This window comes from Arthrobacter sp. 05T444, from assembly GCF_056395905.1.
Genome location: NZ_JBFTKK010000019.1, coordinates 1 through 56,336, shown reverse-complemented (window position 1 = coordinate 56,336; position 56,336 = coordinate 1). Strand labels below are relative to the sequence as shown.

The window sequence follows — 56,336 nt, the reverse complement described above, 5'->3', positions numbered from 1 at the left end:
CTCCATGGCGCTCGTGTTCGCGGCGACCATCGCCAACACATGGTTCGCCAGGAGCCGCGGGCTGGTGATCGGAATCCTGACCGCCGGCAGCGCCGCCGGCCAGCTGGTCTTCCTGCCGTTCATGGCCATGCTGGCGCAGGATCCCGGCTGGCGCCAGGCCTCCCTCCTGATCGCGGCCGGCGCCCTGGCGGTAGTCCCGCTGGTGCTGAAGTTCCTGAAGAACTCGCCGGCCGACGTCGGGGTGTTGCCTTACGGCGCGGAGGCGTCGGTCAGCGACTCGGAACCGGGGTCCGCCCCTCCGGCCGACGCCGACGCCGTCGCTGTCACTGCGGTCACCGGATCCGCCGCCCAGCCCAGCGGCAACGCGGCTGTCCGCGCGCTGCAGGTGCTCAAGCGTGCCAGCAAGGTGCGCACATTCTGGGCACTCGTGGCCGGATTCGCCATCTGCGGCGCCACCACCAACGGACTCATCGGGACCCACTTCATTCCCTCCGCCCACGACCACGGCATGCCGGAGACCACCGCGGCGGGCCTGCTGGCGGTCGTCGGGATTTTCGACATCCTGGGCACCATCGCTTCCGGGTGGCTGACCGACCGCTTCAACCCGAGGATCCTGCTGGCCGTGTACTACCAGTTCCGCGGGATCGGGCTGCTGGTGCTCCCGCTGCTCCTGAGCGCTTCGGTCCAGCCCAGCATGATCGTGTTCGTGGTGATCTACGGCCTCGACTGGGTGGCCACCGTGCCGCCCACGGCCGCCATCTGCCGCAAGGTGTTCGGCGCAGACGGCAGCGTGGTGTTCGGCTGGGTCTTCGCAGCCCACCAGCTCGGCGCCGCAGCGGCAGCCCTGGCCGCAGGGGCGATCCGCGACGCCACGGGCCAATACACCTACGCGTGGTTTGCCGCTGCCGCGATGTGCACCATTGCCGCGGTCATCAGCGCCACGATGCGCAAGGATGCCGGCAAGGCGCAGCCTGCACCGGTCGCCGCCGGCGCTGCCTGATACTTTGCGGTCCGCAGCGGCGAGGGCGCCGGAGCAAGCGGCCAGCGGTCAGTAGAATGAGCGGGTGGCGCCTGGTCGGGCGCGGGTCCTGCGGCACGGCGCAAAACGCGTGCAGCAGGCGCACATACAGGATCCACGCTTCGGCAGGATTGCACATCAGGGGGACACTGAATGGCACTGCTCGACGCCCAAGCACAAGGCAGTACGCCCGCTGACGCACAAGACGGAAGGGTCGCCGGCCCGGAGGGGCGCCTGCGCCGTCCTTTGGCCGCGGTGCTCTCCGCGGAGTTCCTGACGCTGCTCGCGGTGCTGGCCGCCGCCATCTTCATCTCATCGCGGCTCGACGCGTGGGGCGAGAAGGGCCTGGACTTCAGCGTCTACTGGCACGGCGGCAAGGTCCTGAACGAAGCCGGCCTCGCGCCGTCGGGCCTCTACCGTCTGACACTGGAATGGGCAGGTGGTCCGCAACTTCCGTTCACCTATCCGCCGTTCGCGGCGCTCCTCTTCAGCCTGCTGGCCAGGCTGCCGCAGGAAACGGCCCTCTTGCTCTTCAACGCCGCCGGGGTGGCCGTCGCCGCATGGGTGGCGGCGCGCGGAGTCCGCTACTGGAACGCCAAGTCCGACTGGCGCAGCACCTTTGCCTCCGCCACGCTGCCCTCGCTGCTCAACCGCCTGGGCGCGGTTGTGCTGCTCTTGGCTGTTCTCAACCTGGGCCCGTGGCGCGAGACCCTGGCCTTCGGCCAGATCAACATCCTCCTGATGGGGATGATGGCGGCAGACCTCCTGGCCCGCAACCCGCGCTGGAGCCGAGGCCTGCCCGGCAGCGGCTTCCTGGTGGGCGTGGCGGCCGGAATCAAGCTGACACCCCTGGTGTTCGGCCTGTACTTCCTGGTGCGCAGGGACTGGCGCGGGCTGCTGAACATGGGCGCCGGCTTCGCCTCCACCGTGCTGTTGGGCTGGCTCATCAGACCCGCAGAGTCCCTGCAATTCTGGCTTGACATCATTCCGGACACCTCCCGGATCGGCGGGGCAGGCTACGTGGACAACCTGTCTATTAAAGGGGCGCTGCTGCACTTCGGTGTTCCTGCTGCCGGAGTCACTCTCCCCTGGCTGGTCCTGAGTCTCCTGGTGGTGGCCCTCGGCGCGGCCGTCATCAAGTCCGCCAGCGACCAAGGCTCCAGGGTGGTGGCCATTTCCGCCACGGCCCTCACCATGCTGCTCGTCAGTCCCGTTTCGTGGTCCCACCACTGGGTCTGGATAGCGGCGGTGCTGCCTGCATTTGCCTGGACCCTGCGCGAGACTCCTCACCGTCATCGGCTGATGCGCTGGCTCATGGGAGTAGTCCTCGGGGTTTCAACCATTGTGTTCCTCTTCTCGCCCAAGACCATCGGCACCGCGTTCGGGGCAGGGAACCTCAACATCCAGACGCCCGGGCTGTGGATCATGGCCTCCAGCGCAGGCGTGTTCTGTGCCGTGGCCATCATGGCCTGCTGGCTCGTGGTGCTGCGGCGGGGCAAAGTGGCGGAGCTGCCGGCATGAGCCTTGAACCCGACCACGCGGAACTCCAGGCGGTTGAACCCCAGCGCAAAACGGCCCTCGTCACCGGCACCGGCCGGCTGGCCGGGATCGGCGCCGGGATCGCCCGGCAGTTGGCTGCCGACGGCTGGGACCTGGTCCTGACCTACTGGCAGGAGTACGACGCCCGCATGCCCTGGGGAATCCAGCCTGACGACGTCGAACAGCTCACCGCCGAGCTGGAAGCCATCGGTGCCCGGGTGCTGGCACTGCCCGCCGATTTCCAGGATCCGCAGGCCGTGGACAGGCTGATGGCCGGCATCGCGGAACAGACGGGCACGCTCCACGGATTGGTGCTGAGCCACGCGGAGTCCGTTGATTCGGGCGTCCTGGACACCACGCTGGAAAGCTTTGAGCGTCACTTCGCCGTGAACACGCGCGCCAGCTGGCAGCTGATCGCTGCATTCGCCCGGCAGGCAGCCGACGACGGCGGTGCGATCGTCGCGCTGACCAGCGACCACACAGCGTTCAACCTGCCGTACGGGGCGTCCAAGGGGGCGCTGGACCGGATCGTCATTGCCTCCGCCCGGGAACTGGGCCCGCTGGGCATCACGGCGAACGTGCTGAACCCGGGGCCGGTGGACACCGGCTGGATGGACGGGGAGCTTCGGGAGGAACTGTCCCGTCGCCAGCCCGGTGGCCGGCTTGGGACTCCGGCGGATGTAGCGGGCACCGTCGCCTTCCTGCTGTCCCCGGCGGGACGCTGGGTGTCGGGCCAGCTGATCAAAGCCGACGGCGGCTTCTCGGCCTGAGTGCTTTAGCGCGCGTCGGTGTTGAGCTTGTCGAAACCGGTTTCGACAAGCTCAACCAGCGGCTCCTGCCAACCTCGTCACCGGAAGGCGGACAGCCCGGTGATGTGCTGTCCGATGATCAGGGTATGGACCTCGTCCGTTCCCTCGTACGTGCGGACGGACTCCAGGTTCGCAGCGTGCCGCAGCGGCGAGTAGTCCAGGGTGATCCCGTTGCCGCCCAGAATGGTCCGTGCCTCGCGGGCGATCCTGATGGCCTCACGGACGTTGTTCAGCTTGGCCAGCGAAATCTGTTCGGGACGGAGCCTGCCGGAATCCTTGAGACGGCCCAGGTGCAGCGCAAGCATGGTGCCCTTCTGGATTTCCAGCAGCATGTTCACCAGCTTCTCCTGGGTGAGCTGGTAACCGGAGAGCGGCCGGCCGAACTGCATCCGTTCCATCGAGTAGTTCAGGGCCGCCTCGTAGGAGTCACGGGCGGCGCCCATCGCGCCCCAGGCTATGCCGTAGCGGGCCTCGTTGAGGCAGGAAAACGGCCCGCTGAGTCCGACCGCGCCCGGCAGCAGGGCCTCGGGTCCCAGCCGGACGCCGTCGAACACTACATCGCACTGGACGGAGGCGCGCATGGAAAGTTTCCTGCCGATCGGCGCGGCGGTGACTCCCGCAGTGCCGGCCGGCACGAGGAAGCCGCGGACGCCGTCGTCGGTCCTGGCCCACACCACCATGACGTCGGCGATGGAGGCGAGCCCGATCCAGCGCTTGGCGCCGTCCAGGATCCAGGCGGCGTCCTCCCCGGTGCCGTCCTGCCTGGCCGTGGTGGTCATGGACGACGGATCAGAACCCGCGGACGGCTCGGTCAGCGCGAAGCAGCCGATTACCTCGCCGGCGGCCATGCGGGGGAGCCACTCCTGTTTCTGGTCCTCGGAGCCCCATTTGTGGATGGCGGTCATGGCCAGCGAGCCCTGCACCGAGACGAAGGTGCGGATCCCGGAGTCGCCGGCCTCCAGTTCCATGGCGGCCAGGCCGTATTCCACCGCGGAGCGGCCAGGGCAGCCGTAGCCCTCCAGGTGCATGCCCAGCACACCCAGTTCGCCCAGTTGTGCGGGGAGGTGCTGGGGAAAGACGCCGCGGTCATACCAGTCGGCGATGTCCGGGCGGATCTGTTGGTCGGTGAAGTCGCGGATCCGCTGCCGGAGGGCGAGCTCGTCATGGCTCAGCAGCGAATCCAGCGCCAGTACATCAGAGGGATCGGGGAGACCGTACTCGGCCGTGGCTGCAGCGGGATCAAGGGCGTCGTTGCTCATGCCAGCATCCTACGGGCTGGCGCCACCCTGGCTGGGGCTATTGACTGGCAGAGACCTGCTGCCTGCCCAGGAAGTAGTTCCGCGTGGACGGCAGGAACCGGCACACCACGGCCAGCACCACTCCCAGGGCGAGCAGCACCACGCCGCTGACGAACGCCCCGCCGACGCCGAAGATCTGGCTGTCCCCGTAGGCCGGGTCCCACATTTGTGCCGCGGAGACGAAGAAGGCTGCCGTGAGCAGCACGGCGCCGATCAGCGGCAGGATCGCGCGAAACCACAGATTGCGGGCAGAATTGCGGAGGGTGCGCCGGAAGTACCAGACGCACGCGAAGCCGGTCAGGGCATAGTAGAACGCGATGAACAGGCTGATGGAGCTGATCGAATCGGAGAGCAGGTTCTCGCTGAGGAAGCTCATGGCAACGTAGTAGACAACCGCCGCTGCTCCCATCACCTGGGTGGAGAAACCGGGCGTCTGATTCCTGGCGTGGACCGCGCCGAATTTGGGCGGCAACGCGCCGTGGACACCCATGGAGAGGGTGCCGCGTGCTGTCGGGAGGATGGTGGTCTGCGTCGAGGAGAGCACGGAGGCCAGGACGGCGACGACGATCAGCCAGCCCCACGGGCCAAGGACCACGTCCTTCATGGCAAGGAAGACGTCGCTCTGGTTCTCACTGTTGCCGAGGCCGATCCCTTCGGACCCCACGGTGGCGTACATCATCACCAGGAGCGCCATGGACACGTAGATGGCCACCAGGACGAAGGCCGAGATGACGGCGCCGCGGCCCGGAGTGGTGGACGGGTTCTCCGTTTCCTCGTTCACCGCAAGGCAGGTGTCCCACCCCCAGTAGATGAACAGGGCCAGAAGGGAGCCGTGGACCACCGCGCCCGGATCAGCGAAGGCGCCCGCGGGATTGAACCACTCGATATCGAACGGCTGTATGGCTGTGGCGCTGGTGGATGCCCCGCCCGCGATCCTGAAAATGATGGCCACCGCAAAGATGCCCAGCGAGATGTACTGCACGTAGGTCAGGACGCGCTGCACATGCTCGCCCAGCCGGATCCCGCGGTAGTTCACCAGAGTCATGAAGGCGATGAACATAACTCCCGTAGCCGTGACCAGCAGGCTGTTCTCCGCAAGGGAACCGTCGCCCACCAGCAGCCACAGGTACTGCCCGGCCACCTGCGCCAGATTGGCCAGGACCACGATGCCGGCGAGCGCAACACCCCAGCCGCCCAGCCAGCCTGCCCACGGACCGAAGGCGTTGCGGGCCCAGATGAAGGTGGTGCCGCAGTCCGGCATGGCACTGTTGAGCTCGCGGAACGCGTACGCGATGAACAGCACGGGAATGAAGCCCAAGACCAGGACCAGTGCGGTGTAGTTCCCGTTCACAGCCGCAATCAGCCCCAAGGTGGCGGCGAGCGAATAGACCGGCGCGGTCGAGGCCAGGCCCAGCATGACGGAGTCGCCGAGGTCCAGGATCCCGGCGCGCAGCCCCTTGCCGGGAACCGCGCCAGGCGGCCGGTTTCCGGCGCCGCCGCCCGCCGTCGTGGTTCCGGTGCTCATAGTGCGATACCTGCCTTGCTGGAGTTGGCCGCGGAGTGGGCCTGGATGGAGAGGGGCGCCGGTGCGTCGATGGTGTTTGGCACGAAGCGGCAGAAGTAGTCGGTGATGGGGCCGTCCGATTCGCGGATGCCGCAGCCGACGGACTCGCCGTCCACCACCCACAGGCCAAGGACGGGGTGGTTGCCGTCAAAGTCGGGCAGCCGGTGGAACTGCTGGTAGCACCAGCCCTCGCGGCCATAGCCGCCGGGCTGCTCCAGGCTGATGCCCTCGGCGTGGATCCTGATGTTGTCGCCCTCCCGCCCGTGCAGCGGCTTGGCCACCCACTCCTTCAGGGGCCCGGGCCCGTCGAGGTAGGCCGGCAGCAGGTTCGGGTGTCCGGGGTAGAGGTGCCAAAGGGCAGCGAGCAGCGCCTTGTTCGAAAGAAGCATCTTCCAGGCCGGCTCCACCCAGCGCGGATTGTGGGCACGCTCGAGCAGGCGGTGGCCGAAGGGCTCCTTCATCATCAGCTCCCAGGGGTAGAGCTTGAAGATGGTGCTGATCATGAAGTTGTCCAGGTCCACAAAGCGTTTCAGGTTGGGGTCCCAGCCGATGTCTGACATGTTGATGCCGATGGTGGTCCAGCCCGCCTGGCTGGCGACGTCACGCATGTACGCGGCGGTCATCCAGTCCTCCCCGGATTCCTCCGCCTCCGAGTGGGCGATGTGCAGGGTGCTCATGCCGGTCCGGTACTGAAGCTTCTTCCACTGCCGGATGAGGGCCTCGTGGATGCCGTTCCACTGGTCCTTGTCCGGAAACACGTCCTGCAGCCAGAACCATTGGGCCACGGCAGCCTCGATCAGGCCCGTGGGCGTGTCGGCGTTGTACTCGAGCATCTTGGCGGCGCCGCCCTGGCCGTCGTAGATGAAATCGAAGCGGCCGTAGATGTCCATGTCCCCGGCCTGCAGCGATTCGGCCGCCAGTTCCAGCCCCTGCTGGCCGATGCCTATGGGTCCCATGGCTCCGGTGGCCAGGAACTTTGCGGCCTCAAGGCACATCCCGTGCATGTCCTCCGCGGTCTGCTCCAGGGCCTCCACCTCGTCCATGGTGAATTCGTAGTAGGCGGACTCGTTCCAATACTCGATTTTCTTGCCGTCCGGCATGGTGGTGGTCGAGAAAACCAGGCCCTGCTCTTCGATTTTCTGTTTCCAGTCCGGCCGGGGCGTTGCGAAAAGTCTCTTCACCCCTAGCCTCCCGTGCTTCCGCCCTTGGAGCTGCTGCCGAAGCCGCCCCTGCTGACGGTGCCGCCCTTGCTGCTGTATCCCGTGGACGTCTTGGCCCCCTGCGGAACCGTCCTGGTGAAGCTCGGGTAGGAAGACCGGTTCTGCCCCACGCCCGGAACACTTGCTCCCCGGGCGTAGAAGTACCAGGCGTAGAGGCCGCCGCCCCGGCCAGCTGTGCTGTTGCACTGGGTGTCCTCCACCCGTTCGCCGGTCTCGTCGTTGAAGCAGACCTGCGCGTAGTCCGCATCCTGCTCATTGCTGGCGACGATCGCCGTGATGGTGCCGGCCAGCAGCGCCGTCACGCCGAGGCCCACCACCACGGTGCGGCGCTGCGAGCGCTTTTTCCGGGCCGCTGCGGAGTTCAGTTCGCGCTCGCGCTCCCGGGCGAAGGGGTCGATGATGGGGCTCGGCGCGGGGAAGTCCGGCTGCCCCGGTTCGCCGGAGGGGCCAGCCTGGGACGTGGAGCCGGGCTTTCCGCGGCCCCGTTTGCCGGGCTTCCCCGGGCGCTGTCCGGAGGGCTTGAACAACTCGGGGTCCAGCAGCTCGGGCCGGAGCTCCGGCTTGGGCACCTGCCACGGCGGCGGCTTCGGCGCGCCGGCGGCGGACGCATCGTCGCGCGCATCGCCGTCGCGGTCTTTCGGCGGGTCTTTCTCCGGGTTCACGGGTCCCCCTGCTGGTCCATGCTGTCGGGTCACTCTGATTAAGTCATTGATTAAGTCACTGCATCGATTAGTCACGGCGGATCAGTTCACGCCGGTGGCGTGCCGTCTTGAGCGGGCGGCGCCCGCAACGGAATCCTGCAGTCAGCCTAGTAGTTGCACCGGCGTGCCGCTAACAAATATGTGGGACGGGCCACTATCGGCACACGGCATACGGCACAGTCCCGAGAACCTAGACTGTTGCCATGGACACCGCCACTCTGCTTGCCGTCTGCCGGGTACACCAGCTCCTGCCTGATGAGGGGAGCGTGGGTGTCACCGCGATCGACAAACGCCCTGTCGAAGGGCCCGTGAAGGTGCACAAACTTGGCCTGCACGGCGATATCCAGGCCAGCAGGATCCACCACGGCGGCGAGGACCAGGCGCTGTATGCCTACTCCCAGGCCGATGCGGACTACTGGGTCGGTGCACTGCAGCGCGACCTGCCGCCCGGCATATTCGGTGAGAACCTGCGCGTTGCCGGCATCGAGACCACCGGCGCCGTCATCGGCGAGCGTTGGAAGATCGGCCTGGACGTCGAAGTCGAGGTGACCTCGCCGCGCGTTCCGTGCGCTGCCTTCCAGCGGCGCATGGGGGAGAGCCAGTGGGTCAAGCGCTTCACCGAGGCCGGACGCGTGGGCACCTACCTTCGGGTGATCCGCACCGGCTCCATCCAGGCCGGGGACCACATCCATAAGCTTTTCGTTCCGAGCCACGGAGTGACCGTTGGCCGGTGGTTCAGCCACCCGGATGTTGAAGCCATGGAGGCACTCCGTGACGCCGATGCCGACGGAGAAATCCGTCTCCAGCCCGAGTACCACGACGAATTCGAGAAGCTTCTGCGCCGCGTCGGCAGCTAGCCGCGGCGGCTGCCGGCATCCAAAAAAGCGGGGAAGAACGACGGCGGAAGACCGTCGTGTGGGCAAGCTCACCGAAGCCTGCGGGACCCTCGGTTACCCATGGGCGGAAGTATGCCCTACACTTGAAATATCCCCCACTCCGGAAATCCCTTATTCCTGCCCAATTTTTGAGGCAGGACTGGCAAGTGTTGGAGTCCGCAAATGTGATGCGGGCATTTTCATAGGGAGAGCCGGCTAAAGAAAACGCTGTACAGACTGCTGGGATAGCAGCCAAGAGATGCAGCGGGAAGTCCTGCCACGGGATTGCGAAAGCGCCGGACTTCTACGTGACCGGCCGGTCAATGTATGCCCGGCACCCACGGCACATGTACTGCGGCTCCGCTCACCTCGGGTTGTGCCGCCTGGCCCCCTATGGATGAGGAAACTTCCCTATGCCCGAAAATCACAACGACAACATCGACGCCGAGAACACGGTCAACACCGAGAGCGCGACCGTCGAATTCACTGAGGCCGCTGCCCCCGCAGCAGAGCCCGCCGACGCTCCCACAGCAGAGGCCGTCGCTGCCGATGCTCCCGCAGCAGAGCCCGCCCCTGCCGATGCTCCCGCAGCCAAGGCCGAGGAAGACGAAGAAGAAGGCGTGAAGTTCGCCGATCTCGGCATCGACGGCCGCGTCCTGGCCGCCCTGCAGGACGTCGGCTACGAAAAGCCGTCCCCCATCCAGGCAGCAACCATCCCGCTGCTGCTTGAAGGCCGCGACGTCGTGGGCCTCGCCCAGACCGGCACCGGTAAGACTGCAGCATTCGCAGTACCGGCACTGTCCCGCCTGGCCGAGCTCCACGACCTTAACGGCCCGTCACGCAAGACGCAGGCCCTGGTTCTCGCCCCGACCCGCGAGCTCGCGCTCCAGGTTGCCGAGGCCTTCACCTCCTACGCCAAGCACATCGATGACTTCACCGTCCTCCCCGTCTACGGTGGCTCCGCCTACGGCCCCCAGCTCGCCGGCCTGCGCCGCGGTGCGCAGGTTGTCGTCGGTACCCCAGGCCGTGTGATCGACCACATTGCCAAGGGTTCCCTGGACCTGTCCGAGCTCCAGTACCTGGTGCTGGACGAGGCCGACGAAATGCTGCGCATGGGCTTCGCCGAAGACGTGGAGCAGATCTTCCAGCAGACCCCGTCAGACCGCCAGGTGGCACTGTTCTCCGCCACCATGCCGAGCCAGATCCGCCGCATGTCCAAGCAGTACCTGAACAACCCGGCCGAGATTTCGGTGAAGTCCAAGACCACCACCGGCGCCAACACCCGCCAGCGGTACCTGCAGGTCATGGGCCCGCACAAGCTCGACGCCCTGACCCGCATCCTCGAGGTCGAAGAGTTCGACGGCGTCATCGCCTTCGTCCGCACCAAGATGGCCACCGAGGACCTGGCTGACAAGCTGAAGGCCCGCGGCTTCCAGGCTGCCGCCATCAACGGCGACATCCCGCAGCAGCAGCGCGAACGCACTGTTGAAGCGCTGAAGGAAGGCCGCATCGACATCCTGGTGGCCACCGACGTCGCGGCCCGTGGCCTTGACGTTGAGCGCATCAGCCACGTGGTCAACTACGACATCCCCCACGACACGGAGTCCTACGTCCACCGCATCGGCCGCACCGGCCGTGCAGGCCGTTCGGGCGACGCGATCCTCTTCATGACGCCGCGGGAGAAGTACCTGCTGCGCTCCATCGAGAAGGCCACCCGCCAGCCGGTCGAGCAGATGCACCTGCCCACCGCCGAAACCGTGAACACGCTGCGCCTGGGCAAGTTCGCCGAGCGCATCACGGAGACTCTCGAGTCCGAGGATGTTGCGGCCTTCCGCGACCTCATCTCGTCCTACGAGGAAGAGCACAACGTTCCGGCGTCGGAGATCGCTGCAGCACTTGCCGTCATGGCGCAGGGCGGTCAGCCGCTCCTGGTCAAGGAACTGCCGGCGGCTCCCGAGTACCAGAAGCGCGAACGCGCCAAGGACGGCTTCGGCTCCCGTGGCCCGACCCGCACTCTGACCGAGGGCAACGCCACCTACAGGATCGCCGTCGGACGCCGCCAGCGCGTCATGCCGGGCTCCATCGTGGGTGCCATTGCCAACGAGGGTGGCATCTCCTCGGCCCAGATCGGTGGCATCGACATCCGTTCGGACCACTCCCTCGTGGAGCTGCCGGCGGACCTGAGCCCGGAGCAGCTGCGTGCCCTCTCCCGCACCCGGATCGGCGGCGAGCTGATCCACCTCGAGCTGGACAACGGACGCAAGCCTTCCGGTGGCGGCGGTGAGCGTGGCGGTTACCAGGGCAACCGTGGCGGCGACCGCGGCGGCAACTTCAAGGGCAACGGCGGCTTCAAGAAGGAATTCCGCAAGAACGACGGCGACCGCGGCGGTTACGCCGGCGGCGGCGAGCGTTCCTCGGCGGACCGCGGCGGACGCTCCTACAGCGACCGCGCGGAGCGCGGCGTCAGCGCCGACTCCGGTGCAAACCGCGGCCAGGCCAGTGATTCCCGCTTCGGCGGCCACGGCGACGGTGCACGCAAGCCCCGCCACGGCAACGAAGGCGGACACCGCGACTTCAACCGCAAGGGCAAGTGGTAACAGGTGTTTGGGGAGTAGTAGCTCCCCGGCAGTAGTTCCCGGCTAACACGCAGGGACCGGCTTTCGAGCCGGTCCCTGCGTGTTTAAGGAACGGCTGAGGGAGGTTTAGGCGTGGGGCCGGAACCGGCGGACGGTGGCAGCCGCGGGGCCTCCAGAGACGCTGTCAGGTGTCCGCAACGGCGCCGTCCGGACTGCAATCCAGGGGCGCCAGGCGGGCGTTTTGAAGGCCATAAAAATGGTTCCGACGCAACTGTTTCGTCGGCTCCGGAGGCGTTGTTCCGCCGATTTGTTGGGTGGGAAATCTTCCGGTAGAGTATTTACTCGTTGCCCCCCTAGCTCAGTGGTAGAGCGCGTTCTTGGTAAGAACGAGGTCACCGGATCGATTCCGGTGGGGGGCTCTGAATGAGGGCCTGTGTCAGGGCGGTCTTGACCGGCTTGACACAGGTTTTTCTCATTCGTGGCGGTGTAGCTCAGTTGGTTAGAGCGCACGACTCATAATCGTGAGGTCGGGAGATCGAGCCTCCCCACCGCTACAGGACAAGCCCCCGGAATCCGAGAGATTCCGGGGGCTTTTTGTGCCTTTCCCCAGGCAGAGACATCCGGGTACATCCTTGGAGCTGGATGACGCAAGCGGAGACGCCGGCCGCGATGAGCGTGCATCCCTGCTGACCACGGGCTGCTTTCGATCGCAGCTTCAGCCTGGAGGCGGGCGTATGCGGGCGTTATGGACCTTCGCGTGACGCGCGGGTTGTGGCGATGAGCAAGAGGATCGACTTCGTCGCGATCGAGACGACGAGGAGCGTAACGGCGGCGAGCACTCCAACTGTGATGGCCTGCCAGGCAAAGGGTTGGAGTAAGTGCAACCACGTGATTGCTAGCGCAGCTACGCTCGCCGCGGGGAAGGTGAATGACCAGAAGCCGATCGAGAACGGCAGTGCACGGTAGCGCGGCAACAGCATCACCTGGATCAACACCATCATCGCCGTCATCGCCGTCAACCCCTCAAAGACGTGATTGGGTCGGCCGCCGGAGATCGTAAGCCACGCTGCTGACGCGACGGCCGGGGGAGCCATCATGATCGCGAGTGTCGGGACGAGCGGTGCGGGCATGGTTGGACGGAGCGCGAGCCGGAGGAAGAAGAACACGGAGATCACCATCCAGAAGAAGATGCCGATTGCGAAGCTTCCCACGGCGAGCCAGTGAGGCCCCGTCTCTGCGGCAGCGAGTGCACCGACTAAACCGGCTGCACTGATGGGCAGGAAGTACCCGCCGTGAACGGATTCCAGTGGCAGCTCGCCGCGCATCCAGAAGTTCAGAATCCATGCGGCGAACGCGGCCGCGGCGGCGAGGGAGATCAACGTCAGCACGGTTCCGGCCATCGGAATCGTGCGGTGAAGGGCCGCTCCAAGCAGCATCGCGGCGATGGGAAGCAATGCCGCAAGCGGACCCTGAGCGAAGTGCGTGAGCTGATGAGAGAGCGGCTGATCGGTGCGCGCGCCGCGATACACGTGCACCGCGATGCTCCAGATCCAGGAGATCGCAGCGATCAGCCAAAACGCTTGCCCGAGCTCGAAGGGGAGGCCGAGCGCGGAGGTCGCCGCGGACCAAACTTGGGCGAGTCCCGCCAAGCCCAGGGGAATGGCGAGAGTGTTCAACGGGACGCGCGTGCGCACGCTTGTCGCAGAGGGGACGTGCGCCGAGAGCAGCTGAGCAGACAACGGAATGCCTTCCTGATAGGGCGTAAGAGGACCACTGGTCGGTCCCATCAGCAGTTTTTGACCTTGAAGTACAATAACATGCAAGTTACCCTGTTTCCATGGGTAGACCGATGCAGTTTGAGACGGACACGGCCGTCGACAAGGCGATGGAACTGTTTTGGCGTCAGGGGTACGCCGGGACCACACCGCAGGAGCTGGCCAGTGAGCTGGGGATCGGCAAAGGCAGTCTCTACAACACGTTTGAGAGCAAGCACGCCCTGTTTATGCGTGCTCTTCGGCGCTACAGCGAGAGGCGACTCGAGCACCTGACAGACCTATTCTTAGCGCCCGGGCCGATTGGGCCGCGTCTCAAAGAGGCGATGATTGTCCTTGCCGGCGTAGGCGAGCACCAGCGGGGGTGCGTCATGGTCAATGCTGCCGCGGAGCTCGGCCCTGCCGACGTCGACGTGAATCGCATCGCGGACGACCTCTTCACGCAAATCGAAGCGGTGTTTCGGCAAGCAATCGCGCAGGGGCAAAAGTCTGGAGAATTCGCTGTCGATCGGGTTGCCGACACTGCCGCTAGCCAACTACTTGCCTGCGTGATCGGGCTTAGCGTGCTCGTCAAGGCAGGTGGGCCGTCGGAGAGGTTCCGCGGCGTTATCGACGGCATCGTGGACGGATTGTGATGCCGAAGAGAATCCACGTTTAGACCTGGCCGCGAGCCGGTCAGTCTGATGCCGTGAAGACTTCATCTATCCGCCGATCGACGATTCCCGCCGCGCGCACCAAGCAGGGGCGGTGGCCCGCTCATTCCCCGTGAACCAGAGCGGGCCACCTACCGCGCCGTAGATGATCGAGACCCGTTACGGCCGCGGTAGACGGATGGTACGTCATCGACCTTGGGACCCGGGCGCACGGAACAAGAAAATGCCCCGCGCGGCCATGTAGGGCGGCGCGGGGCTTTCCCCGGCGCTTCAGTCTCTGTCCGGCTCGGCACGACGCCTTAGACCCTGGTGACGCCGATCCTTACGTTGGGGCAGGAGTCCGCATACCGGATCAGCGCCGCCTTCTCTGCGCTGTCCACCCGCAGGCCCCACCGGATCTTCACCGCGATCCACTGGCCGATGTAGGCGCATCTGTTCGCGGGAGGCATCCACGACTCCGGGCCCCTGGCCTGCTTGGCGGAGTTGAGCGCCGACGTCTGGGCACTGAGGGACCGGGCGTCGCCGAGATCGTTGTAGAACGCCACCCGGCGCGCCTGCGACCAGTAGCGCGCGCCCGAGCCCCACGCCTCGTGGACGGGGACGGTGTGGTCTATCTGAACCGTTGAGGCATATGTGTGAACACGGTTGTCCCAGGAGGTCACCCACCTTCCCCTGCTGGCGGTGCAGCCGCGGCTGGTGTAAGCGAGGGCGGCTTTGGACTCCTGGACCAGGACTTCCTGCCTGGTGTTTTGGCAGTCGCGGTTGGTGTCGTTCCAATCGCCAAAATACCGGGCCCTGTCGTAGCCGGCGTTGTTCTCGGCCGCCACCGCGAGCGACCGCGCCGCGGTGCGCAGCGGCGCTGAGTAGTTTGTGGCAGCCTCCGCCGGGACGGCCAGCCCGGCGAGCAGAAGTCCCGCGGCCACGGCGGACGCGGCGAGAGACCGGCCCAGCACCACGGGACTGGTGAATGTAGCGAGTGACGCCCGGATTCGGGCGTGCTTGAACCGGCCTGCCGGCATGGTTTCCCCCATTTGAGTTCATGAAAAGTGGCACCGATGGATGCGAAGACCAGCATGACAGTCCGGAATGCCCCGAAACCGATCCTTGATGGGGTCTTGATGCAATCCTGTGTGAATGCTGCGACTGGCCGCCGGCCGGGGCAGAGACGGAGGAATTGTGCCGGGCAGCGTTGGTTCCCGTTCGCTGTTATCCGCAGGCGTTGTAATCCGGACCAGCCGAATCTAACGTCGGACTGACTGCAGGCAAGCGGAAGCGGGAGGCGCGTCATGGCCAAACTGATCTACTCGGGAATCATGTCGCTCGACGGCTACACAGCGGACCGGGACGGGAACTTCGACTGGAGCGTCCCGGACGAGGAAGTGCACACCTTCGTCAACGAGCGCCAGCGGGATGTCGGCACCCATCTCTACGGCCGGCGGCTCTACGAAGTCATGCTCGCCTGGGAGGATCCCGGCGCCTTCACCGGCGAACCGCCCTATGTCCAGGAATTCGCGCAACTCTGGAAGGCAGCAGACAAGGTGGTGTACTCCCGAACGCTGCAGAATCCCGCCAGCGCGCGGACCCGGATCGAACGGGAGTTCAGTGCCGATGCGGTCAGCCGGCTCAAGACGGAAGCCGGCCAGGACCTGGCGGTGGGCGGCCCGGAGCTCGCAGCCTCTGCCATCAGGGCGGGGCTGGTGGACGAGTTCCAGATGTTCGTCTCGCCCGTGGCCGTTGGCGGCGGCAAGAGGTACCTCCCCGACGACGTCCGCCTGAACCTTGAGCTGCTCGAAGAACGGCGGTTCGGCAACGGCGTCGTGTTCCTCCGCTACGGCAACCGCACCTGACGCGTGCCGGCACGCAACCTCGCGCAGCCACAAAAGCGTGTGCTGGGACAAAACCCCGCGCTGGGACAGAATGGGAGGCATGACCCGAATCGCAATCATCGGCGGCCACGGCAAAGTGGCCCTCCAGCTGTCCGCCCTTCTCACCGGAGAGGGGCACAGCGTCACCTCCATCATCCGCAACCCCGATCACGCCGCGGACGTCGCAGCGACCGGCGCGTCGCCGTCGGTGCTTGACGTTGAAAATTCGACGACGGCGGAAATCGCCGCCGGGCTCCGGAACCACGACGCCGTGGTCTGGTCAGCCGGCGCCGGGGGAGGGAACCCGGAACGCACCTTGGCGGTGGACCGCGACGCCGCCATCCGCTCCATGGACGCCGCTACGGAGGCTGGTGTGCGCCGCTACGTCATGGTCTCCTACTTCGGTGCGGGCCCCAACCATGGCGTGCCGGCCGGCCACAGCTTCCATGCCTACGCCGAGGCCAAGGCGGCGGCAGATGAATACCTGCGCGGCAGCTCGCTGTCCTGGACCATCCTCGGCCCCGGTTCACTGACCGACGGCCCCGGGAACGGCCTGATCGACGTGGACCCCGCCGACGCCGCCTCCGGAACCAACACGTCCCGGGCCAACGTGGCCATCGTCGCCGCGGCCGTGCTGGACCTGCCGGGATGCGCAGGCCGGACCATCGAGTTCCGGGACGGCACCCTCCCGGTCTCGGCCGCACTGGAGCCGGTCAAGTAGCGCCGGCGGAGCGGCGGCAGGCCCCTCGGGGCGGCCGCCGTCGAAGAGTGCGGCCCGGCCCCCGGTAGGGTGGAATCGCACGGTTCGCCCTCCGGCTTCGGGGGCGCAGGGCCCAACACTCCGGGGAAAGTGAGCACATGGACCAGCTGGCACTCATTATCGGACTGCTGCTCGCCACGGTGGTGGCTGTAGGCCTGGGGGACCGGCTGCGGCTGCCTTACCCGGTCCTGATGCTCCTGCTGGCCGTGGCGCTGACTTTCATCCCCGGTTTCCCCGACCTGGAGATCTCGCCGGAGCTGATCCTGCCCATCTTCCTGCCGCCACTGCTGTTCGCCACCGCCCAACGCAGTTCCTGGGCGGTGTTCCGGGTCCGCTGGCGCACGCTCATCATGCTCGCGGTGGCCCTCGTGGTGATTTCCACCGCGGTGGTAGCCGGCGCCGCGTGGCTCATGATCCCGGGCATCGGCGTCCCCGCCGCCATCGCACTCGGCGCCATGGTGGCTCCGCCGGACCCGGTGGCGGTCGAGTCGGTTGCCGGCCGCGTCCGCATGCCCCGCCGCCTGATCACAGTGCTGCAGAGCGAAGGCCTCTTCAACGACGCCGCGGCCATCGTCATCTTCCAGGCCGCCGTCGCTGCAGCTGTTGGCGGCACCAGGATAGGACCCGACGTCGTCCTGCTGTTTGTGGTGGGCGCTGCCCTTGCGGTCGTGGTCGGGATCGCCATGGGCTGGCTGACGTCGCTGATCACCCGGCTCGTGCAATCGATGGTCGCCCGCAGCGCAGTCACCCTGGTGGTGCCGTTTGCCGCCTACATCCTGGCGGAAGAATTCCACGCGTCCGGTGTTATCGCCGTCGTGGTCACCGCCCTGGAGATGCAGCGGCACTCCCGCCCGCAGGACGCCGCCGAGCGGGTGACCCGGACGGCCTTCTGGGACGTGGTGGAGCTCCTCGTGACCGGACTGGCGTTCGGCCTCGTGGGCCTCGAAATCCAGGACGTCGTCCGCAAGGAAGGTGCCGGCATCCTCGGCATGGTGGGCACCGCCGTCGTGGTCTGCATCCTGGTGTTCGCCGTGCGGTTCGGCTGGCTCGGCCTGCTGGCCCTGTCGGCGCGCAAGCGCAAGAACCTGCTGCAGCCCACCTCCGCCAAAGAGGTGCTGATCCTGACCTGGTGCGGGATGCGCGGACTCGCTACCCTGGCCCTCGCGCTGGCTCTCCCGCTCACGCTTGCGGACGGCACGCCGTTCCCGGCGCGGGACGAGCTGCTGGTCATTGCCTGCGCGGTGCTGCTCGCCACGCTGGTCCTGCCGGGGCTCACGCTGCCCTGGCTGATGCGCGTCCTGAAGGCGTCCCAGGACGGAACCGAGGAGCGGGACGCGGCCCGGCTTCTGGCCAGGCGGGCCCAGGCGGCCGCCGTGGCGGCGCTCAAGGACACCGAGCTGATGAAGGAGCTGCCGCCGGAGAAGGTTGCGCTGGTGAAGGAAAAGATGACGCGGCTGCACGCCGAGCTGCTGGATGGCAGCCTCCGCAACGAGAGCCTGGCCGAGAAACGCGAGCGCGGCAGGGAGCTGGCCATCGCAGTCCAGACCATCGCCCTGGACGCCGCCCGGCAGGAAGTGGTGGCCGCGCGCAACGAGGCCGACATGGACCCGGAGGTCGCGGACAGGGTGCTCCGCCAGCTCGACCTGCGGACCATGATCATGCCGGAATAGGCTATTCAGGCAGGGGACTTAGGCCGGGACGGACAGCTCCAGGTCCAGGGTGTTTTTCTCCACGTAGTCCAGGGCGCACCTGACGGCACCCACCGTCACGATTGAGTCGCCCAGCGGGGAAACCGCCACCCGCGGCGGCGTCGCAGTGAACTCGGTCAGGCGTTCGGCGATCGGCCCAAGCAGCACACCCGCGGAATTTGCCACTGCGCCTCCGATGACCACCAGCTCCGGGTTGATGACCGTGGCCACGGCGCCAATCACCCGGGCCATCCTGTCGGCCAGCCTGTCGAGGATTTGCAAAGCCACTGCATCGCCCGCAGCGGCCGCGGCGAAAACATGTTCCGCTTCGGCGCCCTCCCGGGCATGCTCGCGGAGCGAGGTCTTGGCCCGCCCGGCAAGGGCCTCCCCTGCCCAGACACGCGCCAGGGTGGCAATCCCGAAGGTGTCGCCCACGCCCTCGACCATGTCGAGGAACGCCAGCTCGCCGGCGCCGCCGCCGCTGCCGTGCAGCAGCCGCCCGCCGTCGATCACTCCGGAACCGAAGCGTTCACTGGCCAGGATGACGACGACGTCGTCCACACCCGCCGCTGCGCCCCGCCAGCGGTCGCCGAGGGCCGCGAGGTTGGCGTCGTTTTCGAGCAGTACTGTCCACCCGCGGAGATCTTTCAGCGCGGCCTTGAGGCCGACGTCGAACAGACCCCAGAAGTGCTGGGCCGCCAGCACATTTCCGTGACGATCCACCGGCGCGGCGATGCCCGCGCAGACAGCGAGGACCGACTCGGGGGCAGCTCCCACACTGTGCAGCGCCGTCATGGCTGTCCGGTCAATGACGGCTATGCGTTCCTGAGCCGAGATTTCGGCGCCGGCGAACGGCTGGCTGGACCGCCCCAGCGTCATACCGCGGAGATCGGACACCACCACTGTGGCCTTGGAGACGCCCACGTCCATGCCAAGGACGTAGCCGGCGCGCTCGTTGAGCTCGAACCGGCGTGCCGGCCGGCCTTTCTGATAGCCGCCGAACGCGCGCTGGTTTTCCAGCTCCCTGATCCAGCCCCGCTCCATAAGGTCTTCGCACACCGAAATGGCCGTGGCCCGCGTGAGCCCGGTGGACTGCATGACTTCCGTGACCGTCACCGCCTCGGAGGCCCGCATGAAGTCCAGGACCGCACCGGCGCTCACGCGCCGCAGCAGCTGGGGCGTTGCCGCCGTCATTTCAGACATGGTGTTGACCTCCCTGTGCTTTGCACCACATAATACTTGAGGAACTAAATTTAGATTCCATATAAACTTAGAGCGTGTGGGCCGGACGGCCGCCGACCACTGGCTTTTCTTCCAGACATTCACCCAGCCTTTTGCAAAGGAGCAACCGTGAACAGCATCCTGAAGCAGCGCCCGCCCGGACCCCAGCCCGAATCCCGCCAGGCCCGCACGTCGGCCTCTGCCCTGTGAGCGCCGCCCCGCTTAGCAGGCGCGCGCTGCTGAAGGCCGCGGGCCTCGCCGGCGCCGCCTTCATGGCCCCCCTCTCCGGCTGCGGCGCCACGCCCAGCACCCAGAACGGCGTCACCACGCTGCGGTTCATGCAGAACAAGCCCGAAGTGGTGGACTACTTCAACCAGGTAATCAAGGACTTCGAGGCACTGAACCCGGACATCCGCGTGGTCCAGGACTTCAACGAGGGCAACTTTGTTCCGGGACTGGTCCGCAACGATCCGCCGGACGTTGTGACCCGCGGCTTCGCGCAGGCCACCGCAGACTTCGTCAGGAAGGGCATCTTCGCCGACCTTTCGGACATGCCCGTGGCTGCCACCATCGATCCGAAGATGCAGGACCTCGTCAGCTCCTGGGGCCAGTACAACGGCAACGAGATCAGTGCCCTGCCGTTCTCCCTGGCGGCCGCCGGCGTCATTTACAACCGCGACATTTTCGAGGCGCAGGGCGTCTCCGTACCCACCACTTGGGACGAGTTCGTGGCGGCCTGCGAAAAGTTCAAGGCGGCCGGCATCGCGCCGATCTATGGAACGTTCAAGGACCCCTGGACCCTCGCCCAGGGCATGTTCGACTACGTGTCCGGCGGTGCTCTGGATGTCGCGAAATTCTTCACAAAGCTCAACGCCAAGGGTGCAGACATCACCGCGGACGCCCCTGAGTCGTTTGCCAGCAACTTCGGACCGGCACTGCCCAAAATGCTCCAGCTGGCGTCCTTCGCGCAGAACGGAGCTGCCAGCAAGAACTATGCAGACGGCAACGCCGCCTTCGCCAAAGGCCAGGCGGCCATGTACCTGCAGGGTCCGTGGGCCCTCTCCCAGCTGGTCGCGGCCAATAAGGACATCAGGCTCGGAAGCTTCCCGCTGCCGGTGACGAACAACCCGGACGAGACCAAGGCCCGCGTGAACGTGGACATGGCGCTCTCCATCACCCGCAACACGCCGAACATGGCTGCCGCCCAGCGGTTCGTCAACTACCTGCTCGCGCCGTCAGTAGTCAACACCTACAACGAGAAGAACGCTGCGTTCTCGCCGCTCAAGGACGCTCCCGCCGTCAGCAATCCGCAGATCAGCGGGCTGGGCGCAGCGGTCGATGAGGCGCGCTACTTCCAGGGCGCTACCACCTACTTCCCGCCGTCGGTGCCGCTGAACAACTACATCCAGTCCTTCGTGTACAGCAAGAACGGCGAGCAGTTCCTGTCCGCCCTCGACGACGAATGGCGCCGCGTCGCCGAACGCACCGCGGTCTGACCCCCCACCCCGAATCCAGGAGCCTTCATGACTACAACATCCCGGGTGGCCCAGACAGCCCGTCCCGCAGGACGCAAGAGACCGACTTCCGCCCCTGCCAGCCCCCAAAGATTCCGGTCCAAGCACAAGATCGACCCCGCGTACTACTGGATGGTGGTGCCCGTACTGGCGCTGTTCGCCTTCTTTATCACCCTGCCGGCACTCGTGGGCGTCTTCTTCAGCCTCACGAACTATGCCGGCTACGGTGACTGGAAGTTCATCGGACTGTCCAATTACGTTAATATCTTCAAGGACCCGGCGATACTGCAGTCCTACATCTTCACGTTCGTGTTCGCCCTGACCACCACCGTGGTGGTCAACGTCGTGGCGCTCGCCATCGCCCTTGGCCTCAACGCCAAGATCAAGTGGCGCACCGGCATGCGCACCGTGTTCTTCATCCCCATGGTGCTCTCCGCCCTGATTGTCTCCTTTGTGTTCAACTACCTGTTCTCCAACACCCTCCCGGTGCTGGCTGAACAGTTCGGCTTCACGCCGCTGGCCACGAGCATCCTCGCCAACGAGAACCTTGCCTGGCTGGCCATCGTGATCGTCACCGTGTGGCAGGCAGCGCCCGGCGCCACCATCATCTACCTGGCCGGCCTCCAGAGCGTGCCGTCCGAGGTCTATGAAGCCGCGGACCTCGACGGCGCGGGCAGTTTCCGGCAGTTCCACAGCCTGACACTGCCGCTGATCATGGGGTACCTCGTGATCAATGTGATCCTCGGGTTCAAGGGCTTCCTCGGAACCTACGAGATCATCGTTGGCCTCACCGGCGGCGGTCCCGGCATGGCAACGCAGTCGGTGGCAATGCGCATCTTCTCCGGCTTCACGGGCGGCGATTATTCCTACCAGATGGCGAACGCCGTCATCTACTTCCTGATCACCTTGTTGATCTCCGTTATCCAGCTGCGCCTCATCCAGCGCCGGGGGGTTTCTCTCTAATGACCGCATCCACACTTCCAGAGCCCATTGCCAGGGCAGCGGCGTCCACCGGCATCAAGTACGGCTTCCGCAGGCCCGGGTCCTCGCCCGCGGGTAAAACCCGCCGCTCCAACCGCGAAGGCTTCAAGATCAACTGGTGGCTCACTGCCCTGATGGTGGTTGCCTCGCTGACCGTCCTGCTGCCGCTGTACTTCACCGTGGCCATGGCGCTGAAGTCGCCGGACCAGATCGGCACCGGTACTGGCCTGGAATGGCCAAACCCGATGAACTGGGAAAACTTCGTCGCCGCCTACGTGGCCACCAACTTCCCGCGGGCCTTCATGTCCACGGCGTTCGTCACCGTGTTCAGCGTCCTGGGGTCCCTGGCCTGCAGCTCACTCGTTGCCTACGCAATTGCCCGGAACTGGAACCGGAAGTTCTTCCGCGGCTCCTTCGTGTACCTGCTCTCCGCCATGTTCATCCCGTTCCCGGTGATCATCCTGCCCCTGATCAAGCAGACAGCACTGCTTGGCCTGGACAACCCGGCCGGCGTCGTGTTCCTGCACGTCCTTGGCGGCATCTCCTTCAACACGCTGCTGTACATCGCCTTCGTCCGCTCCATCCCGGTGGAACTGGAGGAATCGGCCCGTATGGACGGGGCCACCACGTGGCAGGTGTTCCGTAAGATCATCTTCCCGCTGCTGGCTCCGATGAACGCCACGGTGGGCATCTTCGCTTTCCTTGGCTCGTGGAACGACTTCCTGCTGCCCCAGATGATGATCGCGGACCCTGCCCTGCAGACCCTTCCCGTGGTGCAGATGCTTTTCCAGGGCGAATTCAACACCAACTACAGCCTCGCATTCGCGTCCTACCTGATGGCCATGGCACCCACCCTGGTGGTTTACATCCTGGCCCAGCGGTGGGTACTCTCCGGAGTTATGCGCGGGGCCGTCAAATAGACCCAACTTTCCCAATCCAGCACCAACCGCAACCACAAGAAAAGGATCATCCCTTGTCCACCACTGCCACGCTGGCAACCCTGTCCGATTCCGACCGTCTGGCCGATCCGAACTGGTGGCGCCAAGCCTCCGTCTACCAGATCTACCCCCGAAGCTTCTCCGACTCGAACGGTGACGGCCTGGGCGACATCAAGGGCATCACGGCCAAGGTTCCGTACCTGAAATCACTGGGGATCGACGCCGTCTGGCTGAGCCCGTTCTACCCGTCGGCTCTCGCCGACGGCGGCTACGACGTCGACGATTACCGCGACGTGGACCCGAAGCTGGGCACGCTGGCGGACTTCGACGAGATGGCCACCGCGCTGCACGCCGCGGGCATTAAGCTGATCGCCGACATCGTCCCGAACCACTCCTCGGACCGGCACGAGTGGTTCAAGGAAGCCCTCGCCTCCCCGAAGGGCTCGGCTGCCCGTGACCGCTACATCTTCCGCGACGGCAAGGGCCCCAACGGCGAGTTCGCGCCGTCGGACTGGGACTCAGTGTTCGGCGGACCGGCCTGGGAGCGTATCACCGAACCTGACGGCACACCCGGGCAGTGGTACATGCACATCTTCGCCAAGGAGCAGCCGGACCTGAACTGGGCCAACCGGGAGGTCCGCGACGACTTCCTCAAGACCCTGCGTTTCTGGTCGGACCGCGGCGTGGACGGCTTCCGCGTCGATGTGGCGCATGCCCTGACCAAGGACCTCACCGAACCGCTGCTGTCCAAGCTGGAGCTGAGCGCGGCAAACACCGGCACCGATGGTTTCGCCGACGGCTCGCACCCGTTCTGGGACCGCGACGAAGTCCACGAGGTCTACGCCGAGTGGCGCGAGGTCTTCAACGAATACAACCCGCCGCGCACCGCCGTTGCCGAGGCCTGGGTGCACGCCACCCGCCGTCCGCGCTACGCCAGCCCGGAGGGCCTGGGCCAGGCGTTCAACTTCGACCTGCTGCAGGCCGACTTCGACGCCGAGGAATTCAAGGAGATCATCACCCGCAACCTGGCCGAGGCCGCCGCCACCGGTGCGTCCTCCACCTGGGTGTTCTCGAACCACGACGTCGTCCGGCACGCCACCCGCTACGGCCTGCCCAAGGGATCCAAGGGCAAGAAGCACGCCAAGGGCCAGGACGGCAAGGACTGGCTGCTGGCCGGCGGGCCCAAAGAGGAGCTGGATGTGGAGCTCGGTCGGCGCCGCGCCCGCGCCGCCACCCTGCTGATGCTCGCGGTGCCCGGCTCGGCTTACCTGTACCAGGGCGAGGAACTCGGCCTCCAGGAAGTCGCCGACATCCCGGACGCAGAGCGCCAGGACCCCTCGTTCTTCCGCAACAAGGGCGTGGAGGTCGGCCGGGACGGCTGCCGTGTGCCGCTGCCGTGGTCCGTTGAGGGAACCTCGTTCGGATTCGGCGACGGCGGCGCCCACCTGCCGCAGCCGGACTGGTTCAGCAAGTACGCCGTCGAGGCGCAGGACGGCACCGAAGGCTCCACCCTTGAGCTTTACCGCAAGGCACTCAAGCTGCGCCGCGAACTGCAGGCCGAGGAAGAGCTCGAGTGGCTCGAAACCGGCAACCCGGAGGTCCTGCACTTCACCCGCCCCGGCGGCTGGCAGTCTGTGACCAACTTCGGGGACGAGGCTGTTGAGCTCCCCGCGGGCACGGTGCTGGTCAGCAGCGCCCCGCTAGAAGACGGCAAGCTGCCGGCCAACACCACGGCCTGGCTGCGCTGACGCCACAGCTGAGAACGGCTCAGTAACCCGTCCCGGTGGCGGTACCCGTTGGGGGTGCCGCCACCGGGGCTTTTTAACGGACTGTGCCTCCGCTGGAGGAAGTGAAAGAGTGATGCAATGACTGAAAATTCGATTCCGTCCGGCAGGCTCCTCTATGGCTGCATGGGCCTGGGAGGCAGCTGGTCAGATGACCCGCACACAACCACGGATGTGGAAACCGCCGCTGCCGCCATCGAGGCCGCGATGGACATCGGCGTCACGCTGTTCGACCATGCGGACATCTACCGCGGCGGCAAATCCGAGGCGGTGTTCGGCGAGGTCCTGGCCGCTTCGCCGGGCCTGCGTGACCGCATCCAGCTGCAGACCAAATGCGGCATCCGGCTCAACGAGCGGGGACTGGAGACCCACTACGACCTGAGCGGTGACGCCATCATCGAGCGGGTCAACGGCAGCCTCGAGCGCCTGCGCACGGACTACGTGGACGTCCTCCTGCTTCACCGCCCCGACCCCCTGGTGGACCCGGCGGAGGTGAGCGCCGCCGTCGGGAAGCTGATGGCCGAGGGCAAGGTGCGGGCGCTGGGCGTGTCCAACATGTCGGCTGCCCAGATCGAGTTCCTGCAGGACAGCCTCGAGACACCGGTGGTGGCCAACCAGCTGGAACTCAGCCTGCTCAAGCGGGACTGGCTGGAGAGCACGGTCCTCGTCAACCATCCGGAAGCCGGAAGCTACAGCTTCCCGCACGGGACGCTCGAATACTGCGCCAGGCACGGGATCACCCTGCAGGCCTACGGCGCCCTGGCGCGGGGACACTACACCGGCAATCCGCCCGAACGGGTCACACCTGCCGAGTCCGCCACCGCCGAGCTGCTTTCGGACATGGCGCGGGAGAAGGGAACAACCCGGGAGGCCGTGCTGCTGGGCTGGCTCATGAAGCACCCGGCGGGGATCGCCCCGGTGATCGGGACGGCGAATGCGGACCGGATCCGGGCCTGTGCCGGAGCCGCCCGTATGGCCGAGACCATGACCCGGGCCGAGTGGTACCGGCTCTGGGTCACCGCCCGGGGGAGCAACATCCCTTAAAGCCCAACGAGCTCGCAGTTGGTGTCGTTTTGACGCCTCAAAACGACACCTCATGCGAGCTAGATGGGGCAGGGCCCGACGGCGGGCCGCTAGTTCAGCGGGGCGACCTCCGAGTAGGTGGAGGAGTCGCCCTTGAGCGCCTGGCTCTGCGTGCCGTCCACGCTCACGGGAATGTCGCCGGCAATAGTCACGCGGTTGAGCTTGCGGGGCTGGCCGTCGTAGTTGTCCGGCGCGTAGTGCTGGGTGATCCGGTTGTCGAACAGCACCAGCTGGTTCGGCTCCCAGTTCACCCGCACTACGTTCTCGGGCCGGGTGACGTACGCCTGCAGCAGCCGGATGATGTCCTTGGACTCGGTGTTGGACAGGCCCACGATCCGCAGGCGCTGCGCGAAGCCCCCAATGAACAATCCGCGCTCGCCGGTCAGCGGGTGGACACGCACCACGGGGTGGGCAGTCTCGAACTTCAGCCGGGTGAACTCCTTGCGGCGCTGCTCAGCGTTCTGGTGCTCCAGGTTCTTGGGCACGGAGTAGTCGTAGTCATTGGTGTGGATGGCCCACAGCGTGTCCGCAAAGTTCCGCAGCTCATCGGGCAGGTCCCGGTAGGCGGCCGCGGAGGAGGCAATGAGTGTCTCGCCGCCGTAGGCCGGCAGGTCGATGCTGCGCAGCGTGGACGCCTGCGGCGGATTGACCACGAACGTGACGTCGGTGTGCCAGTTGTTGGCGGAGCCGTTTTCACTGTCCACCGGCAGGACGTTTTCCTCGCCCTCCACGGAGGCAACCGTAGGGTGGGCCTTGGTGAGCGGTCCGAAATGGCTGGCGAACTTCACCTGGGCCTCGTCGGAGAGGATGTTGGCTTCCCGGAAGACGAGCGCCTTGTGCTCATTCAGGGCCGCGCGGATCTGCGCCACTGTCTCGGCACTGAGGTCCCCGCTGAGGTCCAGTCCGCGGATCTCGGCGCCGATGCGGGAGCCCAGCTTGGCGAATTCGAGCTTGGTTTCGGTGATAACGGTCATTGTTCTTCCTTACTGTCGTGTCGGTTGCGGTGGATGATCCTGCGGTGGATTACTTGGCAATGAGGCCGTTGAACTCGTTGGTGTAGAGCTTCTTGGGATCAAGGTCGTCCTTGATGATCCCGACAGACTTCAGGTAGTCGTTCCAGCGGGTGAAGTCCTCGTCCTTGATTTCGCCCTTGGCGGGCACGCCCACGCTCTTCCAGTACTGCAGGGCGGCGGGGTTCTCATTCCGGCCGCGCTCCTTGATGATCTTCGTAAAGCGCGCAATCACTTCCTCGCGGGGCGTGGTGCGTTCCCATTCGATCGCCTTCGCGACGCCCGTGGTGAACGTCCGGGTGGTGTTGGGGTTCTGGGCGATGAAATCCTCGCGCAGGACGTACGGGCCGCCGGCGAACGTGCCGAACAGCTGCGAATCACTGAAGACGGACCGCAGCCCGCCGTTCGCGATGGCCTTGTCCTGAAGGATGCTGCCCAGCGAGCCGGCGTCCACCTGGCCGCGGCGGATGGCTTCCTCGGTGTCGTTGGGCGGGACCACCACGAGCTGGACCTGCTTGATCTCGTCAGCGGTAAGACCGTTCTTGCGGAGGTACGTGTTGATGACGGCTTCCGAGTGGGCGCCCAGGGTGTTCACAGCGATCTTCTTGCCGATGAAATCCCTGGCCGTCCGGATGGGGCTGTCCTCCTTGACGTAGAAGCCGTTGAAGGTCTTCTTGTCCTCGCCGTAGTAGTTGATGACTGCCTTGACCGGCGCCCCGGCCTCGATCAGTTTCACTACGGCTCCGGCGAAGGCCCCGCCGAAGTCCGTCTGCCCGGTGGCTGCCGACTGGATGTCCTGCGGGCCGCTGATGGTGTTGCCCACCCAGTTCAGCTTCACGTCGCCCAGGTAGCCGAGGTCTTCGGCGAGTTCGGGGAGGGTCACGGTGTTCGCCCACCCCTGGTAGCGGAGTTCCTTCACCTCGGTGGCTCCGGGTTCGCCCGTGCCGCCCACCGAGGGGCCGCCGCAGCCGGACACCGTCAGGGCGATGACGACGGCGGCCGCAGCACTCAGGATGGTCAGGTGTCGTTTCATGTGAAGTTCCTTCAGTGGATTCATGCTTGTCGCGGGGTGAATGGTTCGGTGCGGAATGGTTCAGTGGGCGGGTCCGTGGCGGCTGGTTTTCCGACCGTCCCCTGCCCGCCGCAGCGGCCGATGGATCGATGTAAGCGCACTTCCGCGCCGCACGAAAGTGCCCGGTTCACGGCGGGAAACCCTTGGAAATCCGCGGAAATACGGCGAAACGAAAGGTCATGAGGCGCCCGGTTTCGTCAGGTGAAACCCTGTGACGGCCGGCATGCGGAGTTGCCCGCGGGACAATAGACTTCCGCTTTTGGTCGTATTGGTCGCCGCCGGGGACCGGTCATCTTCGCCTTACCGGGCGCGGGCCGGATACGGTAGAAGCATGACGTCTTCTTCCACCGCCGAGATCACCCGGCACGAACGCAACATCCCTGCCGAAATCGCCCGTTCGTGGCTGCTGGTCAATGCAATGAAAACTGAACTCTTCGACCAGTCGGCCGTGTCCCGTGCGGATTCCATCATTCTGGACATCGAAGATGCGGTGGACCCCTCGCAAAAGGATGCAGCCCGCGACAACGTGGTGAACTGGCTGACCGGCGGCGGCCAGGCCTGGGTCCGGATCAACGACGCCACCAGCCCGTTCTGGGCGGATGACCTCGCGGGCCTTCGCGGCACCCCGGGTCTCCTGGGCGTCATGCTGGCCAAGACTGAATCGGCGGACCAGGTCACGGAAAGCTTCCACCGGATGGACGGCAAGACGCCCGTGATCCCGCTCGTGGAGAGCGCGCTCGGCATCGAGGAAGCCAACCACATCGCCAAGGCCCAGGGCGCGTTCCGCCTCGCCTTCGGCTCCGGCGACTTCCGCCGTGACACCGGCATGGCCGCCACCCCCGAAGCCATGGCCTACCCGCGCGCCAAGCTCGTGGTGGCCAGCCGCGTCGGCAACCTGCCCGGGCCCATCGACGGCCCGACGGTCGGCACCAACCACCCGATCCTGCGCGAGCAGACCGGCATCACCGTGATGATGGGCATGACCGGAAAGCTCTGCCTCGCCATCGACCAGACCAGCGTCATCAACGAGGTCATCAGCCCCACGCCGTCGGACGTCGCCTGGGCCACGGACTTCATGGCCGACTTCGAAGCCAACGGCCGCGTGATCCGCGACGGGTCCGACCTGCCGCGTCTGGGCCGTGCCGAAAAGATCATGAAGCTCGCGGTAGCCTTCGGCGTGCAGCCGGCGCTGTAGCCCGCGCCAGCATTTCCAGGAGACCCCGTGACCGATACCCGCTATCTGGTGCACGGGGTCTTTTGGGAGGGGCCTCCGGCGGCTTTCGCCGGCACCCGCCCCGGTCTCCGGCTGTGCGGACGGTGGCAAACACTGCCTCGGTCATGCCAAGGTCTTTTCGCCCACTGATTGCGGGCACGGACTAGTAGACTGTCATGGTGCTGAACGAATTCTGGGCCGTTGCGCCCACATCCTACAAGATTCTGGTTTTCAGCGCGATGGGCCTGATCGCCGCCGGAATAGTTCTCAACATTGCCGGCAACGCCGCCCACAATCAGGGCCTAATGGTCGCGTCGCTGCCAGTGATCGGCGTGGGCCTGCTCCTGCACGTCGTGGCGCTGGTGATCCGCGGCCAGCACGTCAGGAAGAGCTACAAGAGGTAGCCTGCGTTCCTTCGGACATGGCTGCGCGCGTGCTCTATCGCCGCCGGCAGGTCGGTGAAGAGGTGCTTATGGTGGCGCAGGGACCGGATGACACCCACGTTCGTGACCAGCGCCAGGTGCTCCGGCCGTACGCCCTTCAGTAGCACGGTGATGCCGCGCAGCTCCAGGGCAGCGATGACCTCCACCAGTGCGTGGGCTCCCGTGGCGTCCAGCAGCCGCACCTGAGACAGGCGGATGACCGCCACCTGGATGTCCTTCACTTGGCTGATCTCCTGCAGGATGCGTTCAGCCGCGCCGAAGAACATCGCGCCTTCGAGCCTAAAGATGGCAATGTGGTCGTCGCCCTCGACCGGCTTCTCTGCAATCTGCTCGCGGCGTACCCCGCTGAGCGAAGCAAACTTCCGCAGCGTCAGCAGTGCCGCGGCCGCCAGCCCGATCTGGATGGCAACAATCAGGTCAAAGGCCACCGTGATGACCGCCGTCAGGACAAAGACGGCGGCGTCCGCGCGGGTGGATCGAAGGATGGCGTTGACAGTGCGGGTTGAGACCATCCGTGTGGCTGTCACCATCAGAATCCCGCCCAGCACCGCCAGCGGAATTCTGCCCACCAGCCTTGCCGCGAGGTAGATGATGGCAAGCAGCACCAGGGCATGGACGATGGCCGACACCCGGGTCCTGGCGCCGGAGCGAACGTTGACGGCCGTCCTGGCGATGGCGCCGGTGGCCGGCATGCCGCCGAACAGCCCGGCCGCGATGGAAGCCAGCCCCTGCCCGGTGAGTTCGCGGTCCGGGCTGTAAGGGCCGCTCGGCCTGCTGTCCGGTCCGGCCATGCCGGACGCAACGCGTGCTGACAGCAGGGACTCGATCGCCGCCAGCGAGGCGATGGCTACGGCAGGCATCAGCAGCCCGCTGAGCGCGCCCGGGTCAAGAGACGGCAGGCGGGGCGCCGGCAGGGAATGGGGGAGGGTCCCGATGCGGGGGATGTCCAGGCGTAGCAGTTCCGCCGCCACAGTCACCAGCAGCACCGCGATCAGGCTTGCGGGAAGGGACTTGTGAAGCTTGGATGCCACCAGCATCACGGCGGCCACGGCTGCGACCACTGCCAAAGTCTGGATGACCATCGGTGACCTGGCTTCCGCGGCTGCCTCGACTGCTGCCAGAAGCGTGTTGTGTCCGGGAAGCCCCGCTGTGCCGGTGGCCAGCGGCACCTGCTGGAGGAAAATGATGGCTGCGATGCCCAGCGTAAAGCCCTCCACCACGGGCCAGGGGATGAACGCAACGGCCCGCCCCAGGCCGCTGATCCCCAGTGCACAGACCATCAAACCGGCCAGCAGAGTCACGAGTGCGACGCTGCCGGGCCCGTGGGCGGCCACCACAGGGGCCAAGACCACCACCATGGCGCCAGTGGGGCCGGACACCTGCACATTGGATCCGCCCATGATTGCCGCCACCAAGCCCGCCACCACGGCCGTGATCAGTCCTGCCTCGGCACCCACGCCTGAACTGACGCCAAAGGCTAGAGCCAGCGGAAGGGCCACGATGCCTACGGTGATGCCGGCAAGAAGATCCGTCCGCCAGGAGGAGCGCAGACCGTCATAGTCGCGCCCGGACGGAAGAAACTTCCAGAGCGCCGATTTCAGCCCGGGCGTCCGCAGCTGCGCCTTGTCTGGCCGTTCCATGCCTGCCGTTTCCGAGCCGGCGCTCATGCCGAGGGGCCGGCGGGGTGTCCGCTGGGCAGGTGCGTCCTGGGCAAATCCTGCGCAAGCCGGAGCTGCTCGTTTGAATCCGCCAGGGTGTCCAGCAGGAATGCCCGGGCGATGGCCAGGAGCTCGGCGATCTTGGGGTGCGCGATGCGGTACGTCACCACATTCGCTGAGCGGACGGACGTCACCACCTTATGCCGGCGCAGTGTTGCCAGGTGCTGGGACAGATGCGAGGCTTCCAGGCCTGTTTCGGACAGGAGGAAGCTCACCGGGGCGGCGGTGTCCGGGGCGGCCGCCAGCAGCTCGAGGATCCGGATCCGCGCCGGATGCGCAAGCGCCTTGAAGAGGTTCGCCTTGATTTCGTACAAGGGTGCCTGGTTTGCGGAAATCATCGTGACCTGCCGTTCCTGTTCAGGCCGGCCCGTGGCCCGAATTGATGGAATGATGAATTCATCATATCACCCGGCGGGTAACAGCCGGCTGTGGAGGGGGAAACGATAGGCTTGAGGCCATGACTATCAATCCGGATCTGCAGGGTCGGAGCTACCCTGCCGCAGAGGTGTACGACGTCGGCCGCGAGAAAATCCGCGAGTTTGCCCGCGCAGTCAAGGCCACGCATCCCGCCCATTTTGATCTCGACGCCGCGCAGGCCCTGGGCCACCGCGATCTCGTGGCTCCGCCAACTTTTGCGATCATCATCGCACAGCGCGCCGATGCCCAGCTGATCGAGGATCCCGAGGCCGGCATCGACTTCTCCCGCGTGGTCCATGCCGACCAGCGATTCACCCACCACCGCCCCATTTTCGCAGGTGACCGCCTGGTGGCTGAGCTGCACGTCGACGGTGTCCGTGCCATGGGCGGCGGTGCCATGATCACCACCCGCGCGGAGATTTTCGCACTCACCGATGCGGACGGGCGGGAGCCTGTTTCCACCACCAAGTCATCCATCCTGGTCCGCGGAGAGGGACAGTAACCATGAACCCCACTTTCGAAGAACTGAGCGTTGGCCAGGACATCGGCACCCGCAGCATCGGCGTCACCCGGCAGGACCTGGTCAAGTACGCGGGCGCCTCGGGGGATTTCAATCCCATCCACTGGAACGAGGCCTTCGCCACGGGCGTGGAGCTTCCCGGCGTCATCGCGCACGGCATGTTCACCATGGGCGCTGCGGTGCAGCTGGTGACCGACTGGGCAGGCGACCCGGCCGCCGTCGTCGACTACCAGACCCGCTTTACCAAACCGGTGCTGGTCACCGACACCACCGGAACCGCCGACGCCGGAGCCGTGATCGAGGTCAGCGGAACCGTCGGCTCGCTCGACGCCGAGGCGCGCACCGCACGCGTGGACCTCGCCGTGGTCTTTGACGGGCAGAAAGTCCTCATGAAGGCGCAGGCCCAGGTCAGGGTGTCCTGAAACGTGATGCGTTCTTGAGCTCCACAGCCGTCCAGGCGCCGGAGGTCACCCACTGGCGAAATGCGGTGGTGGTGGCCTACGCCGCCAGCGGCATTGCCTTCGCCTCCTGGGTCTCCCGGCTGCCTGCCATCCGGGACGGCCTGGACCTTACTCCGGGGACCATCGGGCTGCTGCTGCTCTGCATGACGGCGGGCTCCTTTCTGTCGGTGTCCGCCTCGGGACTGATCGTGCTGCGGCTCGGGTCCAAACGGACCATCCGGACCGGCAGCATCATGGTGGGCTGTGGCCTGGCGCTGGCCGGATTCGGAACGTCGGTGCTGGCCAGTCCGCTGGCGGTTGCCGCCGGACTGGCCGTCATCGGGCTGGGCACGGCGAGCTGGAACACGGCCTCCAATGTGGAAGGCGCCGCGGTGGAGCGCGCCGTGGGACGGCACATCATGCCGCGCCTGCACGGCGCATTCAGCCTCGGAACCGTGGCCGGCGCAGGCCTTGGGGCCTGGGCGGCCGGAACCGGCGTGCCGGTGTTCTGGCACCTCGCCGCCGCGGGCCTGGTGGTTGCCGGTTCGGTGACGACGGCGGCCCGCTGGTTCCTCGCGGACGTCACCCCGATTGGACGGGACTCCACGTACCGGCAGGACACCTTCGAAGACCCCATCACGGGCCCGATCCCCGTCATCCGCCAGGGAGCCGAGACAAGCGAGGCCCCGCTGGACAACAAGCGCAAGATCGCCCAGGCCTGGCGCGACAGGCGGACACTGCTGCTGGGTGTCATGGTGCTCGGCCTGGCGTTGGCCGAAGGCGCGGCGGGGGACTGGGTGGCGCTGGCGCTTGCCGACGGCCACCACCAGTCGGACGCTGCCGGTGCGGCGGGCTACGGCATCTTTGTCACGTTCATGACGGTCGGCCGGTTCGCCGGAACCGTGGTGCTGGACCGGTTCGGCCGGGTTCCCGTGATGCGCTGGTGCTCGGCGCTCGCCGTCGCGGGACTGGCACTGTTCGTTTTCGCGCCAGTTCCGTGGCTGGCCTACACCGCCCTGGCCGTGTGGGGACTTGGCGCGTCGCTCGGTTTCCCGGTGGGAATGTCCGCCGCCGCCGACGACCCCGCCAAGGCAGCTGCCCGGGTGTCCGTGGTCTCCACCATCGGCTATGGAGCTTTCCTGTGCGGGCCGCCGCTGCTGGGCCTTCTGGCCGAGCACGTCGGGATCCTGCACTCCCTGCTTGCTGTCATGGCTGTGCTGGTGGTGAGTTTCCTGCTGTCACCGGTGGCGCGGAAGGAGCCTGGCCCAAGCGGGCGCAGGCACAATAACTGGCGGGGCGGCAATCCAAGTTAAGCTGGACGGGTGACTCCCACCATGCTTTCCGATCTGACCACGGCTGCCGTCGGCGGCCCCGCCGGCAACTATATCGAGGCCCGCACGGAAGCGGAGATCATTGACGCGGTGCGGACTGCCGACGCCGCCGGGGAGCCCCTGCTGATCATCGGCGGCGGATCCAACCTGCTGATTTCCGACGACGGGTTCCCCGGAACCGTCGTCAGGATCGCCTCCGAGGGGTTCACCGTCAACGCGGAGGATTCGTGCGGCGGCGTTGCCGTGGTGGTCCAGGCCGGCCACAACTGGGATGCCCTGGTACAGCATGCGGTGCTGCACGCGTGGTCCGGGATTGAGGCGCTCGCCGGCATCCCCGGAGCCACCGGCGCCACCCCGGTGCAGAACGTGGGAGCGTACGGATCCGATGTTTCGCAGACCATCGCCGCCGTCCGCACCTGGGACCGGGAACGCAACGCCGTGCAGACATTCACCAGCTCCGAGCTCAAGTTCGGTTACCGGGACTCCATCCTCAAGCAGACCACTGTTAACGGCTCCCCGCGCTACGTGGTGCTCACGGTCGAGTTCCAGCTGCCGCTGGGCCGGATGAGCGCCCCCGTCCGCTACGCCGAGCTGGCCCGGGTCCTCGGCGTCGAGCAGGGCCAGCGGGCCTACTCCAACGACGTCCGCCGTGAAGTCCTCCGGCTGCGTGCCTCCAAGGGCATGGTCCTCGACCCGGCAGACCGCGACACGTACTCCACCGGCTCCTTCTTCACCAATCCCGTCGTCTCCGCAGAGGTGGCGGCAGGGCTTCCGGAGAATGCGCCGCAGTATCCGGCCGGATCGGACGGTCTGGTGAAACTTTCCGCGGCGTGGCTGATCGACCAGGCCGGGTTCGGCAAGGGCTTCGGGCTGGATGCCGGAAGCGTTTCCGGTGGCAGGGCTTCGCTGTCCACCAAACACACCCTGGCCATCACCAACCGGGGCTCTGCCAGCGCCGCCGACATGGTGGCGATCGCGCGGGAGGTGCGGGCCGGCGTCGTCGGGCGTTTCGGCATTGAACTTCACCCGGAGCCGCTGCTGATTGGCGTGGAGCTCTAAAGCCGTGGTTGCTGCGCTGACCTGACGTGCCGGCCGTCCTAGGATGGGCTCATGGCATCGGTGGCGCGGACACGGGTTACGGCAAAGATTCTCGGCCGGCTGCGGCTGGCCTCGCAAGGGCTGCTGGGGGAGGGGTTCGCCGGCGTTCCGGAGGCTGTCCGCCGGATGACGGCGATGCAGGCCCAGGACCTTCAGGCCGCGCTGTGGGCCGTGGGCCTGCGGGTTCCGGGCGCGGGGCTCGGCGAGGTGCGGGCCGCCCTGGACGCGGGAACCGTTGTGCGGTCGTGGCCCATGCGCGGCACCCTCCACCTGCTGGCACCGGAGGATCTGCGCTGGATCCTCAACATCACCACGGCACGGCTGGTCCAGGGCATGTCGAGCCGGCACCGACAGCTGGAGATCACCGGCAGCGACGTTGACGTCTGCCGGAAGGTCGCACTGGACCTCGTCTCCGGCGGGCGCGGGCTTTCCGGAGGGCGGGACGTTTCTGGAGTGCAAGGCGCCACGCGCGGGGAGCTGTTCGCGGCCTTCGACGCCGCAGGCCAGCCTCCCACTGGGCAGCGTGGCATCCACCTGTTGGGTCTGCTGTGTCAGAGCGCTTCGCTGGTGCCCGGGCCGCTGGACCGGAACCAGCAGAAGTTCGTGGCGTTCGACGACTGGATCACCTCCTCGCGGGACCTCGGCCGCGAAGAGGGCATTGCCGAGCTGCTGCTGAGGTACCTGCGCAGCCACGGGCCTGCGACGGTGAGGGACTTTGCCTGGTGGTCCGGCATTCCCCTGACAGAGGTCCGGGCCGCGCTTCCTGCCGTCAGTGGAGAGCTCGTGGAACTGGAGTTTGGCGGAGTAAGTTACTGGCTCTCACCCGAGACAGCCGCGCTGCTCGGCGACGCCGTGCCCGGCCAGCGCACCGTCCTTGCCCTGCCGGGGTTCGACGAATTTGTCCTCGGGTACACGGACCGGAGCCTGGTGCTGCCGCCGGAGCATGCCCAGAAAATTGTCCCGGGCGGCAACGGAGTGTTCAAGAAGGCGATCGTGGCCGGCGGCGAGGTGGTCGGAACGTGGGCGAGGCACGGAACCGGGCGCAGTGCCTCGTTCGTTCCGGTGCCGTTCGATGACTCCAAGCCCCTGGGCCCGGCGACCTTGGCAGGGTTCACCAGGTCCGCCTCGCGGTACGAGAGGTTTCTCGCGTCCTGATGCCTCGCGGGTGCTGGCGCAGCAGCCGCCCCCGCTCGCTCCTCCCGCACGATCGGCCTCCGCCCGCATGACCGGCGGCCCGGGGCAGCAACGGTTGTGCGCCCCGGCGCGGTAGCGGCCTCCCCCGCTCGCTCCTCCGGCCGCCGATAACGCTGACGCGGGCGCAGCACCCACAAAGGGCAAGGGCCTGCCGCCGGGCTACAGTGAGAGTGCAACGGAGACCACTCACGCCAGGGAGCAGCACCATGAGCCACGACTTCATCCTTACGGACGACGACGCCGCACCCGCTGATGCCACCCACGCCCAGGACATGCTGGAAGTCTCCATGCTGACCACGCCCCGGACGGGTTCTGTCGTGGATATCTCCTGGGAAAAATCCCCGCTGGACCAGTAACCTCCGCAGCGACGACGCTGCACCACAGATTTCCTTTTGCTGAGGGAAAAACTGAGGCCGGCCCCCTGAGGGGCCGGCCTCACCTCTTTAAACACTGACTAAAAGGGCCTCGTTTAAACACTGACTAAAAGGGCCTCGTTTAAACACTGACTAAAAGGGCCTCGTTTAAACACTGACTAAAAGGGCCTCGCTGCGCTCGGGCTGTAGAAGCGTTTTTCTGTTTTTTGCTGCTGTCCTGCGGATCGTACGTGCCCGCGTGAATACTACGACCAAAAGGGAGTTGATGCTGGTGAGGCCAACCCCACCCCGGTCGGGAATCGAGTACTACAGTGGATGCATGGCTGCCAGCCGCAATCCGCTCGACGACCTGCGCGAAACCATCGGCCATCTGACCGATCAGCTCAGGCTGCACGGTTCGGAGCGCGTTGACGACCTGGTCGGCGATCTCATCGGTGCGAGGCCCGGCCCGGCCCGGCCGCTGTCCGAGGTGCAGGCCGAGCTCGACGCGCTGGTCGGACTGGAGACCGTGAAGGAACAGGTGCGGGCGCTCGTCGCACTGCTCCAGGTCCAGGCCCGGCGTAAGGCGCACGGCCTGCCGGAGGTGGCCACATCACAGCATCTGGTGTTCCTCGGAAATCCGGGCACGGGCAAAACCACTGTGGCGCGGCTCCTAGCCGAGATGTACCGCGCGGTCGGTCTGCTGCAGAAAGGCCACCTGGTCGAGGTTGACCGTTCGGGCCTGGTGGGGCAGTATGTCGGCGCGACCGCCATCAAGACGGACCGGGTGATCCGGCGTGCGCTGGACGGCGTCCTGTTCATCGACGAGGCCTACGCGCTGGCCCCGGAGGACGGCCGGATGGACTTCGGTCCCGAGGCGATCGAGGTCCTGCTCAAGCGGATGGAGGACCACCGCCACCGCCTGGTCGTGATCGTGGCCGGGTACCCGCGGCTGATGGAGTCCTTCTTGCTCTCGAACCCCGGACTGCGCTCCCGGTTCGCCCGCGAGATCACGTTCCCCGACTACTCCGTCGACGCACTTCAGACGATCTTCCACCAGATGCTGGCCCAGCACGAGTACACGCTGGAGCCGGGTACGGACCAGATCCTGCGCCGCATCCTCACCGGGCTCCACGCGGGTGAGGACTCCGGCAACGCACGGTTCGCCCGCACGCTGTTCGAGCAGGCGCTCAACCGCCAGGCGCTGCGGCTGTCGCTCGACGAGGAACAAAGTCTCGACGCGCTCGATCGTGAGGCCGTCATGACGCTCACCGCGGACGACATCGTCGAGGCCGCGCTGGCCTTGGGCGAGGAGCCGGAGCCGGAACCGACCCCGGAACCGGAGCAGTCACGCTGGTGGCACTGGCTGGTCTGACCGGATCTGCGGCGGCTGTCAGGCGAAGGCCCGTCCCGCACCCGAGCGGGAAAAGCACAACTATTCCACTGACGTGCAACCCTAGGACAGCTTTCCTACCCACCCCAAGCTGCTCGCTACGGCCCTGGACCCGCAACGGTCGCAAGCAGCGCCACCGCGGCTTCGCGCTGCTCCTCAGACAACGAACTGCCCTTAAACATGAAACTGCTCCCCGTAAGTTAGAACTGAATTTTCAGTTCACTTCAGGGAGCAGTTCACTATGGGGTTGGCCTCACCTCTTTTGAAGACTGCACAAAAGGGCCTCGCTGCGCTCGGGCTGTAGTAGCGCTTTTTCTGTTTCTTGCTGCTGTCCGGCGGATCGTACGTGCCCGCTCCACCGGCTCAACCGTCCTGCGGACGGCTGCACACCGGATGGATTGTGTCGGCGCTGCGCTTATTTCCTCCCACAATCCATCCGCTGCTTGCCCTTCGGGTGCCCGGGCTCCGTCGGGCACAGCTACGCGTTGCTCCGCCAGCAGGCAAAAAAACAAACGGGGGAGGAGGGAAGCTGGCCGGTCAGCCAGGCCGCCGCCGCCCCACCTGGAAGGAACACAACCATGAGCGAAAAGAAGTCTCGCGAGCCCTACTCGGGAACGCCGAGCGAGAGGGGGCCGCCCCTAACCGACCCGCAGGAGTCCGTTGACAACATCATTGAGATTCGTTCGGGATGAGTGGCAGCACCTGGACGCACCCGCCGAGCCGAGGCGTCGGGTGCTCGCCACCCTGGCAAGGGCCGACACACAAAGGCGGCCCCGCACCGCATGAGCGGTCCCTGAGCGGGTCCGTTCGTGCGGGGCAGGGCCGCCTGAGGGGGTGGCTAAAGAGTCCCGGTGGCGATGTTCAGCATGCGCCGCAGGGGCTCAGCCGCACCCCAGAGAAGCTGGTCGCCCACGGTGAAGGCGCTGATGTACTGCGGCCCCATCTCGAGCTTGCGGATGCGACCCACGGGAATGTCCAACGTGCCCGAGGCTGCCACCGGAGTGAGCTCAGCCATCGAGGCTTCCTTGCTGTTGGGCACAACCTTGGCCCACTCGTTGTCCTCGTCAAGCAGCTTCTCGATCTCGGCGACGGACAGGTCTTCGCGCAGCTTGAGCGTGAGCGCCTGTGAGTGGGAGCGCATGGCGCCGATCCGGATGCACAGTCCGTCCATAATGACGTGGTTCTCGTCGGAGGTACCGAGGATCTTGTTGGTCTCCACCCCGGCCTTCCACTCTTCCTTGGACTGGCCGTTGCCCAGGTCCGCGTCAATCCAGGGGATCAGGGACCCAGCCAGCGGCACACCGAACTGTGTGGCGTCGACGCCTGTGCGCTGGTGGGCAAGCACCTTGCGGTCGATGTCCAGAATGGCCGACGCCGGGTCGTTAAGTTCCGTGCTGACCTCGGCATTGAGCGTGCCAAACTGGCTGAGCAGTTCGCGCATGTGGCGGGCGCCGCCGCCGGACGCCGCCTGGTAGGTCATGGACGTGCCCCACTCGACGAGGCCGTTCTTGAACAGTCCGCCAAGGCCCATGAGCATGCAGGACACGGTGCAGTTGCCGCCGATGAAGTCCTTGGTGCCGTTGACGAGGCCCTTGTCGATGACGTCGCGGTTGATGGGGTCCAGCACGATGATCGAGTCGTCGTTCATGCGCAGGGTGGACGCGGCGTCGATCCACAGGCCATCCCAGCCGCGGCTGCGCAGCTCGCCGTGGACCTGCTTGGTGTAGTCCCCGCCCTGGGCGGTGACGATAATCGGCAGCTTGGCCAGCGTCTCGACGTCGAACGCGTCCTCGAGCTTGCCTGCCCCTTCAGCGAAGGAGGGGGCGGCACCTCCCGCGTTCGAGGTGGAAAAAAACACCGGGTTGATGGTGGCGAAGTCGCCCTCATCCTGCATGCGCTGCATCAGGACGGAACCGACCATGCCACGCCAACCGACAAGTCCAACGGACGGAGTAGCTGCTGTAGTCATTCGTTCAGTTTAGACTTCGGAACCGGCACGGCGCAGTCGGTTACGTCACTCCCTGCCCGCGATCGGAATGGCGACGTTACGCAACCGGCCGGGCAAGATTGCGGGCCTTGCGAAGCTTCTCTGCCCGTCGCTCCTTGAAATAGCTGGCCCAAGCGAAAGTGAAGGGAAAGAGGCAGGCGGGAAAGACCCACCATATTTCGCCAAGAATGTGCCACGAACCCTGGATGGCGATCTGGACGACGCCGTAAATGAGGCCTCCCAGGCAGGCAGTGAGGAGGATGGCGAGGAAGAGCAGGCCGCCGGAGCTGTTCACGGGCTTGACCAAGCCGCCGCCGTCGTCTTTGCGAACACCGTATTCGGCTGGCGTGTAGCCCACCATCTCGCCATTCTCCGCCCTGCGGTAGATCAGCTGGCCGTCTGATGGGCTGGACGGCACGTAGCCCGGTTCCTGGGGTACTCCCTCACTTCGCCTAGCCACGGGCATCTTCAATCGCTGCCAGAAGCCCGGCGTCGTCCAGGCCCGGGGATTCGGCGACCTCGTCCTTGTCGAAGTCCGGGATGCCGGTAGTCCAGGTCTCACCTTCACGCCGGATCAGCAGGTGCCGTTCGGCGTCGAGCGTCTTGAAAACGAGGTAGGCGGAACCGCCGTCGTTCTGCTCGACATGCCGGCGGACGACACGAAGCGTCGCCTCTGCGGAAGTAATGGCGGGATCCTGGGCGAAAACGAACCAGGTCCCCAGCAGCCGGGGCTGAAGCATCAGCGCCACCCCGGGTGCCTCCAGCAGCACCACGTTGTCCATGGCATCGCCGGTCAGAAGCGAGATCTCGGTCCACGTGGTCGCCTTGCCGAGGGCGGTAGCCACAGCCGCCGCGACGCCGGTCACTCCCAGGTCACCGTCCTCATCCACCGAGGCCAGATCCCGCGCCATCAGCGAGGAAGCCCCGGCCGTGGACAGCGTCACATCATCCACGACCTCCTCGGCGCGGAAAACGCTGACGGAACGGTCCCTGGCCGGCCCCTCAAACACGTTGAGCAGGTAGGCAAACTCCCCCACGCCGAACCCGATGACGTCGATGCCGAGCCTGGGCTCCTGCTGGGTTTCGTCCTGAACACTCATATTCGTCTCCTAGTCGCCGATTCCGAAGAACTTGCCTACGGACTTGCCCGCGTCCACAACCGAATCCTTCGTGTCGCTGATGAACTTTCCGGGATCCTTCACCGCGTTGACGATCCCCTCGCCAACATTTTTGCCCACGCTGCTGATGGTGTCCCAATTCTCATAGACGGCGATTCCGACGCTGGCGACCTGGCAGACGGTTCCTGCCGGAGGCGGCAAAAAGCAGCCGACGCCGAGGGCAGTCTTTCCGGCCCCCACAAGGCCTCCCTTGATGTCGCCGTCGGAAAAGCTCTTGACGGAGTCGTAGGCACTGAAGCCGACGCCCGCCCAGCCCAGCGTGCGCGCGACGCCGGACTTGCCGAGCCACTCGAGCTTGGTGCCCGCGCCGAGCCAGGGCTTTTCCGCGAACACCCCTTCGAACCTGCCCAGCGGGCCGACGTACTTATTCAGGTTCTTCAGGGAAGCAATGTCGGTGGCCTTATCGATCAGGCCGATGCCGCGGTTGGCAGCCGAAGATCCCTTAAGCAGATCATCCAGGGCTGGATTGCCAAGCAGTCTGTGAGCGGCAAAGCCGGGGCCGCCGATCCGGTGGCTCCCTTGGAGGAAGGACTTGATGAACTCTGCGCGCTGATTCTTCAAAACCCAGCCGTACTGTCCGGCGTGCTTGGCCAGGGTGAGCGGGGCCTTGATGAACTTTTGGATGGTCATGCCCGCCTTCAGCATCCCAAATCCGCCGAGCAGCACACCGCCAACGGAGAACCCGCCCGCGCCGCCGGCCGGGCCACCCAGAGAGCCCGGACCGCCCAAGGTACCGGGGCCGCCGGCGTTGCTGGCCTTCTCCTGCTCGTTGGCGTTTTCGAGCAGTTTCCTGGATTCTTCCTTCAGTGCGCGGGCTGTTCTCTGGATGAGGGCCCGGTGGCTGCCGTTCCAGTCCGAGCGGAACTGCGTCGCGTCGTTGCCCTTCCACGAAGGGTTGTTGTTGATCTGGTTGGTCAGCTGCGAAGACTGCTGCAACAGGTTGTCGGACACCTTTCCGAACTGCTGAGCGAGCGTGCGCAGCTGCGCAACGTCCGAGCCCCACAAGTTGCCTGCCACTGTGGCATCATCCCCCAAAATCTGAACGTTCTGCGTCTGAACGGTTGCTGCCGAGTCCTGCCAACACTGTAATGGCGGTGTGCCGCCGCCGCGATGGGCAGCGCTCCCCATCGCCGGTCGCCGTCGGCGGCCCAGAGCCGACGGCGGTCCCGGAGCTACCGGGGGTCGGTCTCCTCAAGGAGGGCACTCTTGCGGGCGCGCAGGGCAAAGAAGGCGCCGAAGGCAAATACCTGGGTTACGACAACCAGGACGATGATGCCCGCGATCTTGTTGCCGCCAAGGATCATGGTCAGCCCAACGATCGCGGACAGCAGGGCGAGCAGCGGCAGCAGCATGTAGCCCAGCACGAACAGGGTTTCGGGTTTTCTGAGCATCTGCATTCGTCTAACCTTCCGTCCGGTTCCACTGTGTGAACCGGTAGCGGGTGCCGTTGGCCGCGGTCAGCCAGCCTTCGCTGGGTACTGAGTCTTCCGGAACCCACGCCGCGTTGAGTTCGGGGGCGTGCGTGTCGCCATCGGCCTCCATATCAATGGTGGTGACTACGGCAATATTGGCGATCTCCGTGGACTGCTCGAAGATCTCGCCGCCGCCCACAATCCAGACCGCCTCGAAGCCGGGTGCAAACTGCGACTCGAGGAGGGCATCATCAAGGGACTTGACGACGACGGCGCCCTCCGCCTCGGGCGTGCGGGCCCAGTCTTCCTGCCGGGTAATGACGATATTGGTCCGGTTGGGGAGGGGGCGGTACTTCTCCGGGAAGGACAGCCAGGTCTTGCGGCCCATAATGACGGGATGTCCGCTGGTCACCTTGGTGAAGTGCTTCAGGTCTTCGGGCAGGTGCCACGGCATATCGCCGGCGTTGCCGATCACCCCGGCTGTAGTTTGTGCCCAAACCAGCCCGATCCCGGTCATGTTTGCCGCGATGTTCTCGCTGAAGGTCTGGGGATCCATGGTCTCTTCGGCACTCATACTGCGATCGGCGCCTTGATTGTGGGGTGGTGGCGGTATCCCACCACTTCAAAGTCGTCCAGCGTGTAATCGAAGATCGAGGCCGGCTTGCGCGTGATTTTCAGCTGCGGATACTCGTAGGGCTCCCGCTCCAGCTGTTTCAGGACTTGGTCCATGTGGTTTTCGTAGATGTGGACATCGCCGCCGGTCCAGACGAATTCGCCGGGCTCCAGGCCGGTCTGCTGGGCCAGCATGCAGGTCAACAGCGCATAGGAGGCGATGTTGAACGGGACACCCAGGAACATGTCCGCCGACCGCTGGTACAGCTGGCAGGACAGCTTGCCGTCGGCGACGTAGAACTGGAAGAACGCGTGGCAGGGCGGCAGCGCCATGTCCTTCAGCTCGGCCACGTTCCAGGCCGACACGATGTGCCGGCGGGAATCCGGGTTGGCCTTCAGGTTTTCGACGAGCTCCGTGATCTGGTCGATGTGGCCACCGTCGGGAGTGGGCCAGCTGCGCCACTGGACGCCGTAGACCGGGCCGAGTTCGCCGTCGGCGTCAGCCCATTCATTCCAGATGGTCACGCCCTGGTCCTGCATCCACTTCACGTTGGTGTCGCCGCGCAGGAACCACAGCAGCTCAACGGCGACGGACTTGAAGTGCACGCGCTTCGTGGTGATGAGCGGGAAGCCCTCGCCCAGGTCAAAGCGGATTTGGCGTCCGAAGACGCTGCTGGTGCCGGTACCGGTGCGGTCGGATTTATGCGTGCCGTTTGCCATGACATCGCGCAGAAGGTCTTCATAGGGCGTTGGGATGTTCACGCGTCCAGTCTAGTGGGAACAGCTTGGGGGTGCGGGGCCCCCGGGGCGGCGGCCCGGTCAGCAGCTTTCAGTCGTCGAACGGCTTGAACTGCTCCACGGCCACGATCTTGCTCTTGCTGCTGTGCGCCACGTGGCAGATGATCATTTCCCCCGGGGCGAGGTACGGGTCGGCCACCGGAAGCACGCCCTTCAGCCTGGTGTTCATGTAGACGCCCAGCTGGCTCAGGACGGTAGGCAGTGCGGGCCGGTGGGTGCACAGCACTACGGCGCGCTGCTTATCGAACAGGGACTCAATCGTGGCGGCCGTCTTCTTGGGATTGCGTGCGTGCCGGTGCTCTGTCAGCGCATCCACCAGCTTCACTTTTGCGTCCGTGGCCTTGGCGTACGGGGCGATCGTGGCGACGCAGCGCTGCCAGGGGCTGCTGACCACCCGAAGGGGCTTCCAGGCGTGGAGCAGCCTCCGCACGGCCTGGGCCTGGCGCACGCCGGTGGCTGCCAGCGGCCGCTCGCCTTCGGCCTTCGTCCACGACGACCTAGGCTTCGCCTTGGCATGGCGCACGATCACCAGGGGCCAGGTGTGCAGTTCCATCCGGGCATGGGCCGCCGCCAGGTACTCGAGCGGCCCGATGTCGGAGGGGTTGGACAGCAGTGAAGCAGCCTTCTCCGGGGTGCACCACATCACGCTGTCCACCTCCTTGCCGTCAGGCCGCAGCGGAGCGCCGTTCACTTCCACGGCCCAGTAGTGCACAACCTTCAGCCCGCTGGCCACGTGGTAGTGGATGGGCGGCAGCGGAATCCCCAGGGGTGCCTGGAGCCCGATCTCTTCCTCCACCTCGCGGACGGCGCACTCGGGGACCGTTTCGCCGGCGTCGAGTTTGCCTTTCGGCCAGGACCAGTCGTCGTACCGGGGCCGGTGGATCAGCAGGACTTCCAGCTGGTCCTTCCTGATCCGCCACGGCAAGGCGCCAGCCGCCGTGACGGCAACCGGCTCGCCCGGGTGATCGGTCTGGTCGGCTATCGGTGAATCGCTCTTCAAACCCGTTTCCTACCGCCGGGCAGTTGCGCGCTGGCGGGAGCGGGAAGCCAGGAGCCAGGACTGGACGTCGTCAAGTTCCCTGCCGTCCTCGTCGAGGTGATGGCGGTTCCAGATTCCCTGATTGTCGAGGTGCCAGCTTGCTGTTTCGGGATCCATGTACCGGCGGAGCATGTCCAGGACGTACGTGGTGTCCTCGCCTCCCGACAGCTGGACCAGTGCCTCAACCCGGCGGTCCAGGTTGCGGTGCATCATATCGGCCGATCCGATGTACACCACGGGGTCGCCGCCGTTGGCGAAGGCGAACACCCGTGAATGCTCCAGGAAGCGGCCCAGGACGGAACGGACTGTGATGTTCTCGCTGAGGCCCGGAACTCCCGGCCGGAGCGAGCAGATGCCGCGCACGATGACGTCTACCGGAACGCCCGCCTGGGAAGCCCGGTAGAGGGAATCGATGATGGACTCGTCCACGATGGAATTCACCTTGATCTGCACACGCGCCGGAATGCCGGCACGGGCGTTGCGGATCTCGGTCTCGATCCTGTCGATCAGTCCGGAGCGCACCGAGCGCGGTGCGACCAGGAGGCGCTTGAAAGTGGATTTCGGGGCGTAGCCGGAGAGCTGGTTGAAGAGCTTGGAGAGATCCTCGCCCACCTGCTCGTTGGCGGTCAGGAGACCAAGGTCCTCGTAGTAACGGGCTGTGCGGGGGTGGTAGTTGCCTGTTCCGATGTGGCAGTAACGGCGCAGTCCGTCGACTTCCTGGCGCACCACGAGGGACAGCTTGCAGTGCGTCTTTAGCCCGACGATCCCGTACACCACATGGACCCCGGCCTGCTCAAGCTTGCGCGCCCAGGAGATGTTGGCCTGCTCGTCAAAGCGGGCCTTGATTTCCACGAGCGCGAGTACCTGCTTGCCGGCCTCGGCAGCGTCGATGAGCGCGTCAACGATGGGGGAGTCGCCCGATGTGCGGTACAGGGTCTGCTTGATGGCCTGGACCTTCGGATCGGCGGCCGCCTGTTCGAGGAACGCCTGGACGGACGTGGAGAAGGAATCGTAGGGGTGGTGCAGCAGGATGTCCCGGCGGCGCATCGCGGCGAAGACGTTGGCGGCCTTGGACGTTTCGGATTCGTTCAGGTACCGGGACGTGTGGGGCACGTGCTTGGGATAGTGCAGGTCGGCGCGGTCAATGCCGGCAATGACGGAGAGCCCGCGGAGGTCCAGCGGTGCAGGAACCGAGTAGACCTCGGATTCCTCCACGCCCAGCTCCCGGATCAGGAGTGCGCGGATGTTGGGGTTGATGTCGTTGGTGACCTCGAGGCGGACAGGAGGGCCGAACCGGCGGCGCAGGAGTTCCTTCTCGAGCGCCTGCAGGAGGTTCTCGGCGTCGTCTTCCTCCACCTCCACGTCTTCGTTGCGTGTCACGCGGAAGGTGTGGTGTTCCAGGACTTCCATGCCGGCGAAGAGCCGGTCCAGGTGGACCGCAATGACTTCTTCGAGGGCGATGAACCGGGCAACCCGTCCCGGCACGGATCCTGCGCGCGGACCGTCGATGGAAATCAGGCGCGGCAGCTGGTCCGGAACCTTGACACGCGCAAAGAGCTCCTTGTCGCTGACGGGGTTCCGGACCACCACGGCCAGGTTCAGCGAGAGCCCGGAAATATAGGGGAAGGGGTGGGCCGGGTCCACAGCAAGCGGGGTGAGGATGGGGAAGACCTTTTCCGCGAACATGACGCTGAGGCGGTTCTTGGCCTCGTCGTCGAGTTCTTCCCAGTGCATGAGGTGGATTTGTTCATATGCCAGTGCGGGGCGGATCTGTTCGGCGTAGACCTGCGCGTGCCGCTGCTGGAGAGTGTGGGCGGCCTCGCCGATCTGCTCAAGGACCTGGACCGGGCTCAGCCCCGCGGGGGAGGGGACCGCCAGGCCGGTGGCGATCCGGCGCTTCAGGCCGGCCACGCGGACCATGAAGAACTCATCGAGGTTGGAAGCGAAGATCGACAGGAAGCTGACGCGCTCAAGGAGGTGGAGGTTGGAGTCTTCGGCGAGCTCGAGGACCCGGGCGTTGAAGGCGAGCCAGCTCAGCTCACGGTCCAGGAACCGGTCCGGGCTGATTTCGCCCTCGGGCTCCAGGATGGCGGCAAACTCCGGAATGTCGATCCGGTCCTGGGTGGCGCGGGACGCAGGCACCTCGGAGGAGCCGAAACGGGCGCGCACCGGGGCCGCCTTGATTTCGGTCGTCGCTGATCCGGCGGATTCCGGTTGCATGCTCTCTCCTTGATGCTGGCGGGATTTAGCTTCAACCTTACAAGCATTCGCCCGTGCGGGACCCGCAGATTTCAGCGGGACCGGACAGTGCGTCGAATGACTGGACTAACGTCCGTCCAGCGGCCCGTACATCACGTCGACGTCCCACCGGGTGAAGCCCAGCCCGCGGTACAGCGAGACTGCCGGGGAGTTGTCCGCATCCGTGTACAACATGACCGCGTGCAGTCCCTGCTGCTGGAGGTGCCTGATGCCGGCGACTGTCAGGGCCTTGCCCAGGCCCATGCCCTGGGCGGCCGGCGTCACGCCCACGACGTACACTTCGCCGATGGCCGGATGGTCGCCATGCCGCGGATGGACCTTGGTCCAGTGGAAGCCAAGCAGCTGCCCGTCCCCGTCTTCGGCCAGCAGGAAGCCGGCGGGGTCGAACCACGGCTCCGCCATCCGGGCCTCAAGGTCCGCCCGTGTCATGGAGCCCTGTTCCGGGTGGTGCGCGAAGGCCTCGCGGTTGGCCGCCAGCCAGGCGTCCTCATCCCTGCCCGGCACAAAGGCGCGGAGCACCACGCCGTCCGGAAGACCGACGTCGGGCAGTTCAGCCGCGGCGGTCATGAGCCGCATCTTCCACAGTTCCCGGACGGGGCCGTAGCCGTAGCGGGCCGCCAGGTCCGCGGCAGCCTCGTGGTTGCCGTGGGACCAGGCCTTCAGCCCGCCGAATCCGCGTTCAGACTTCAGCGTGCCAACCAGCCGGTCAGCCACGCCCTGGTTCCGGTAGCTGGGGTGGACGGCGATCTCCAGGACTCCCGTGCCGTCCGCTTCTTCGACCACCACAGCGAAACCCGCCAGGTCCTGGGCGGTGGCAGGATCGGAGTCCTCGTCCGGGGAGTACAGCGCCAGCGTCAGCAGCGAGTGGGGCCCGGTGTCCGCGGCGCGCAGCGTCACCAGGGTCTGTTCCGAAATGGAGGGGTTGCCGTCCGATTCCTCGGCGGCTGACAGCAGGGGCTTGATGTCCCGCAGCAGCTGTGCGTCCACGCCGCCTCTGATGACGGTGACAGGCCAGATCTCCGGATGCGCAGGACTCATGCTGTAAGGCTATACGCAGCGGCCGCCGGGCTGCCCGATTTGTGGCCGGCCGGGGTGGCCCCGTATAGTCGTTATCTCATTCAGCTTCCTGAAGCAGAATGTGAGGGGGATCCACCACTGGGGTGGCCTCGATACGTTCGACCCGTATGTCCTCCACTAAAGCAAATAAGCAACGCAAACGGCCCGGACTCGAAAGAGTCCGGGCCGTTTGCGTTGCTTGGCTTCTTGACGCCGGAGCCCGTCAGGCCTCGGTGAGCTCGTCCTCTTGCTGGCGCACCAGGGTGAGCCGGTACCCCACGTTGCGGACGGTGCTGATCAGGTTTTCGTGGTCCGCGCCCAGTTTGGCCCGCAGGCGCCTGACGTGCACGTCCACGGTCCGGGTGCCGCCGTAGTAGTCGTAGCCCCAGACCTCGGTGAGCAGCTGCTGGCGGGTGAACACCCGGCCGGGGTGCTGCGCCAGGTACTTCAGGAGCTCGAATTCCTTGAAGGTCAGGTTTAGTGCCGCGCCGTTGACCCGCGCGGTATAGCTGGCTTCATCGATCACGACGCCGGCGGCCCGGATTTCGGAGGGCAGGTCTTCCTTCTCCGGGACGGCCCGCGCCACGGAGAGCCGGATCCTGGCTTCCACCTCGGCAGGGCCAGCGGAGTCCAGAACGATGTCATCGACTGCCCATGCCGAGGATACGGCGGCCATGCCGCCTTCTGTCAGGATCAGCACCAGCGGTGCGCTGAGGCCTGTTGCCTTCAGGAGTTGGGTCAGCGACCGGGCCCCCACTAGGTCCTTGCGCGCATCCAGCAGCACAATGTCGCAGGGATCCGTTTCGAGCAGGGCAGTGGGCTCCGCGGGCAGGATGTGCACCCGGTGGTTCAACAGCTCCAAGGCAGGCAGAATGTCCACCGATGATCCGGTGCTGTTGGTCAGTAACAGGATGTGCGACATTGTTCCTCCAAGGGGCCGTCCGCGCATCATTGGGCGACTGAACCGGGCTTTCACCGGCCGGTACTGTGCTGGCTGCAACGGGCGGAGCCTCCGGCGAGCCGGCGTCTCCGGTTCCCGCAGCGGGAAGCGTAGCTGAGCTTTGAGTATACCTAACGGCCCCCAGACAGGCACTGATCCTGGCCTGCAGCGTGCCTCATTTGCGACATATGGCAGTCACATAGGGCAGGATTGAAACCGTCAGGGCGTCAGCCCTGCCCTTCAACGGCACAGCCAGGATGAGGACGCAGCGAAGTTGAGTTCAGAGTCAGAGATGAGTACGCCATGGCCACGCCGGAAGTGAGCGCTGCGGCGCACACCGGGTCCGCCGTGAAGTCGTGGAGCATCGGAGTCATTGGCCTGGCCGGCCTGGCCACCATCATCGCCAGCGTCTACCGGACACCGGATGTCCTCCTCGCCGTCGGCGTCGTCGTTGCGCTGGCCGTGGGCGTCGGCTGGCCGCACTACCTGGGGATACCGGCCAAAAAGACCCTCGCGGCGGTGATCGGCCTGCCAGGTGCCGGCTCCGCGGTGGCGGCGGCCACCGTTTCCGCCCCGGGCTACCTCAATTGGACGCCGGGTTTCATCGCCTTGGGGGTCACCTCCGTGTTCGTGGTCCAGCTGATCCGCGGAACGGGGCAGGCTCAGCGGCTCGAATCGATCCTGGGCTGTTGCGTGGGCGTCATACTGTCCTGCATGGGCGCAGGCTGGATCGCCGGAGCGCGGTTTAACGGGGTCAGGGAAATGCTGCTCGTCGCCGGCGTCAGCGCCGCCGTCGCGCTGCTGGCAGGCCTCCTCCGCTGGCCGGACAGGATCGTCGCGCCGCTGGGAATCGTTCTGGCCGGTCTCGCGGGCCCGCTGGCCGGACTGGTGTTCTCCGACATCGCTGTCCTGCCCGCCGCGGTGTTCGGGGTTGTGGTCGGGGCGGTGCTCGTCAGCTTCCGGCGACTCGTGACACTGCGGGGGACGCCGCTGAACTTCCCGGCGGCCCTGGGCATGGGCCTGGCGCCCGTCGCGGCGGTCGGATCCCTTGCCTACTTCATAGACAAACTACTCATCTTCTAACGCGTTAGGATGGCACCATGTCCGTACTTGCATATGAAATTTTCTTCCTTGTCCTGCTCGGCGTAGCGAGCCTGTCCATGGCCTGGTTTGCCGGTTTCGTGGTCTACCGCCTGTTCAAGGGCCAGAAGTAGAACCGCTTCCCCTGTTAGCAGCTTCCAGAGGTAACAACCGTGCCTATTGAGATTCCAACAGACCTGACACCCGAACTGGTTCCGCTGTCCTGGCTCATTGGTGAGTGGGAGGGCCATGGACGGCTTGGTTCCGGCGACGAAGGCTCTGAGCACTTTGTGCAACGCGTTTCGTTCACCCACAACGGCCTGCCGTACCTGCAGTACCGTGCGGAGAGCTGGCTGACCGATGAGGACGGAACCAAGCTCCGGCCCCTCACGGTCGAGACCGGATTTTGGGCCCTTGAGCGCAAACAACTGGACGCCGACGGCGGTCCCGGCCTTGTCCCCGCGGACATCGTGCCGGCGCTTAAGAGTGCCGACGAGGTGGAGGCACTGCGGAACAAGGACGGCGGATTCGACATTTCCGTCTCCATCGCCCATCCGGGCGGGATTTCCGAGCTGTACTACGGGCAGATCAAGGGCCCGCAGATCCAGTTGAGCACCGACATGGTGATGCGGGGCAGCCACTCCAAGGACTACAGCGCGGCCACGCGGATCTTCGGTCTCGTTGACGGGAACCTCCTGTGGCGCTGGGATGTCGCCACCGGCGGCGCTTCCCCGGCAGCCGGCACTTCGGAGCCGGGCAACGGACTGGAAGCCCACGCCTCGGCGTTCCTGAAAAAGGTTTCCTGACGGCTCCCCGGCCGGGCGCCTGACAGCCCGGCGATCCGCTCTGTTCCGCCGCCCGCTCCCGTGGGCTACGTTGGTCTGAGGTCCCGAGTTCCTCTGCCCGACGCAACCAAGGGAGCACCACATGGCTGAAGCTGAAGTCCCGACGATCTACAGCGACCTCAAGGCGGTTTTCTTCAACGGCACCCTCAAACGCTCGCCCCAAACGAGCAACACGGAGGGCCTGATCCGGATCAGCCGGCTGATCATGGAAAAGCAGGGGGTGTCGACGCGGCTCATCCGTACCGTGGACCACGACATTGCGAGCGGTGTGTACCCGGATATGCGCGAGTATGGCTGGGAGACCGATGAATGGCCGGAGCTGTATCCCGCTGTCCAGGAGGCCGACATCGTGGTAGTTGCCGGGCCCATCTGGCTGGGGGACAACTCCTCCCAGACCAAGAAACTCATCGAGCGGCTCTATGCGCATTCGGGGCAGCTCAATGAAAAGGGCCAGTGGGCCTTCTACCCCAAGGTGGGCGGGTGCCTGATCACGGGCAACGAAGACGGCATCAAACACTGCTCCATGAACGTCCTCTACAGCCTCCAGCACATCGGGTTCACCATTCCTCCGCAGGCCGACGCCGGCTGGATCGGCCCCGTGGGCCCCGGGCCCAGCTACCTCGATGAAGGGTCCGGGGGTCCGGAGAGTGATTTTACTAACAGAAACACCACCTTCATGACGTGGAATCTCCTTCATCTGGCCCGGCTGCTCAAGGATTCCGGCGGAATTCCCGCCTACGGCAACCTTCCGGAAGAATGGAAGGCCGGATCGAAGTACGGTTTCGAAAATCCGGAGTACCGCTGACGGCGGGTGCCGGACCCGCAGCCCGGTCCTGCAAGACCGGAATACCCGCCGAGCCAAGGACGTTCCCTTTCATATGACTATCAAGAGCCCTCTGTTGTCGCGCCCTGGAGCCGTCGAAGCGGGCGGTGCCGATTCCGGCGTCGCGTCCCACTACGGTGAGCCGCTGCGTGAGCAGCGCGCCCTCGCAACCGGCACCGCCGTCGTCGATCTTTCCCACCGCGGCGTGGTGACCGTTACCGGCCCCGACCGCCTGAGCTGGCTCAACACGCTTTCCTCCCAGCAGGTCACCAATCTCCAGCCCGGTGAATCCAGCGAGCTGCTGCTCCTGAGCGTCCAGGGGCGCATCGAATTCGACGCCCGGGTGGTGGACGACGGCGGCAGCACCTGGCTGATCGTCGAGGCAGCCGAAGCCATGCCGCTGGCGGAGTGGCTGAACAAGATGAAGTTCATGCTGCGGGTCGAAATTGCGGACGTCTCGGACGACTGGGCGGTGCTGGGATCCACCCGGGCCGTGCCGGAGTGGTCTGCCCTGACGGTATGGCAGGACCCGTGGCCGCACGTCAGTGCCGGCGGATACGCCTATTCCGTGGTGGGCGAGGACGCCCATCCCGGCGCCGAGCGCCCGTGGTTCGAATACCTGGTTCCGGCGGCGGAGCTCGAGGCAACGCTGGGGGACCGGCCCCTGGCAGGGGTGTCGGCGGCCGAGGCCCTGCGCATCGCGGCCTGGCGCCCCCGGCTGGGCGCCGAAACCGACGACAAGACGATTCCGCACGAGCTTGATCTGCTCCGGACCGCCGTCCATCTGGCCAAGGGCTGCTACAAGGGCCAGGAGACCATTGCCCGCGTGCACAACCTGGGCCACCCGCCGCGCCGGCTCGTGTTCCTCCAGCTCGACGGCTCCCAGCACACCATGCCGGTGGCCGGAAGTCCCGTGCTGCTGGGGGAGCGCAAGGTGGGAACCGCCACGTCCGTGGCTCAGCACTACGAGATGGGCCCCATTGCGCTGGCGGTCATCAAGCGTTCGGTCGCTCCGGATGAAATACTGACTGTCATGGACGGTGAAGAGCCGTACACAGCCGCGCAGGAAGTGATCGTGGCTCCCGACGCCGGGCAGGTCATTGGCCGGCAGACCGGATTCCTGAGGGGGACCCACAAATGACAGACCCGACCGCCCCGGGGGCACCGGGGACCGCGCCGTCGCCGGAGCCGGATGAGGAGACGCTCGCGTTGGCGCACTCGCTCTTCGACGCCGCACGCAACGGGGAGACCGACACGCTCAGGTGCTACCTCAACGCCGGCGCTCCGGCCACCCTGACCAACGCCGCAGGGGATTCGCTGCTGATGCTCGCGGCCTACCACGGCCACGCCGAGACAGTTCAGCTGATCCTCTACCATGGCGGAGATGCCAACGGCGCCAACGACCGCGGGCAGACCCCGCTCGCCGGCGCCGTCTTCAAGGGCTACACCGATGTGGCCAGGGTCCTGCTTGACGCGGGAGCCGACCCCGATGCCGGAACCCCCTCGGCCCGCGCGGCCGCCGAGATGTTCGCCCGCAAAGACATCCAGGCGCTGCTGGCATAGGGCCGGCACCGACTGAAATACACCGCCGGCACCCACCAGCCGTCTGCAACTGAAGGAATCTTTCTTGGAAAACGTAAGCAGGCCGTGGCCGGCCCTCTGGTCGCTCGTCATCGGGTTCTTCATGATCCTGATCGACACCACGATCGTCTCCGTGGCCAACCCGAGCATCATGGCCGGGCTGGACACGGACATCAATGCCGTCATCTGGGTCACGAGCGCCTACCTCTTGGCGTATGCGGTCCCGCTCCTGATCACCGGGAGACTCGGTGACAGGTTCGGCCCCAAGCGGCTCTACCTGTCAGGCCTGGTCGTCTTCACCCTGGCCTCGCTCTGGTGCGGGCTGTCCGGCAACGTCCAGATGCTGATCGCGGCGCGCGTTCTCCAGGGCCTGGGCGCAGCGCTGATGACGCCGCAGACCATGGCCGTGATCACGCGCATTTTCCCGCCGGACCGGCGCGGCGCCGCCATGGGGCTGTGGGGCGCCACTGCCGGCGTGGCCACGCTGGTGGGCCCGATCCTCGGCGGCGTGCTGGTGGACTGGCTTGGCTGGGAGTGGATCTTCTTCATCAACGTCCCCATCGGGATCGTTGGCTTCATCCTCGCCTGGCGCCTGGTGCCGTCGCTCACCACCCACCCGCACAAGTTCGACATCCCCGGCGTGGTGCTGAGCGCCGTCGGGCTTTTCCTCCTCGTCTTCGGTCTTCAGGAAGGCGAGACCTACGACTGGGGCGCCATCACCGGTCCCGTAACGGTGTGGGGCCTGATCATCAGCGGCATCGTGGTGCTGGTGCTGTTCGTCGTCTGGCAGGCCGTTAATAAGGGCGAGCCGCTGCTGCCGCTTGGTCTCTTCAAGGACCGCAATTTCTCGCTCGCCAACATCGGGATCACCACAGTGGGCTTCACCGTCACGGCCTTCGGCCTGCCGCTGATCTTCTACTACCAGATGGTGCGCGGCATGACGCCGACGCAGTCCGCCCTCATGATGGTTCCGATGGCGCTGATTTCGGGTGGCCTCGCCCCCGTGGTGGGCAGGATCATCGACCGCGTAAACCCGAAATACATCACCTCCGCGGGGCTGGTGCTCATGGCCGTGGCCCTGTTCTGGAACTCGGCGCTGATGCATCCCGACACCCCGGTGTGGCTGTTCCTGCTGCCGAGCGCCGTGCTCGGCTTCGCGAACGCCGGTATCTGGGCTCCGCTGAGTTCAACGGCCACCCGCAACCTGCCGCCGCGGCAGGCGGGCGCCGGCGCCGGCGTGTACAACACCACGCGGCAGATCGGCGCCGTCCTCGGCAGCGCCGCCATTGCGGTGCTGATGCAGGCCAGGCTCGCGGCGGAACTTCCTGCCGCCGGGGCGCCCGGCGGGTCGGGCGGCGAGTCGGCGAGCTTCGGCGGCAAGTTGCCGGAAGCCCTCCACGAGGGATTTTCGACGGCGATGGGCCAGTCCATCATGCTGCCCGCGGCCGTGATCGTGCTCGGCGCAGCGGTGGCTCTCTTCTTCGCCCGGCCGAAGCCGGTGCAGGGCTGGGCGGGTCAGCAGGCCGCGACGCCTGAGAGCGCGGACGCGAAGACGCTGTAAGCCTGCCGTGCCGCCGGGACCTTTGTGCCCGGCGGGACCTTTTGGTCCGGCGGTGCCGTTGTGCCCGGTGGCGCGGCTTGTGCCGGCTTGTGTTGTGCGGGCGTGCTCAGCCCAGCAGCACGCTGGTCTGGATGCCGCCGGTGGAGAAGCCCAGGCTGCGTGCTGTGGCCAGGGAGCCCTTATTGCTGACGTCCGAGCGCCACTGCAGCGTCAGCCCGGAGGCGAGGGCCTCGTGCGCGGCGATCGAAGCCGCCAGCGACCCCAGGCCTCGGCGCCGCCATTCGGGAGCCACGAGAACGCCCATGTGGGCCAGGATTCCTTCCCATTCCGAGTACGCACCGCAGGCCACAGGCACCTTGCGGCCGTCCTCGTCGTGGATGATGGTGTAGCGGTTTTCCAGGTCCGAGAGCCCTACCTCGTTGACGTCGTCCGGGGGGCAAAGGCCCTCCAGCTCGATCGCCTCCGGGTTGCCGTGTGAGACGGTCAGTTCCTCGGAGGGCTGCAGCAGCGGCAGATCATCGGCGAAGAACAGCGCTGCGGAGCCCTGTCCGTGCCCGCCGTGGTGGCGCGTGATGGTCAGCAGGGTGACGTGCTGTGCCATTTCCTCATCGGAGATTCCGACGGCGGCATCCAGCGCCCACTGCGGCCCCACCAGCACGGAGCTGCCGAAGAGTCGGACGAACTCCACCGACCGGGCAGAGTCCTCAACCCTGGTGATGCGTTCGCCGGTTTCCAGGGCCGTGGCGAAAGCGCCGTCGTCGAGCCCCAAACGGCGCGCCCAGGCTAGCTGGATGATGGCGGCGGAGTGGGGCTCAAGACTCATGCCTCCAGCCTACCGACCCCGGCCCGCCCCCAAGCCCGGCGGGAACGGACAGTTAAGCCCCCGCCGAAAAGCGCGGACGGACACTTACGCCCCGAAAATCGCGAACGGACAGATGAGGCCCTGAATCGCCCACTTGGGTTCTAGCGGTCGTTGCAACACCCCGACTTTTGGGAGTTGCAACGACCGTGGTTCGTTTAAGCGGTGATTCATCAGGATCCGGGTGGTACTCGCAGGATCAGAAGGATGCATTTTTCGCGGTGTTTGACCGCTTGGGGAGTACG

General features: G+C 66.1%; 52 protein-coding genes and 2 tRNA genes (1 of these 54 running past the window's edge). 31 read left to right on the top strand and 23 right to left on the bottom strand.

What is annotated here, in order from left to right; all coding sequences use genetic code 11:
* The 3 genes from AC1DD3_RS16985 to AC1DD3_RS16975 all read left to right on the top strand — a co-directional run.
* A protein-coding gene (locus AC1DD3_RS16985; protein ID WP_230117490.1) for an MFS transporter crosses the window boundary here: on the top strand, window positions 1-1,000 show its 3' portion. The gene continues 479 nt to the left of window position 1, outside the view; the window shows 1,000 of its 1,479 coding nt (coding positions 480-1,479); its start codon lies beyond the left edge, outside the window; its stop codon occupies window positions 998-1,000.
* Window positions 1,001-1,171: 171 nt separating this feature from the next.
* Window positions 1,172-2,539 (top strand): glycosyltransferase 87 family protein, encoded by a 1,368-nt coding sequence (locus tag AC1DD3_RS16980; RefSeq protein WP_230117491.1) that lies wholly within the window; start codon window positions 1,172-1,174, stop codon window positions 2,537-2,539.
* Window positions 2,536-3,327: an SDR family oxidoreductase gene (locus AC1DD3_RS16975; protein WP_230117492.1), complete on the top strand. Its 792-nt coding sequence runs from the start codon at window positions 2,536-2,538 to the stop codon at window positions 3,325-3,327. Before AC1DD3_RS16980 ends, AC1DD3_RS16975 begins: the two co-directional genes overlap by 4 nt.
* Window positions 3,328-3,404: 77 nt before the next feature.
* Here the strand turns inward: AC1DD3_RS16975 and AC1DD3_RS16970 are convergent, their stop codons facing one another.
* The 4 genes from AC1DD3_RS16970 to AC1DD3_RS16955 are packed head-to-tail and all read right to left on the bottom strand — an operon-like array spanning window position 3,405 to window position 8,110.
* Complete coding sequence (locus tag AC1DD3_RS16970) at window positions 3,405-4,625, bottom strand: acyl-CoA dehydrogenase family protein (RefSeq protein ID WP_230117493.1); 1,221 nt, start codon at window positions 4,623-4,625, stop codon at window positions 3,405-3,407.
* Between the two features lie 37 nt (window positions 4,626-4,662).
* Complete coding sequence (locus AC1DD3_RS16965; RefSeq protein WP_230117494.1) at window positions 4,663-6,189, bottom strand: APC family permease; 1,527 nt, start codon at window positions 6,187-6,189, stop codon at window positions 4,663-4,665.
* Window positions 6,186-7,409, bottom strand: a complete 1,224-nt coding sequence (locus AC1DD3_RS16960) for a glutathionylspermidine synthase family protein (protein ID WP_230117495.1) — start codon at window positions 7,407-7,409, stop codon at window positions 6,186-6,188. The genes AC1DD3_RS16965 and AC1DD3_RS16960 overlap by 4 nt, the downstream gene beginning before the upstream one ends.
* A gap of 2 nt (window positions 7,410-7,411) precedes the next feature.
* Complete coding sequence (locus AC1DD3_RS16955; protein WP_230117496.1) at window positions 7,412-8,110, bottom strand: Tat pathway signal protein; 699 nt, start codon at window positions 8,108-8,110, stop codon at window positions 7,412-7,414.
* 242 nt (window positions 8,111-8,352) lie between these two features.
* On the opposite strand from AC1DD3_RS16955, the gene AC1DD3_RS16950 reads away from it, so the two are divergent.
* From AC1DD3_RS16950 to AC1DD3_RS16935, 4 genes are all read left to right on the top strand, one after another.
* Window positions 8,353-9,006 (top strand): MOSC domain-containing protein, encoded by a 654-nt coding sequence (locus AC1DD3_RS16950; RefSeq protein ID WP_230117497.1) that lies wholly within the window; start codon window positions 8,353-8,355, stop codon window positions 9,004-9,006.
* Window positions 9,007-9,437: 431 nt separating this feature from the next.
* Window positions 9,438-11,621: a DEAD/DEAH box helicase gene (locus AC1DD3_RS16945; protein ID WP_230117498.1), complete on the top strand. Its 2,184-nt coding sequence runs from the start codon at window positions 9,438-9,440 to the stop codon at window positions 11,619-11,621.
* 326 nt (window positions 11,622-11,947) lie between these two features.
* A tRNA-Thr gene (locus AC1DD3_RS16940) sits at window positions 11,948-12,019 on the top strand.
* Window positions 12,020-12,080: 61 nt separating this feature from the next.
* Window positions 12,081-12,154: transfer RNA gene (locus AC1DD3_RS16935), tRNA-Met, on the top strand.
* A 189-nt stretch (window positions 12,155-12,343) separates the two neighbouring features.
* On the opposite strand, the gene AC1DD3_RS16930 is transcribed toward AC1DD3_RS16935, so the two are convergent.
* Window positions 12,344-13,423 carry an SLAC1 family transporter gene (locus tag AC1DD3_RS16930; protein ID WP_476882136.1) on the bottom strand — a complete coding sequence of 360 codons (1,080 nt, stop codon included), beginning with the start codon at window positions 13,421-13,423 and terminating at the stop codon, window positions 12,344-12,346.
* Between the two features lie 26 nt (window positions 13,424-13,449).
* Between AC1DD3_RS16930 and AC1DD3_RS16925 the strand changes: the two genes are divergently transcribed.
* Window positions 13,450-14,007 (top strand): TetR/AcrR family transcriptional regulator, encoded by a 558-nt coding sequence (locus AC1DD3_RS16925; protein ID WP_230117500.1) that lies wholly within the window; start codon window positions 13,450-13,452, stop codon window positions 14,005-14,007.
* A 317-nt stretch (window positions 14,008-14,324) separates the two neighbouring features.
* Here the strand turns inward: AC1DD3_RS16925 and AC1DD3_RS16920 are convergent, their stop codons facing one another.
* Window positions 14,325-15,056, bottom strand: a complete 732-nt coding sequence (locus tag AC1DD3_RS16920; RefSeq protein ID WP_230117501.1) for an HNH endonuclease family protein — start codon at window positions 15,054-15,056, stop codon at window positions 14,325-14,327.
* Window positions 15,057-15,311: 255 nt separating this feature from the next.
* On the opposite strand from AC1DD3_RS16920, the gene AC1DD3_RS16915 reads away from it, so the two are divergent.
* From AC1DD3_RS16915 to AC1DD3_RS16905, 3 genes are all read left to right on the top strand, one after another.
* Window positions 15,312-15,872 (top strand): dihydrofolate reductase family protein, encoded by a 561-nt coding sequence (locus AC1DD3_RS16915; RefSeq protein ID WP_230117502.1) that lies wholly within the window; start codon window positions 15,312-15,314, stop codon window positions 15,870-15,872.
* 79 nt (window positions 15,873-15,951) lie between these two features.
* Window positions 15,952-16,611 (top strand): NAD(P)H-binding protein, encoded by a 660-nt coding sequence (locus tag AC1DD3_RS16910; protein ID WP_230117503.1) that lies wholly within the window; start codon window positions 15,952-15,954, stop codon window positions 16,609-16,611.
* Between the two features lie 137 nt (window positions 16,612-16,748).
* Window positions 16,749-18,320, top strand: coding sequence for a Na+/H+ antiporter (locus tag AC1DD3_RS16905; RefSeq protein ID WP_230117504.1), 1,572 nt, complete (start codon window positions 16,749-16,751; stop codon window positions 18,318-18,320).
* A gap of 18 nt (window positions 18,321-18,338) precedes the next feature.
* Here AC1DD3_RS16905 and AC1DD3_RS16900 read toward each other — a convergent pair whose 3' ends face one another.
* Window positions 18,339-19,541, bottom strand: a complete 1,203-nt coding sequence (locus AC1DD3_RS16900) for an ROK family transcriptional regulator (RefSeq protein ID WP_230117505.1) — start codon at window positions 19,539-19,541, stop codon at window positions 18,339-18,341.
* A gap of 224 nt (window positions 19,542-19,765) precedes the next feature.
* Between AC1DD3_RS16900 and AC1DD3_RS16895 the strand changes: the two genes are divergently transcribed.
* The 5 genes from AC1DD3_RS16895 (at window position 19,766) to AC1DD3_RS16875 (ending at window position 25,820) form a co-directional block, all read left to right on the top strand.
* A complete protein-coding gene (locus AC1DD3_RS16895) occupies window positions 19,766-21,055 on the top strand; it encodes an ABC transporter substrate-binding protein (protein ID WP_230117506.1) in 1,290 nt (429 codons plus the stop codon).
* A gap of 27 nt (window positions 21,056-21,082) precedes the next feature.
* Window positions 21,083-22,036 (top strand): carbohydrate ABC transporter permease, encoded by a 954-nt coding sequence (locus AC1DD3_RS16890; protein ID WP_230117507.1) that lies wholly within the window; start codon window positions 21,083-21,085, stop codon window positions 22,034-22,036.
* Window positions 22,036-22,974: a carbohydrate ABC transporter permease gene (locus AC1DD3_RS16885; protein WP_290369716.1), complete on the top strand. Its 939-nt coding sequence runs from the start codon at window positions 22,036-22,038 to the stop codon at window positions 22,972-22,974. The genes AC1DD3_RS16890 and AC1DD3_RS16885 overlap by 1 nt, the downstream gene beginning before the upstream one ends.
* A 53-nt stretch (window positions 22,975-23,027) precedes the next feature.
* On the top strand, window positions 23,028-24,740 hold the full coding sequence (locus AC1DD3_RS16880; protein ID WP_230117508.1) for a glycoside hydrolase family 13 protein: 1,713 nt from the start codon (window positions 23,028-23,030) through the stop codon (window positions 24,738-24,740).
* Between the two features lie 117 nt (window positions 24,741-24,857).
* Window positions 24,858-25,820 carry an aldo/keto reductase gene (locus AC1DD3_RS16875; RefSeq protein ID WP_230117509.1) on the top strand — a complete coding sequence of 321 codons (963 nt, stop codon included), beginning with the start codon at window positions 24,858-24,860 and terminating at the stop codon, window positions 25,818-25,820.
* 89 nt (window positions 25,821-25,909) lie between these two features.
* Here the strand turns inward: AC1DD3_RS16875 and AC1DD3_RS16870 are convergent, their stop codons facing one another.
* Both AC1DD3_RS16870 and AC1DD3_RS16865 read right to left on the bottom strand, forming a co-directional pair.
* A complete protein-coding gene (locus tag AC1DD3_RS16870; protein WP_476882135.1) occupies window positions 25,910-26,833 on the bottom strand; it encodes a TauD/TfdA dioxygenase family protein in 924 nt (307 codons plus the stop codon).
* Window positions 26,834-26,882: 49 nt separating this feature from the next.
* Window positions 26,883-27,902 (bottom strand): ABC transporter substrate-binding protein, encoded by a 1,020-nt coding sequence (locus tag AC1DD3_RS16865; RefSeq protein WP_476882134.1) that lies wholly within the window; start codon window positions 27,900-27,902, stop codon window positions 26,883-26,885.
* 370 nt (window positions 27,903-28,272) lie between these two features.
* Between AC1DD3_RS16865 and AC1DD3_RS16860 the strand changes: the two genes are divergently transcribed.
* Both AC1DD3_RS16860 and AC1DD3_RS16855 read left to right on the top strand, forming a co-directional pair.
* On the top strand, window positions 28,273-29,136 hold the full coding sequence (locus AC1DD3_RS16860) for an HpcH/HpaI aldolase/citrate lyase family protein (RefSeq protein WP_230117512.1): 864 nt from the start codon (window positions 28,273-28,275) through the stop codon (window positions 29,134-29,136).
* Between the two features lie 197 nt (window positions 29,137-29,333).
* A complete protein-coding gene (locus AC1DD3_RS16855) occupies window positions 29,334-29,558 on the top strand; it encodes a DUF3188 domain-containing protein (protein ID WP_230117545.1) in 225 nt (74 codons plus the stop codon).
* On the opposite strand, the gene AC1DD3_RS16850 is transcribed toward AC1DD3_RS16855, so the two are convergent.
* The gene (locus AC1DD3_RS16850; protein ID WP_476882133.1) at window positions 29,546-31,237 is read right to left on the bottom strand and encodes a SulP family inorganic anion transporter; all 1,692 of its coding nucleotides are present in this window, start codon (window positions 31,235-31,237) and stop codon (window positions 29,546-29,548) included. The two genes, AC1DD3_RS16855 and AC1DD3_RS16850, sit on opposite strands and share 13 nt — an antisense overlap.
* A gap of 23 nt (window positions 31,238-31,260) precedes the next feature.
* Window positions 31,261-31,653, bottom strand: a complete 393-nt coding sequence (locus AC1DD3_RS16845) for an ArsR/SmtB family transcription factor (RefSeq protein WP_476882132.1) — start codon at window positions 31,651-31,653, stop codon at window positions 31,261-31,263.
* Between the two features lie 119 nt (window positions 31,654-31,772).
* On the opposite strand from AC1DD3_RS16845, the gene AC1DD3_RS16840 reads away from it, so the two are divergent.
* The 7 genes from AC1DD3_RS16840 to AC1DD3_RS16810 all read left to right on the top strand — a co-directional run bounded on the left by AC1DD3_RS16840 (window position 31,773) and on the right by AC1DD3_RS16810 (window position 38,043).
* A complete protein-coding gene (locus tag AC1DD3_RS16840; protein WP_476876491.1) occupies window positions 31,773-32,234 on the top strand; it encodes an FAS1-like dehydratase domain-containing protein in 462 nt (153 codons plus the stop codon).
* A 2-nt stretch (window positions 32,235-32,236) separates the two neighbouring features.
* Entirely contained in the window at window positions 32,237-32,674 is a 438-nt protein-coding gene (locus AC1DD3_RS16835) for a MaoC family dehydratase (RefSeq protein ID WP_476882131.1), read from the top strand.
* A 14-nt stretch (window positions 32,675-32,688) separates the two neighbouring features.
* The gene (locus AC1DD3_RS16830) at window positions 32,689-34,005 is read left to right on the top strand and encodes an MFS transporter (RefSeq protein WP_476882130.1); all 1,317 of its coding nucleotides are present in this window, start codon (window positions 32,689-32,691) and stop codon (window positions 34,003-34,005) included.
* A 9-nt stretch (window positions 34,006-34,014) separates the two neighbouring features.
* Window positions 34,015-35,082: a UDP-N-acetylmuramate dehydrogenase gene (locus AC1DD3_RS16825; RefSeq protein WP_476882129.1), complete on the top strand. Its 1,068-nt coding sequence runs from the start codon at window positions 34,015-34,017 to the stop codon at window positions 35,080-35,082.
* Between the two features lie 51 nt (window positions 35,083-35,133).
* Window positions 35,134-36,276, top strand: a complete 1,143-nt coding sequence (locus AC1DD3_RS16820) for a winged helix DNA-binding domain-containing protein (RefSeq protein WP_476882128.1) — start codon at window positions 35,134-35,136, stop codon at window positions 36,274-36,276.
* Window positions 36,277-36,521: 245 nt separating this feature from the next.
* Window positions 36,522-36,671, top strand: coding sequence for a hypothetical protein (locus AC1DD3_RS16815; protein WP_476882127.1), 150 nt, complete (start codon window positions 36,522-36,524; stop codon window positions 36,669-36,671).
* A gap of 337 nt (window positions 36,672-37,008) precedes the next feature.
* On the top strand, window positions 37,009-38,043 hold the full coding sequence (locus tag AC1DD3_RS16810; RefSeq protein WP_230117521.1) for an AAA family ATPase: 1,035 nt from the start codon (window positions 37,009-37,011) through the stop codon (window positions 38,041-38,043).
* Window positions 38,044-38,899: 856 nt separating this feature from the next.
* Here the strand turns inward: AC1DD3_RS16810 and asd are convergent.
* From asd to AC1DD3_RS16755, 11 genes are all read right to left on the bottom strand, one after another.
* The gene (asd, locus tag AC1DD3_RS16805; RefSeq protein WP_230117527.1) at window positions 38,900-40,030 is read right to left on the bottom strand and encodes an aspartate-semialdehyde dehydrogenase; all 1,131 of its coding nucleotides are present in this window, start codon (window positions 40,028-40,030) and stop codon (window positions 38,900-38,902) included.
* 76 nt (window positions 40,031-40,106) lie between these two features.
* Complete coding sequence (locus tag AC1DD3_RS16800) at window positions 40,107-40,466, bottom strand: hypothetical protein (RefSeq protein ID WP_476876097.1); 360 nt, start codon at window positions 40,464-40,466, stop codon at window positions 40,107-40,109.
* Window positions 40,467-40,500: 34 nt separating this feature from the next.
* Window positions 40,501-41,148 (bottom strand): hypothetical protein, encoded by a 648-nt coding sequence (locus tag AC1DD3_RS16795; RefSeq protein ID WP_476882126.1) that lies wholly within the window; start codon window positions 41,146-41,148, stop codon window positions 40,501-40,503.
* Between the two features lie 9 nt (window positions 41,149-41,157).
* Window positions 41,158-42,243 carry a WXG100 family type VII secretion target gene (locus AC1DD3_RS16790; RefSeq protein WP_476882125.1) on the bottom strand — a complete coding sequence of 362 codons (1,086 nt, stop codon included), beginning with the start codon at window positions 42,241-42,243 and terminating at the stop codon, window positions 41,158-41,160.
* Window positions 42,244-42,398: 155 nt separating this feature from the next.
* Window positions 42,399-42,617, bottom strand: a complete 219-nt coding sequence (locus AC1DD3_RS16785) for an NF038396 family protein (RefSeq protein WP_230117546.1) — start codon at window positions 42,615-42,617, stop codon at window positions 42,399-42,401.
* A gap of 10 nt (window positions 42,618-42,627) precedes the next feature.
* On the bottom strand, window positions 42,628-43,212 hold the full coding sequence (locus AC1DD3_RS16780; protein ID WP_476882124.1) for a dihydrofolate reductase: 585 nt from the start codon (window positions 43,210-43,212) through the stop codon (window positions 42,628-42,630).
* Window positions 43,209-44,012: a thymidylate synthase gene (locus AC1DD3_RS16775; RefSeq protein WP_290369718.1), complete on the bottom strand. Its 804-nt coding sequence runs from the start codon at window positions 44,010-44,012 to the stop codon at window positions 43,209-43,211. The genes AC1DD3_RS16780 and AC1DD3_RS16775 overlap by 4 nt, the downstream gene beginning before the upstream one ends.
* 67 nt (window positions 44,013-44,079) lie before the next feature.
* Window positions 44,080-45,048, bottom strand: coding sequence for an NUDIX hydrolase (locus tag AC1DD3_RS16770; RefSeq protein WP_230117532.1), 969 nt, complete (start codon window positions 45,046-45,048; stop codon window positions 44,080-44,082).
* Window positions 45,049-45,057: 9 nt separating this feature from the next.
* The gene (locus AC1DD3_RS16765; protein WP_476882123.1) at window positions 45,058-47,307 is read right to left on the bottom strand and encodes an RNA degradosome polyphosphate kinase; all 2,250 of its coding nucleotides are present in this window, start codon (window positions 47,305-47,307) and stop codon (window positions 45,058-45,060) included.
* 105 nt (window positions 47,308-47,412) lie between these two features.
* Window positions 47,413-48,384, bottom strand: a complete 972-nt coding sequence (mshD, locus tag AC1DD3_RS16760) for a mycothiol synthase (protein WP_230117534.1) — start codon at window positions 48,382-48,384, stop codon at window positions 47,413-47,415.
* Window positions 48,385-48,625: 241 nt separating this feature from the next.
* On the bottom strand, window positions 48,626-49,324 hold the full coding sequence (locus tag AC1DD3_RS16755) for a winged helix-turn-helix transcriptional regulator (protein ID WP_230117535.1): 699 nt from the start codon (window positions 49,322-49,324) through the stop codon (window positions 48,626-48,628).
* Between the two features lie 321 nt (window positions 49,325-49,645).
* On the opposite strand from AC1DD3_RS16755, the gene AC1DD3_RS16750 reads away from it, so the two are divergent.
* The 6 genes from AC1DD3_RS16750 (at window position 49,646) to AC1DD3_RS16725 (ending at window position 55,232) form a co-directional block, all read left to right on the top strand.
* Window positions 49,646-50,425, top strand: a complete 780-nt coding sequence (locus AC1DD3_RS16750) for a permease (RefSeq protein ID WP_476882122.1) — start codon at window positions 49,646-49,648, stop codon at window positions 50,423-50,425.
* A gap of 170 nt (window positions 50,426-50,595) precedes the next feature.
* Window positions 50,596-51,228 (top strand): nitrobindin family protein, encoded by a 633-nt coding sequence (locus AC1DD3_RS16745; protein ID WP_230117536.1) that lies wholly within the window; start codon window positions 50,596-50,598, stop codon window positions 51,226-51,228.
* 121 nt (window positions 51,229-51,349) lie between these two features.
* On the top strand, window positions 51,350-52,072 hold the full coding sequence (locus tag AC1DD3_RS16740) for a flavodoxin family protein (RefSeq protein ID WP_476882121.1): 723 nt from the start codon (window positions 51,350-51,352) through the stop codon (window positions 52,070-52,072).
* 73 nt (window positions 52,073-52,145) lie between these two features.
* Complete coding sequence (gene ygfZ / locus AC1DD3_RS16735) at window positions 52,146-53,231, top strand: CAF17-like 4Fe-4S cluster assembly/insertion protein YgfZ (RefSeq protein WP_230117538.1); 1,086 nt, start codon at window positions 52,146-52,148, stop codon at window positions 53,229-53,231.
* Window positions 53,228-53,653 (top strand): ankyrin repeat domain-containing protein, encoded by a 426-nt coding sequence (locus AC1DD3_RS16730; protein WP_476876086.1) that lies wholly within the window; start codon window positions 53,228-53,230, stop codon window positions 53,651-53,653. Before ygfZ ends, AC1DD3_RS16730 begins: the two co-directional genes overlap by 4 nt.
* Before the next feature lie 64 nt (window positions 53,654-53,717).
* Entirely contained in the window at window positions 53,718-55,232 is a 1,515-nt protein-coding gene (locus AC1DD3_RS16725) for a DHA2 family efflux MFS transporter permease subunit (protein WP_476882120.1), read from the top strand.
* Window positions 55,233-55,338: 106 nt separating this feature from the next.
* Here the strand turns inward: AC1DD3_RS16725 and AC1DD3_RS16720 are convergent, their stop codons facing one another.
* Window positions 55,339-56,055, bottom strand: a complete 717-nt coding sequence (locus tag AC1DD3_RS16720; RefSeq protein ID WP_230117541.1) for a GNAT family N-acetyltransferase — start codon at window positions 56,053-56,055, stop codon at window positions 55,339-55,341.
* Window positions 56,056-56,336 lie beyond the last annotated feature (281 nt).

Bases quoted from the DNA above. Each gene is read 5' to 3' on its own strand.
- AC1DD3_RS16980 (WP_230117491.1), top strand. From the start codon at position 1,172: ATGGCACTGCTCGACGCCCAAGCACAAGGCAGTACGCCCGCTGACGCA.
- AC1DD3_RS16975 (WP_230117492.1), top strand. From the start codon at position 2,536: ATGAGCCTTGAACCCGACCACGCGGAACTCCAGGCGGTTGAACCCCAG.
- AC1DD3_RS16970 (WP_230117493.1), bottom strand. From the start codon at position 4,625: ATGAGCAACGACGCCCTTGATCCCGCTGCAGCCACGGCCGAGTACGGT.
- AC1DD3_RS16965 (WP_230117494.1), bottom strand. From the start codon at position 6,189: ATGAGCACCGGAACCACGACGGCGGGCGGCGGCGCCGGAAACCGGCCG.
- AC1DD3_RS16950 (WP_230117497.1), top strand. From the start codon at position 8,353: ATGGACACCGCCACTCTGCTTGCCGTCTGCCGGGTACACCAGCTCCTG.
- AC1DD3_RS16945 (WP_230117498.1), top strand. From the start codon at position 9,438: ATGCCCGAAAATCACAACGACAACATCGACGCCGAGAACACGGTCAAC.
- AC1DD3_RS16925 (WP_230117500.1), top strand. From the start codon at position 13,450: ATGCAGTTTGAGACGGACACGGCCGTCGACAAGGCGATGGAACTGTTT.
- AC1DD3_RS16920 (WP_230117501.1), bottom strand. From the start codon at position 15,056: ATGGGGGAAACCATGCCGGCAGGCCGGTTCAAGCACGCCCGAATCCGG.
- AC1DD3_RS16915 (WP_230117502.1), top strand. From the start codon at position 15,312: ATGGCCAAACTGATCTACTCGGGAATCATGTCGCTCGACGGCTACACA.
- AC1DD3_RS16910 (WP_230117503.1), top strand. From the start codon at position 15,952: ATGACCCGAATCGCAATCATCGGCGGCCACGGCAAAGTGGCCCTCCAG.
- AC1DD3_RS16905 (WP_230117504.1), top strand. From the start codon at position 16,749: ATGGACCAGCTGGCACTCATTATCGGACTGCTGCTCGCCACGGTGGTG.
- AC1DD3_RS16900 (WP_230117505.1), bottom strand. From the start codon at position 19,541: ATGTCTGAAATGACGGCGGCAACGCCCCAGCTGCTGCGGCGCGTGAGC.
- AC1DD3_RS16890 (WP_230117507.1), top strand. From the start codon at position 21,083: ATGACTACAACATCCCGGGTGGCCCAGACAGCCCGTCCCGCAGGACGC.
- AC1DD3_RS16885 (WP_290369716.1), top strand. From the start codon at position 22,036: ATGACCGCATCCACACTTCCAGAGCCCATTGCCAGGGCAGCGGCGTCC.
- AC1DD3_RS16875 (WP_230117509.1), top strand. From the start codon at position 24,858: ATGACTGAAAATTCGATTCCGTCCGGCAGGCTCCTCTATGGCTGCATG.
- AC1DD3_RS16870 (WP_476882135.1), bottom strand. From the start codon at position 26,833: ATGACCGTTATCACCGAAACCAAGCTCGAATTCGCCAAGCTGGGCTCC.
- AC1DD3_RS16865 (WP_476882134.1), bottom strand. From the start codon at position 27,902: ATGAAACGACACCTGACCATCCTGAGTGCTGCGGCCGCCGTCGTCATC.
- AC1DD3_RS16860 (WP_230117512.1), top strand. From the start codon at position 28,273: ATGACGTCTTCTTCCACCGCCGAGATCACCCGGCACGAACGCAACATC.
- AC1DD3_RS16850 (WP_476882133.1), bottom strand. From the start codon at position 31,237: ATGGAACGGCCAGACAAGGCGCAGCTGCGGACGCCCGGGCTGAAATCG.
- AC1DD3_RS16845 (WP_476882132.1), bottom strand. From the start codon at position 31,653: ATGATTTCCGCAAACCAGGCACCCTTGTACGAAATCAAGGCGAACCTC.
- AC1DD3_RS16840 (WP_476876491.1), top strand. From the start codon at position 31,773: ATGACTATCAATCCGGATCTGCAGGGTCGGAGCTACCCTGCCGCAGAG.
- AC1DD3_RS16835 (WP_476882131.1), top strand. From the start codon at position 32,237: ATGAACCCCACTTTCGAAGAACTGAGCGTTGGCCAGGACATCGGCACC.
- AC1DD3_RS16820 (WP_476882128.1), top strand. From the start codon at position 35,134: ATGGCATCGGTGGCGCGGACACGGGTTACGGCAAAGATTCTCGGCCGG.
- AC1DD3_RS16815 (WP_476882127.1), top strand. From the start codon at position 36,522: ATGAGCCACGACTTCATCCTTACGGACGACGACGCCGCACCCGCTGAT.
- AC1DD3_RS16810 (WP_230117521.1), top strand. From the start codon at position 37,009: ATGGCTGCCAGCCGCAATCCGCTCGACGACCTGCGCGAAACCATCGGC.
- asd (WP_230117527.1), bottom strand. From the start codon at position 40,030: ATGACTACAGCAGCTACTCCGTCCGTTGGACTTGTCGGTTGGCGTGGC.
- AC1DD3_RS16795 (WP_476882126.1), bottom strand. From the start codon at position 41,148: ATGAGTGTTCAGGACGAAACCCAGCAGGAGCCCAGGCTCGGCATCGAC.
- AC1DD3_RS16785 (WP_230117546.1), bottom strand. From the start codon at position 42,617: ATGCTCAGAAAACCCGAAACCCTGTTCGTGCTGGGCTACATGCTGCTG.
- AC1DD3_RS16780 (WP_476882124.1), bottom strand. From the start codon at position 43,212: ATGAGTGCCGAAGAGACCATGGATCCCCAGACCTTCAGCGAGAACATC.
- AC1DD3_RS16765 (WP_476882123.1), bottom strand. From the start codon at position 47,307: ATGCAACCGGAATCCGCCGGATCAGCGACGACCGAAATCAAGGCGGCC.
- mshD (WP_230117534.1), bottom strand. From the start codon at position 48,384: ATGAGTCCTGCGCATCCGGAGATCTGGCCTGTCACCGTCATCAGAGGC.
- AC1DD3_RS16755 (WP_230117535.1), bottom strand. From the start codon at position 49,324: ATGTCGCACATCCTGTTACTGACCAACAGCACCGGATCATCGGTGGAC.
- AC1DD3_RS16750 (WP_476882122.1), top strand. From the start codon at position 49,646: ATGGCCACGCCGGAAGTGAGCGCTGCGGCGCACACCGGGTCCGCCGTG.
- AC1DD3_RS16740 (WP_476882121.1), top strand. From the start codon at position 51,350: ATGGCTGAAGCTGAAGTCCCGACGATCTACAGCGACCTCAAGGCGGTT.
- ygfZ (WP_230117538.1), top strand. From the start codon at position 52,146: ATGACTATCAAGAGCCCTCTGTTGTCGCGCCCTGGAGCCGTCGAAGCG.
- AC1DD3_RS16730 (WP_476876086.1), top strand. From the start codon at position 53,228: ATGACAGACCCGACCGCCCCGGGGGCACCGGGGACCGCGCCGTCGCCG.
- AC1DD3_RS16720 (WP_230117541.1), bottom strand. From the start codon at position 56,055: ATGAGTCTTGAGCCCCACTCCGCCGCCATCATCCAGCTAGCCTGGGCG.